Genomic DNA, 57,671 nt, shown 5'->3' on the forward strand with positions numbered 1-57,671 from the left:
TTGCATGTGTTAAGCACGCCGCCAGCGTTCGTCCTGAGCCAGGATCAAACTCTCCAAACAAAACCGATTCAGAGAAAACAACCTGACAAACAAACAAAAAACCACACCCCAACCACGGGGCAGTCAAGGCATGGCAAAAAAACAACAACAAACAAAACCACCAAACACACTATTGAGTTCTCAAACAACACCCGCATCCCAGCGGCCGCGCAACCAGCCCGCGGCGATTGCCGCGAACTGATGAAGCGGACAAGGTGGAACATCCTCGAATGCCGAGGTATTCCTCAGGATGCCGTCGCGTTGCGGACCCGCCGCAGCGCGACGACAACAAGTTACGCGAGGGAAAACTGAGAGTCAAATGGCCTGCTAGACCCCGGGTTTCGGCTCGCAGTGCTTAGTCAACGCGCTCGACGCCGGCGATGTTCCGCTTGCCCCGGCGCAGCACCAGCCACCGTCCGTGCAGGAAGTCGGATGGCTGCGGCGCCCAGTCATCGTCGCCGATCTTGGTGTTGTTGACCGCCACGCCGCCCTCGGCGATCGTGCGCCGTGCGGCACCCCTGCTCGCGCACAGGCCGCTGGCCACCAGCAAGTCGACGATCCCGTCCGGCGCGCCGGGCTTCAGCTCGGCCACCGAGGCCTCCCGCAACGCGGCGCTCAGTGTGGCCTCGTCCAGGCCCGCCAGCTCGCCGCGGCCGAACAACGCCCGGCTGGCGTGCTCGACGGCCTCGGTGGCCGCCTCACCGTGCACCAGCGTGGTGAGCTCGCGTGCCAGCCGCCGTTGCGCCGCCCGCTCTTGCGGCCGCGACGCCGTGGCCTGCTCCAGCTCGGCCAGTTCGTCGCCCGACAGAAAGGTGAACCAGCGCAGGTAGCGGACGACGTCGGCGTCGGCGGTGTTGACGAAGTACTGGTACCAGGCGTACGGCGTGGTCAGCTCCGGGTCCAGCCACACGTTGCCGCCACCGGTGGACTTACCGAACTTGGTGCCGTCGGCCGAGGTCACCAGCGGCACCGTCAGCGCGTGCACGCTGGCGCCGAGCTTTTGGCGTACCAGGCGCACCCCTGCGATGATGTTGCCCCACTGATCGGAGCCGCCGATCTGCAGCACGCAATCGTGGCGCCGGTACAGCTGCACGTAGTCGTTGGCCTGCAACAGCATGTAGCTGAATTCGGTGTAGGAGATGCCCTCGCCCTCGAGGCGGCGCCGGATGGTGTCGCGGTCCAGCATCACGTTGACCGAGAAGTGCTTTCCGACGTCGCGCAGCAGCTCGATCGCGGACATGCCGCTGGTCCACTCGAGGTTGTTTTCGACGATCGCGCCCGTTGGTGAATCGTCGAAGTCGACGAACCGTTCCAGCTGGCCGCGGATCCGGTCGGTCCAGTCGAAGACGGTCTCGGCCGCGTTGAGCACGCGTTCGCCGCTGTCCCGCGGATCGCCGATCAGGCCGGTGGCGCCGCCGGCCAGCACGATCGGCCGATGCCCCGCGCGCTGGAAGCGGCGCAGCGCCAGCAGCGGCACCAGGTGTCCGGCGTGCAGGCTCGGTGCGGTGGGGTCAAATCCCGCGTAGAGGGTGATTGGGCCCTGGGCTACGGCGGCGGCCAGCGCGTCGATGTCGGTGGACTGCGCAATCAGCCCGCGCCAACTCAGCTCGTCGAGGATCGTGCCCATGGAATAGATCTTCTCCGATCTTCGCTAATCGCTGGCCCCTGGGGCGGGTGCACGGGGGCTGCGTCGGTAGGCGGAGACCTCGGGTCGGCCCTGCAACCACAGCCGCCACGGCCTGTCCGCAGCGACGCTGACACCCACCCGCGGGCCGGAAACCGCGGTGAGGGCGTCGTTGAGCGTCAGCCGCACCGGGCTGTTCGGGTCGAACAGATCGAGGCCGTTGTCGTCCATGGTGATTCGCAGCGCCGAGCAGAGGTTCCCCGGCCCGCGGGCCAGCGCGACGGTCCGGGCCGCGTCGCCGCGCCGGGACCGGGCGAGGTCGGTGCCGCTCTCGATGGCGCCGGCCCGCAGCAGAACGGCCGCAGCGGTGCCGTCCGGACCGCAGGCCACGTTGGCGCAGACGTGGATGCCGTGGCTGCGGTAGGTGTACAGCCGCCCGGCGGGGCCGAACATCACCGCGTTGCGGCCACTGATGCCGCGGTAGGAATGCGCCGCAGCGTCCGGCCACGGGCCGTCCGGAACCCCGCCGTAGGCCTCGACCTCGACGATCGTCGCGCTGACGCCGCGGCCGATCAGCGTGGCACCCAGCAGCCGCCGCGCCGCCGACACCGGGTCGCCGGCGAGTTCGTCAGCGCTCACGGGACAGATTCTGCCCTGGCTCTTGACAGCGGGGGTGCACAGGCGGATATTCATCACATGATGACTTCATCAAGCGATGAATTGCTTGCCCGGGGTGCGGAGGCTGCCGTCGAAATCGACCACTTGCGGGTCATTCGCGGGAAACGCCCTGCGCTGCATGACTTCTCGGTGCAGATCGCCCGCGGCACCATCACCGGCCTGTTGGGCCCGTCCGGCTGCGGCAAGACGACGCTCATGCGTTGCATCGTCGGGACCCAGATCGTGGCGTCGGGAAGCGTCACCGTCCTGGGGCATCCGGCGGGTTCGGCCCCATTGCGGCGGCGGGTCGGCTATATGCCGCAGGACCCGACCATCTATAACGACCTGCGGGTCGTCGACAACGTCCGCTACTTCGCGTCGCTGTACGGTTTCGACGCCCGGGCCGCCGACGCCGCGATCGAGCGGGTGGGGCTGACCGATCACAGCACCGCCAATTGCGGGAACCTCTCCGGTGGTCAGCGCACCCGGGCATCGCTGGCGTGCGCGCTTGTCTGCCGACCCGAGCTGCTCGTGCTCGACGAGCCGACGGTGGGCCTGGACCCGGTGCTGCGGGTGGATCTGTGGGAGCAGTTCCATGAGCTCGCCCGCGGTGGGACCACGCTGCTGGTCTCCAGTCACGTGATGGACGAAGCCGACCACTGCGGTGATCTGCTGCTGATGCGCGACGGCCATCTGGTCGCCCACACCACCCCGACCCAACTACGAGAGGACACCGGATGCACGGGACTCGAGGAAGCGTTTCTGTCCATCATCAAACGCAGCACCGCGCGCCAAGCCGGCTAGGGCTGCAGGCATACGCGGCGACGACCGCCCGGATCCTGCGACAGTTGGCCGCCGACCGTCGCAGCCTCGCGATGATCGTGCTGGTGCCGATTCTCGTCATCACGCTGATGTACTTCATGTTCGAAAATGCACCACACCGCCCCGGCACGCCGTCGCCGTTCAACAACGCCTGCCTGATCCTGCTGGGGCTTTTTCCGCTGTTCTTGATGTTCATCATCACGTCGATCACCATGCAGCGCGAACGAGCCTCGGGAACGCTGGAGCGGATCCTCACCACTCCGCTTCGCCGGCTCGACTTGCTGATGGCGTACGGCACCGCGTTCTCGACTGCTGCTGCGGCGCAAGCGATTCTGGCTTGCTTGGTGTCGTTCTGGTTCCTGGGATTCGACACCGCCGGCAGCCCGGTCTGGGTGTTCGTGATCGCGATCGTCAACGCGGTGCTCGGGGTGGGGCTGGGCCTGTTGTGTAGTGCGTTCGCCCGCACCGAGTTTCAGGCCGTGCAGTTCATCCCGTTGGTGATGGTTCCCCAGCTGCTGCTGGCCGGAATCATCGTCCCGCGGGCGCTGATGGCGACGTGGCTGCAGTGGATCAGCAACGTGCTGCCCGCCAGCTACGCCCTGGAGGCGTTGCAGCAAGTGGGCGCACATCCGGAGCTGACGTGGATTGCGGTGCGCGACATGATCGTGGTGCTGGACTTTGCGATCGTGGCGCTGTGCCTGGCCGCGGCGACGCTGCGCCGACGGACTCCGTAATCCGGTGGCCAATCGCCGTGGGCGCCCGCCGGGCACCTCCGACGCCCGGGAACGGATTCTTGCGAGCGCACGAGAGCTATTCGCCCGCAACGGTATTGCTAATACATCGGTACGCGCGGTGGCCGCCGCGGCCGGCGTCGACTCTGCGTTGGTGCATCACTATTACGGCACCAAGGAAAAGCTGTTCGCCGCGGCCGTCCACATCCCGATCGACCCGATGGAGGTCATCGGCCCGTTGCGCGAAGTGCCACTCGAGGACCTCGGCTACACGCTGCCGTCGCTGTTGTTGCCGCTGTGGGACTCCGAGATAGGTGCCGGTTTCATCGCCGAGCTACGGTCGATTCTGGCCGGCTCGGAGGTGAACCTTTTCCGGTCGTTCATCCAAGACGTGATCACGACCGAAGTGGGTTCGCGGGTCGACAGTCCCCCGGGCAGCGGCAGGATCCGCGTGCAATTCGTGGCATCGCAGTTGGTGGGCGTGGTGATGGCGCGTTACATCTTGGAGCTGGAGCCATTCAAATCGCTGCCGGCCCAACAGATCGCCGAAACCATCGCACCGAACCTGCAGCGTTACCTCACCGGGGATCTGCCGGGTTGGCCCGCGCCATGAGCCGCGCGTGCTCGTCGTCGCCGACGTCGCGAGCCTCGTCGACCAGCAGTACCGGGATGCCGTCCTCGATCCGGTAGGCACGTCGCAGCCGCGGGTTGTAGAGCGTGTCGTCGACCAGCAGCAGCGGGCCGCGGTCGGCAGGGCAGACCAGAATGCTCAGCAGCGCGTCGTCGATCATGCGTGGCTGCCGGACAGCTCGGTCCGCACCGACGAGGTCAGCCGCCGGAACTGGTTGGTGAAGGTGTCGAAATACCAGGCATGCCGCCCCGGCTTCGGGATACCGGCCGCGCGCAACGCGCTGACCGCGGGGCGGTAGGTGGCACTGAGCGTCATCTCGGGAACAACGTGCACGATGTCAGGCCCAAGCCCGAACGGCATGCCCGCCACCGCCTCCGTGAGATCCGCCGCTGTGATGGTGGCGCCCGGTTGCAATGTCACGGCCGACACGGCGACCTGCTGGCCGCGCACCGACACGCCGTAGGTCACCGCGAGGTCGACGCCGGTGATCAGGCCGAGCGCGTCGATGATCGGCTCGCAATAGACCATCCCCCGCGCGGTGCGGATCACCGAACCACGCCGGCCCAGCAGCCAGTAGTCGCCATCGGTGTCGCGACGGAACAGGTATTCCGTGGAGATCCAGGTGTCGGCGGGTGCGAAGACCCCACGCTTCACCGACGCGGTGGGATCGATCGGACCGCGCGGCTGGGCCAGCAGCACCCCGGGCTCGCCGGCCTCGGCGACCTTCACGAAACCCTGGTCGTTCTCGAGGATCAGATCGTGTTCGGCGTCGTAGGCGCCCAGTTCGACACGGCTGGCACCAGGTAGCGGTCGGCCCTTGCTGCCGATCTTGGCGCCGGACACATTGGCCAGCACCGCCTGCCCGTCGGTGGTGGCGAAGAACTCGACCACATGCGCGGGCGCGAACACGTCGACGATGCGCTGCCACAAACCGGTCGGCATACCGGAACCGATGAACAACCGGACCGGATGATTGCCGTGCAGCACGAAAGCAGGGTCGTCGATGACATCGCGCAGCATCGCCCAGGTGTAGGACACCACCGTGACGCCGTACTGGTGCACCTCGGCGACGAACCGGTCCGGGCACAGCCCGCGCGACAGCGCGATGCGGGCGCCGCCGACCACCGCCCCGCCCAGGCTCACCAGCAGCCCCGACTCGTGATGCAACGGCGTCAGGCAGTACACGGTGTCGCCGCGTCCCAGCGCGGCCGTCGAGGCCGTACCGAACGCCGACAACGCCCAGCGATAGTTGGTGATCTGCTTGGCAACCAGTTCGCCGCCGATGGTGCTGAACGCGACAAAGGCCAGGTCGCGCGCAAACCCCGGGTTGGGTCGGTACCAGCCGGGCAGCTCGACGGCGTCCGGGTCGATTTTCTCCATGTCGATGACGCCCGCGTCGTCGGGCAGATCCAGATCACGTGCCTCACCACCCCCGAGAACCAGGATCTGGCCGGGCAATTGGCGCGCGGTCTCCAGGTTGGTGGGGTCGGTGATGATCTCGCTGACGCCGCCGATCCGCACCGCCGCGGCGAGGTCGGCGTCGGGCCGCATCAGCACCGCCACCGCGCCCAGCCGGGACAGCGCGGCGATCGCGACGAGTGCGCTGGGTCGGGTCTCCATCAGCACGCCGACGTGTTCACCCTGCCGGACGCCAACTTCGATCAGGCCGCGAACAACATTGTCGATGCGCCGGTTCACCGCTTCGTAGGTATGCACCCGCCCGTCGAACAGCAGGAATTCGCCCTGCGGCGCGTCGTGCGCCTGTTCGCCGATGATCCGGCCCAACGAGATCCGCGTGTGGTCGTTGATCTGGCCCAGCCTTGCCAATCGGGGCAGTGTCCGGACCGTTTCGACAGCCAGCGTGCGCACCGACTTGTTGGCCGCCACCACCGCGTCGGCCGCGCCGCGGGCAACCGCCAGCGCCACCTCCGAAGCTTCACCGATGCCGTGCGCCACCCGCGAGCTGAATGCCACGCCACTGTCGGTGCGTTCGACCGGTTGGTCGGCCATCGGCACGATGCCGTCCGGTTTGCCGCCGTGCCCGGAGATCCACTTCACCCATTGGGCGACAGTCGGCCAAGACTGCTGTGCCGCTTTGGAACCGACGACCAAGCCGAAGTGGCCTGCCCGCAGCGTGTACTCGTACACGTCGGCGTTGGGCGCCGCACGCCTGATGCCGCGCACCGCCGGCGGTTGGCCGATGTCGTCGACCTCTCCGACGAAAGCCAGCACCGGGCAGGTGATGTCGGTCAACGTGACCAGTTGACCGTTGATCGCGAAACCACCGGTCATCATCCGGTTGTGGGCGATGAATTGCTTGAGCAATTCGGAGACCGCGGGACCCGACCAGGCGATCCAGCCTTCGGACTCCAAGAACCTGCGCTGCGCTTCCCGGGGGAGCAACGCCTCACGATCGTGTAACTGACGCACGAAGTCCAGCCGCGCCTTCGCGGTCTTCAGTGGGTCCATCATCTGAAAACCCATGCGCGCCAACCAGCTTGGAATGTCCAGTCGGTTGAACACATGGTCGGCCATGAAGTTGGCGGTGGCCTGGGCAAGGTTGGGCGGAACACCCATCGGCAGCGCGGCAAGGGTGTCCACCGGCGACCCGAACGCCACGATGCTGGCGATGTTCTTGGAACGCCGATATCCGGCCGCCTGGTAGCAGAACATCCCGCCTTGCGAATAGCCGACCAGGTGCACGTCCTGGCCGGTGTTCTCCACCGTGGTGTCGATGGCCTCGCTCAGCGCGACGATGTGGTCGGCGAGGTTGCGGCGCATGCCGCCCTCGACCTTGTCCGGCGAGCCGAAGTCGATCACCCAGGGATCCAGCCCGGCGCTGTGCAGGATGCCGACCGCGCCCTCGGACCTGGTGACGTCCCACATGTTCGCCGACATCATCATCGGGTGCACCAGCAACACCGGTGGGCCCGCCGGCGGCTGCCCGGGCCGGTTGTCCGGCGGGAAATACCGCCGAAGCTTGTACATCGGAACGCTTTCGACAACCTGGAACGGCGACGGAACCGTCCCGGTCTCCAGCCCGCCGAGGCGCAAAACTTCAAGACCGTTCTGCGCCGTCGCCATGAGACGCTCGACCGGTCGCGTGACCGCTGAAAGATGTAGGTCCACCGCTGCTCCCCTGATTGACCTGCATATTCTGGCACATCGCGCGGTGCTGCGTTCGGTTGCGCGTCGACCCGCTTCGCCCGGCTCCGCCGCCCTCGCGATCGCCGCTGTTCGGTTGCGCGTCGACCCGCTTCGCCCGGCTCCGCCGCCCTCGCGATCGCCGCTACGTTGGGATGCGTGGCGCACCTGCTCGGGACCGAGGCCGTGCACCTGGAATACCCCACTCAGGTCGTCTTCGAGTCGCTGACCGTCGGCGTAAGCGACGGTGACCGGATCGGCATAGTCGGACTAAACGGCGACGGCAAATCCAGCCTGCTGGGCCTGCTCACCGGGTCGCTGCGCCCGGATTCCGGCCGGGTCACCTGCCGCAGCGGGCTGCGAGTGGGCGCGCTGAGTCAGGCCGACACGCTGGACCCGGGCCGCACCGTCGGGGGGACGCTGGTCGGCGAGCGGCCCGCTCATGAATGGGCCGGCGACGCTCGCGTCCGCGATGTGGTCGGCGGCCTGGTATCCGACATCGACTGGGACGCAAGGGTTGCCACGCTCTCCGGCGGGCTGCGGCGGCGGGTGCAGCTGGCCGCACTCTTGATCGGCGAGTGGGACGTGATCGCGTTGGACGAGCCGACCAACCACCTCGACATCGACGGCATCACCTGGCTCGCCGGCCACCTGGGCCAGCGCTGGCCCCGCAACGTGGGTGGGCTGCTGGTGGTGACCCACGACCGCTGGTTTCTCGACGAGGTGGCCACCACCACGTGGGAAGTGCACGACGGCACCGTGGAACCGTTCGAGGGCGGCTACGCCGCCTACGTGCTGCAGCGTCTCGAGCGGGACCGGCGCGCCGCCGTCGCCGAGGCCAAGCGGCAGAACCTGATGCGTAAGGAGTTGGCCTGGCTGCGGCGCGGCCCGCCCGCTCGCACCTCGAAACCGAAGTTCCGCGTCGACGCGGCCAACCAGTTGATCGCCGACGTCCCGCCGCTGCGCAACACCGTCGAATTGGCAAAGCTGGCAACCGCGCGCCTGGGCAAGGACGTGATCGACCTGCTGGACGTGTCGGTGTCCTTCGGCGGCCAACCGGTGCTGCGCGACGTCGAATGGCGGATCGGCCCCGGGGAACGCAGCGGCATCGTCGGAGCCAACGGCGCCGGCAAGTCCACGCTGCTGGGGTTGATCGCCGGAACCGTGCGGCCGGACACCGGAAACGTCAAGCGGGGCAAGACTGTTCGGCTGGCGGTGCTCGACCAGCAGGGCGACAAGCTGGCACCGCTGGCCGGCGACCGGGTCGTCGACGTACTCGGCAGGTTACGCAGCGGCTATCAGGTCGACGGCCGTGACGTCACGCCGGCACAGTTGTTAGAGCGGCTGGGATTCGCCCGTGCGCAGTTGTCGGCGCGCATCGGCGAGCTTTCCGGCGGCCAACGACGGCGACTGCAGCTGATGCTGACATTGCTTTCCGAGCCGAATGTGCTGCTGCTCGACGAACCCACCAACGACGTCGACACCGACATGCTGGCCGCCACCGAGGACCTGCTCGATTCCTGGCCGGGCACGCTGATCGTCGTCTCGCACGACCGCTATCTGCTCGAGCGGGTCACCGATCAGCAGTACGCCATTCTGGACGGCCGGCTGCGGCACCTGCCCGGCGGTGTCGACGAATACCTGCGGCTGTCCGCCGATTCGGCGGCCAAACGTCGCGAGCCTGCCCCTCGCAAGTCGACGACGGGTGCCGAACTGCGCGCAACGCAGAAGGAGACGACGGCAATCGAGCGCCGACTGGCACGACTGGCCGAGCAAGTCGCGGCCAAACACGTCGAGCTCGCCGAACACGACCAGACCGACCACGTCGGTTTGAGCCGGCTAACGCGGGAGCTGCGTGGCCTCGAAAGTGAGGTCGCCGCAATGGAGAATCGGTGGCTCGAGCTGTCCGAACTGCTGGACGATTAGCCACGTAGCCGTCGCCGCAGCTCCTCGGCGGCGCCGCGAACGGTATCGAGCTGCTTGGCCACCTCGATCGGCGCGGTGCCGCCGCGGGCGTCGCGCGAGGACACCGACCCCTCGATGGTCAACACCTCGCGGACCTGCGGCGTCAACTGCGGGCTTATCTCAGCCAGCTCGTCGTCGGTGAGCTCCTCCAAGCCGACGCCGCGCTGCTCGGCGGTCCGCACCGCCGCGCCGGCTGCCTCGTGGGCGACACGGAACGGAACGCCTTGTCGCACCAGCCATTCGGCGATATCGGTGGCCAGCGTGTAGCCGGCCGGAGCCAGCGCGGCCATCCGTTCGGTATCGAAGGTCAAGCTGCCCACCAGCCCGGCCATCGCCGGCAGCAGCAGCTCCAGCTGTGCCACCGAGTCGAACACCGGCTCCTTGTCCTCCTGCAGGTCGCGGTTGTAGGCCAGCGGCTGCGCCTTGAGCGTCGCCAGCAAACCGGCCAGGTTGCCGATCAGCCGGCCCGACTTGCCGCGGGCCAACTCCGCGATGTCGGGGTTCTTCTTCTGGGGCATGATCGAACTGCCGGTCGACCACGAGTCGTGCAGCGTGACGTAGCCGAATTCGGTGGAGCTCCAGATGATGATGTCCTCGGCCAGCCGCGACAGGTCCACCGCGATCATCGCGAAGACGAACGCCGCCTCCGCTGCGAAATCCCTTGCAGCCGTAGCGTCAACAGAGTTGTCAGCGGCCGCGGCGAAGCCCAGCTCCCGCGCGATCGAGTCCGGGTCGAGTCCCAGCGACGACCCGGCCAACGCGCCGGAACCGTACGGGGACACCGCGGTGCGATCATCCAGGTCGGCGATACGGTCCACGTCGCGCAGCAGCGGGTGGGCGTGGGCGAGCAGGTGGTGGGCCAACAAGATCGGTTGCGCGGACTGCAGGTGCGTCTTGCCCGGCATGATCGCGTCCGGGTGCGCGGCGGCCTGCGCGGCCAGCGCCGCGACGACGTCGAGCACCCCGCTGGCCACTCGACGCGACGCGTCGCGCAGCCACATCCGAAACAGCGTGGCCACCTGATCATTTCGCGACCGGCCGGCCCGCAGCCGACCGCCCAGGTCGGGCCCGACCCGGTCGATCAGGCCACGCTCCAGCGCGCCGTGCACGTCCTCGTCAGTCGGCAGCGGGCCGAAGCTGCCGTCGGCCACGTCGGCGGCGAGGCTATCCAGCCCGGCAAGCAGGCCGTCGCGCTGCTCCGCGGTCAGCAGCCCTGCCCGGAACAACACCTCGGTGTGCGCTTTGGACGCGGTCACGTCGTAGGGCGCTAGTACCCAGTCGAAGTGGGTGGATCGGCTCAGCGCGGCCAGCGCATCAGACGGGCCGTCGGCGAACCGTCCGCCCCACAACGACCCCTCGTTGGTGCTCATGCTTTCTCCGCGAGCAGCCGCAAAATCGCATCGATGGGGCCGTCTGCGTGCGATTTTGCGTCTGCTCGCGAGAAGACCGTCACTGCAGATCCCTGCGGGCCGCGATCTTCGACGACAGGCCGTGCACGTAGACGAATCCTTTCGCCTTGGACTGGTCGAAGCTGTCGCCCTCGTCGTAGGTGGCCAGGTTGAAGTCATATAGAGATTCAGCGCTCCGGCGACCATTCACCGCAATGTGGCCGCCGTGCAACACCATTCGGATCTCGCCGGTCACGTGCTGCTGTGTGGTGGCGACAAAGCTCTCCAACGCTCTCTTCAGCGGCGAGTACCACAACCCGTCGTAGACCAGCTCGGCCCAGCGCTGGTCGGTCAGCCGCTTGAATCGCCCGAGCTCACGCTCGAGGGTGACGTGCTCGAGCTCGGTGTGGGCGGTGATCAGCACCATCGCGCCTGGGGCTTCGTAGATTTCGCGGCTCTTGATGCCCACCAGCCGGTCCTCGACGACGTCGAGCCGCCCGACCCCCTGGGCGCCGGCCCGCTCGTTGAGTTCCTCGATGGCCTGCAATACCGACACCGGTTTGCCGTCGATGGATACCGGCACGCCCTTGTCGAACCCGACGATCACCTCGTCGGGGGTGTTCCAGTTGACGGTGGGATCTTCGGTGTAGGCGTAGACGTCCTTGGTGGGTGCATTCCAGAGATGTTCCAGGAAGCCGGTTTCCACCGCGCGGCCCCACACGTTCTGGTCGATGGAGAACGGCGAGCGCTTGGTCACGTTGATCGGGATCGCGTTCTCCTCGGCGAACGCGATCGCCTTTTCCCGTGTCCAGGCGTAGTCGCGGACCGGAGCCAGCACTTCCAGATCCGGTGCCAGGGAGGCGAACCCGACCTCGAAGCGGACCTGGTCGTTGCCCTTGCCGGTGCAGCCGTGCGCGACGATGCTGCCGCCGTGCTCGCGGGCCGCGGCCACCAGATGCTTGACGATCAACGGCCGGCTGATCGCCGACACCAGCGGGTAGCGGTCCATGTAGAGCGCGTTGGACTGGATGGTGGGCAGGCAGTAGCCCTCGGCGAATTCGTCGCGCGCGTCGACGACGACCGCCTCGACCGCGCCGCAGTCCAGCGCGCGCTGACGCACCACCTCCATGTCCTCGCCGCCCTGGCCCAAGTCGATCGCGACCGCGACGACCTCCCGGCCGGTCTCCTTGCCGATCCAGCTGATCGCGACGGAGGTGTCCAAACCGCCGGAATACGCCAGGATGACGCGCTCGGACATGAACCAATCTCCTTATGTCACTTGAGGTTTTCGAAAGTAGCCGCCAGCTCAGCACCGCTCATCGGCTCACGGGCGGCTACAAAAATGGTGTCGTCACCGGCGATGGTGCCGACGACGTAGGGTAACGCCGCACGGTCGATGGCGCTGGCCAGGTAGTCGGCGGCGCCCGGCGGGGTGCGCAGTACCGCAAGGTTGCCGCTGGCGTCCGTGGAGACCAGCAGCTCGCTCAGCAGCCGCGACAACCGCCCGGTGCCACCGGACACCCCGCGCACCGGGCTGCCGTCCTCGGGCACGATGTACACCCCGGCCCCGCCGTCGGCACCGCGCAGCTTCACCGCACCGAGCTCCTCGAGATCCCGCGACAGCGTGGCCTGGGTGACCTCGATGCCCTCGGCGGCCAGCAGAGCGGCAAGTTCGCCTTGGCTTCGCACCGACTCCGAGGACAGGATCGCCACGATGCGGGCCTGCCGGCCGGCACGAGTGACGTCGGGTGTGGTCTTCGAACGCGTCATCGGGACCGCTCCAGCAGCCACACCAGCAGCGCCTTCTGCGCATGTAGCCGGTTCTCGGCCTCGTCCCATACCGCGCTGTGCGGGCCGTCCATCACCTCGTCGGTGATCTCGTGGCCGCGGTGCGCCGGAAGGCAATGCAGCACAATGGCATCCGGGTCGGCGAGGCCAAGCAGCGCGGTGTTGACCCGGAACGGCCGGAACGGCGCCACCCGGTCCAGGCCGTCGTCCTCCTGACCCATCGACGTCCAGGTGTCGGTGACCAGCACGTCCGCGTTTGTCGCGGCCGCCTGCGGCTCGTTGGTCACCGTCACGGAGCCGCCGGTAACGGCGGCCCGTTCCCCGGCGCCGGCCAGCACCGTCTTGTCGGGCATGAAGCCGTCCGGTGCCGCGATCGTGACGTGCATCCCGGCGGTGACGCCGCCGAGCAGCAGCGAATGCGCCATGTTGTTGGCGCCGTCGCCAAAATAGCTGAGCCTGACGCCCCGCAGCGCGCCCTTGCGCTCGGCGATCGTCTGCAGATCGGCCAACACCTGGCACGGATGGAACTCGTCGGAGAGTGCGTTGATCACCGGCACGGTCGCCGCCGCCGCCATGGCGTCGAGCCGATCCTGACCGAAGGTTCGCCACACGATCGCATCGACGTAGCGGGACAACACTTTTGCGGTGTCGCCCAACGTCTCGTCGCGGCCCAGCTGGGTGCTGCGACCGTCGACGACGACAGCGTGCCCGCCGAGCTGCGCGATGCCGATCTCGAAGGAAAACCGGGTGCGGGTGGAGTTCTTGTCGAAGATGACCGCCACCCCGCGGGGCCCGTCCAGCGGCCGACGGCTGTGCGGATCCTTCTTCAGTTCGGCAGCCAGCTCGAGGACTTCAGCCTGCTCTGGCGGCGACAGGTCGTCGTCGCGCAGGAAGTGCCGTGTCATGGCGTCCCCCCTGCGGTGTCGAGGATGCCCGGCAGCGCGGTGACGAACGTGTCGATCTGATGTTCGGTGACGATCAGCGGCGGCGCCAACCGGATCACATTCGCTGCCGGGGCGTTGACCAGGAACCCGGCGGCGCGGGCAGCGGATTCGACGTCCTTGGCGTGCGGCGCGGAAAGCACCACGCCGCACAGCAGGCCGCGGCCGCGGACGTGGTCGACCAGCGGATGGCTGAGCGCTTCGATACCGTGGCGCAACGACTTTCCCAACACCTCGGCGCGGCGCACCAAATCGTCGGCGGCCAGCACGTGCAACACCGCCAGCGCGGCCGCCGCACAGATCGGGTTACCGCCGAACGTGCTGCCGTGCAGGCCGGGGGTGAGCAGTTGCGCAGCCTCGCCGACCGCCAGGCACGCTCCGATCGGCAGCCCGCCGCCGAGCCCCTTGGCCAGCGTTACCACGTCGGGCGTGATGCCGTCGTGCTGGTGGGCGAAGAACGAACCGGTGCGGCCCATCGCCGTCTGCACCTCGTCGAGCACCAGCAGTGCGCCATGTCGGGACGTAATCTTGCGTGCCGCAACCAGGTAGCCGTCGGGCGGAACGACGACGCCGCACTCCCCCATGATCGGCTCCAGGAAGACCGCGGCGGTGTCGTCGGAGACCGCGGCGGCCAGCGCGTCAGTGTCGCCGTAGGGAACGTGCGTCACGTCGCCGGGCAGCGGCGCGAACGGCGCCTGCTTGGCCGGCTGGCCGGTCAACGCCAGCGAGCCCATCGTGCGGCCGTGGAACGCTTCTTGCGCCGCAACGAGTTTCGTGCGCCCGGTGAGCCGCGACAGCTTGAACGCCAGCTCGTTGGCTTCGGTACCGGAGTTGCAGAAGAACACCCGAGCGTCGGCGCCCAACAACCCAACCAGTGCCTCGGCGAGCGCCACGGCCGGCTCGTTGGCGTACAGGTTCGAGGTGTGGCCCAGTGTGGACATCTGCCGGGTGACGGCCTCGATGACGGCGGGGTGACCGTGCCCGAGCACATTGACCGCAATGCCGCCGAGCAGGTCCAGGTATGAGTTGCCGTCCACGTCGGTGACCACCACGCCGTCGCCGCTGGCTAACGCCACCGGCGGCACGCCGTAGTTGTTCATCATCACCGCGGACCACCGCTGCTGCATGTCCTGTGTACTGCTCACGCGCTCACCACCTTGGTGCCGGTACCCTCATCGGTGAATAGCTCGACCAGCACGCAGTGTTCGACGCGTCCGTCGATCACGTGTGCACTGGGCACGCCGCCGCCGACGGCACGCAAGCAGGCCTCGACCTTGGGGATCATCCCCGTCTCCAGGGCCGGCAGCAGTTGCGCCAATGTGGCGGTGTCGATTTCGCTGACCAGCGAATCACGGTCCGGCCAGCGGGTGTACAGCCCTTCGACGTCAGTGAGCATCAACAGTTTTTCGGCTCCCAGTGCTTCGGCCAGCGCCGCCGCGGCGGTGTCGGCGTTGATGTTGTGCACCACGCCGTCGGCATCCGGCGCCAGCGTCGAGACGACCGGAATGCGCCGCGCGGCAATCAGATCCCGCACCGCGGCGGTGTTGACGCGGTCGACGTTGCCCACGAGCCCGATGTCGGTGGCCACCCCGTCGACGGTGACGCTGCGCCGCACGGCGGTGAACAGCTGCGCATCTTCGCCGGTGATGCCGACCGCGTACGGCCCGTGCGCGTTGATCAGGTTGACCAGTTCCCGGCCCACCTGGCCGAACAACACCATCCGTGCCACCTCGAGCACTTCCGGTGTGGTGACCCGGAATCCGCCCTTGAAGTCGCCGGGGATATTGAGGCGTTGCAGCATGGCGCTGATCTGCGGTCCGCCGCCGTGCACGACGACGGGGTGGATGCCGCAGTTGCGCAGAAACGCCATATCGGCGGCGAACGCGTGCTTGAGCGTGTCGTCGGTCATCGCGTTGCCGCCGTACTTGATCACGACGATCTTGCCGTGCAGTTGCTTGAGCCAGGGCAGGGCTTCAGCTAGCACCTGCGCTTTGACATGAGTCGACAATGCGGCGGTCATGAGCTGTAGGCCGAATTCTCTTCGACGTAGCCGTGCGACAGGTCGGTGGTGCGGACGGCGGCCCGGCCGTCGCCGAGGTCGAGGTCGACGGTGACGTCGATGTCGGCGCCCGACAGGTCCACCTCGCGTGCGCCGGGTGCCCCGGTGCCGCCGCTGAAGACCGCAGAACCGTTGAACGACACGGTGATCCGATCGGGATCGAGCGAAAACGGCGCCATGCCCACCGCGGCGAGCACCCGGCCCCAGTTCGGGTCTGAACCGAACAACGCCGTCTTGACCAGGCTGTCGCGGGCGATCAGCCGGGCCGCATCCAGCGCGTCGTCCTCACCGGGGGCGCCGGTCACCGTCACGGTGATGCGCTTGGTCACGCCTTCGGCGTCGGCCTGCAGCTGCGCGCACAGGTCATCACACACCTGCAGCACCGCATCGTCGAGATCTGCCTGGCTGGGCGCGATTTCGCTGGCGCCGGACGCCAGCAGCAGCACCGTGTCGTTGGTGGAGCAGCTGCCGTCGATGTCGAGGCGCTCGAAGGTCGCGGCGCTGGCCCGGCGCAGCGCTGCGTCGAGCGCATCGGGTTCGGCCACGGCGTCGGTGGTCAGCACACACAGCATGGTCGCCAGCGACGGGGCCAGCATGCCGGCGCCCTTGGCCATCCCGCCGATCGTCCAGTTGCCGGGGTGGTGCAGCGCAACCTGTTTGGGCACGGTGTCGGTGGTCATGATGGCCCGCGCCGCGTCCTCTCCCCCGGCCAGCCCGCCGGCCATCTCGTGCACGATCTCACCGACACCGGCGAGCACCTTGTCCATCGGCAGCCGATCACCGATCAGGCCGGTGGAGCAGACCGCCACCTCGATCGCCCCGGTTTCGGTGCCCCAATCCGACAGGGCGGCGGCGAGCGCCTCGGCGGTGGCGTGGGTGTCGGCGAAACCGGCCGGTCCGGTGCAGGCGTTGGCGCCTCCGGAATTGAGGATCACCGCACGCAGCCGGCCTGTGGTCAGCACCTGCTGACTCCACAGCACCGGCGCGGCCTTGACCTGGTTGCGGGTGAACACTCCGGCCGCCGCATAGTCGGGGCCCTCGTTGAACACCAGCGCCAAATCCGGTGCACCGTTTGTCTTGATCCCCGCGGCGATGCCGGCGGCCCGAAATCCCTCCGGCGCGGTGACTCCCTGGGTGCGCACCAGCCGCGTCGCGTCGGCTTTAGTCATGGCGCCACTCCGACCACCGGAAGGCCCTCGGTTTCCGGCCAGCCCAGCGCCAGGTTCATCGACTGCACGGCGGCACCACCGGTGCCCTTGACCAGGTTGTCGATGGCGGCGATCGCAACGAACGTCGCAGCGTCCTCGTCCACCGCCACCGCGATGTGGGCGGCGTTGCTCCCGATCACCGACCCGGTGCGCGGCAGCTGGCCGTCCGGCAACAGGTGAATGAAAGGCTCGGCCTGGTAAGCCTTTTCGTAGGCCGCCCGCAGCTGCGACAAAGGTGCGGCGGTGCGCGCGGTACAGGTGGCCAGGATGCCGCGCGAGGTGGGGATGAGCACCGGGGTGAACGACACGGTGACGTCGCGGTCGGTGACCGTCTTGAGCCCCTGCACGATCTCCGGCGTGTGCCGGTGCGTGCCGCCGATGTTGTAGGCCCGCGCCGAGCCGATGACCTCCGAGCCGAGCAGGTCGGCCTTGACGGCCCGCCCGGCGCCGGAGGTGCCGCTGACCGCGACCACCGCGACCGCGGGCTCGACGAGATCCTCGGCGACGGCCGGCAGCAGGGCCAGCAGCGCCGCCGTCGGATAGCAGCCCGGCACCGCGATGCGGCGGGCATCTTTGAGCCGCTCGCGCGCGCCGGGCAGCTCGGGCAGACCGTAGGGCCAGCTACCGGCGTGCGCCGAGCCGTAGAACCGCTCCCACGCGGCGGCGTCGGTGAGCCGGAAGTCCGCGCCGCAGTCGACGACGAGCGTGTCGGGGTCGAGCTGTTCGGCCAGCGCCGCCGAATGGCCGTGCGGCAGCGCGAGGAACACCACGTCGTGACCGCCCAGCACCTCGGGTTCGGTCGGCTCGAGAACCCGTTGACCCAGCGGCGTCAGGTGCGGCTGGTGTTCGCCCAGCGTGCTGCCGGCGCTGGCCGCGGCGGTCACCGCGCCGATCGTGAGCCGGCCGTCGCCGTATGCCGGGTGGCCGAGCAGCAGCCGCAGGATCTCGCCGCCCGCGTAGCCGCTGGCACCAGCCACCGCTACCCGCATCGTCATGCCGCCCAGTTTTGCATGACTATGCATTGCGATGCAAACTAATTCCTCACCGCGAGCAGACAGAGAATCGCGTTACCTACCACCCGATGACGCGATTCTGCGTCTGCTCGCCGTGGGAAGTCAGGCACGCAAGACAGCGCCGACACGCTCGGCGGCGTGGCGCACCGCCTCGTCGCGCGCCGCGCTGGCCTCGTCCTCGGTCAGCGTGCGATCCAGCGCCCGGAACCGCAACGCAAACGTCAGTGATTTGCGGTGCTCCCCGATCTGCGGGCCGACGTAGACGTCGAACAGCCGGATGTCCTCCAGCAGCTCACCGGCCCCGTCGCGGACTGCGTCCATCACCGCCTGCGCCGGGACATCCGCGGCGACTACCAGGCTGACGTCCTGGAACACCGCAGGAAACGGCGAGACCCGCGGCGCCGGCAGCGTCTCGGTGATCGGCACGGCGTCGAGGTTCAACTCCATTGCGCAGGTGCCTTTCGGCAGGCCGGACCGTTCGATCACCGCCGGATGCAGCTGGCCGGCATGCCCGATGACGGTGTCGCCGACGAGCACCTCGGCGCAGCGGCCCGGATGCCACGGCAGGTACCGGGCGGCTCGCAACACCACCTCGACCCCACTGGCGCGGGCGACGATCCGCACCGCCTCGAACGCATCGGCGGCTTCCACGGGCCGGCCGGGGCCCCAGGGTCCGCGGGGTTCGCGCAGGCCGGCCAGCACTGCGGCGACGTGCTGCGGCTGCCGCGGCAGCGACGCGTCCAGCTGCGCGATCTCGTCGTCGGTGGGACGGCGGTCCACCGGGATGGGCTCGACGCCGCGGGTGTGCTCGGTCGGCTGGACCACCTGCGCGATCGAGTACAGTGCCGCGTCGACGAGACCGCGGGATACATTGCGCGCCAACGCTTCCAGCAGGCCGGGCAGCAGCGTGGTGGCCAGGTGCGGGCGGTCAGCCTCCAGCGGGTTGAGCACCTGGGTGGTGTTGCGGCGCGGGTCGCCGGCGGGAAGCCCCCAGGCGTCGAACACGCCGGCGGGCAGGAACGGAGAAGTGAGGACCTCGACGTAGCCGGACAGCGCCAGCGACTTGCCGACGGCGCGCCGGCGCTGCTGCCTAGCAGTGAGGCCCCGGCCCGCCGGCGCCGACGGCAGCACCGACGGGATGATGTCCAGCCCCTCCAGCCGCAGCACCTCCTCGACCAGGTCGGCGGGTTGCAGCAGGTCGGGACGCCAACTCGGCGGCGTCACGGTCAACACGTCATCGCCGGTCACCGCCGCGCCGATCTGGGTCAGCCGTCGCGCGGTGGTGCCGCCCGGGTACCGGACCCCGGCCGTACGGTCCGGCAGGTCGGTGGCGATCCGGATCGGCGGCAGTGACCAGTCGTCGCGGGGCGGGTCGCCACGCCAATCGGTCAGCGTCGGGGACACCGTGCCGCCGGCGATCTCGGCCAGCAGCACCGCGCAGCGGTCCAGCGCGGCCACCGAGATCGCCGGGTCGACCGCGCGCTCGTAGCGGCGGGCGGCCTCGCTGGGCAGGTGCAGCCGCCGCTGAGTGCGCGACACCGCGGCGGGATCCCACACGGCGGCCTCAAGCAGCACGTCGGTGGAGTCGTCGCGCATCTCGGTGCTGCCCGACCCCATCACGCCGCCGATCGCGGCGGTCGCGACCTCGTCGACGATCAGCACGTCCGCCGGGCTGAGCCGCCGCTCGATGTCGTCGAGAGTGACCACGGTCTCGTCGGGCCGAGCGAACCGCACGTCGAAGCCACCGGTGATCCGTTTGAGGTCGTGGGCGTGCATCGGGTGCCCGAGCTCGAGCATCACATAGTTGGTCGCGTCGACGGCCGGTGAGATCGCCCGGATACCGGACAGCAGCAGCCGCCGCTGCAGCCACCAGGGCGACACCGCGGCGGGGTCGATCCCGGTGACCGGCCGCAGGGCGAACCTTCGCACCCCGGTGTCGGGCTGCACGGTCAAAGGCCAGGCTTCGCCGTCGACCGGCAATGGCGGCACCACATCGCTCGAGGCGGGGTCGACGAAGTCCAGGTCGTAGGCGCAGGCGATCTCGCGGGCCAGGCCGCGCACCGACATGCAGTAGCCGCGGTCGGGGGTGATCGCCAGGTGGAATACGACGTCGTCGAAACCGAGCACCGCAATGCCGTCGTCGCCGGGCCGGGCGGTGTCAGGCGGCAGCACCAGGATGCCGGAATGGTCTGCGCCCAAACCGAGTTCGGCCGTCGAACAGATCATTCCCTCGGACGTGCGGCCGTAGGTCTTGCGCGTGGTGATCGTGAAGTCGCCGGGCAGAACGGTGCCGGGCAGCGCCACCGCCACCAGGTCATTGACCGCGAAATTGGTTGCACCACAGATGATTTCGCGCAGCTTGTCCTCGCCGACGTCGACCAGGCAGGCGCGGATCGGCTTCTTGAATTCGGTGAGCTCGTCAATCTCCGCCACCCGACCGACGGTGAGCGGACCGCTGACCGGGCCGAGCCGAATCACTTCCTCCACCTCGTGGCCGATGCGCAGCAGCGTCTGCTCGAGCTCGTCGGCGGGCACATCCCAGTCCGGGGCGCCGCGCGCGACAACCTCACGCAGCCAGCTGTACGGAACGCGCATCAGGCCCCCACTCCGAACGGCAGCGAGAACCGCACGTCGCCTTCGACCATGTCACGCATGTCGGGAATGCCGTTGCGGAACTGCAGCGTGCGCTCCAGGCCCATGCCGAACGCGAACCCCGAATACGCTTGCGGGTCAATGCCGGCCGCGCGCAACACATTCGGGTTCACCATGCCGCAACCGCCCCACTCCACCCAGCCGGCGCCGCCCTTCTTGCCCTCGAACCACACGTCGACCTCGCCCGACGGCTCGGTGAACGGGAAGAAGTGCGGCCGGAACCGGGTGCGCGCCGAGGGCCCGAATGCGGCGCGGGCGAACGCATCCAGCGTCCCGCGCAGATGCGCCATCGACAGGCCGCGATCCACGGCCAGCCCCTCCACTTGGTGGAAGACCGGGGTGTGGGTGGCGTCGAGCTCGTCGGTGCGAAACGCGCGACCGATCGACAGGACGTAGACCGGCAACTCGCGTCCGAGCAACGTGCGAACCTGCACCGGCGACGTGTGGGTGCGCAGCAGCTGCCGCGACCCCTCGGGCGCGATGTAGAAGGTGTCCTGTTCGCTGCGCGCCGGGTGATCGGCGGGAAAGTTCAACGCGTCGAAGTTGAACTGCTCGCTTTCGACCTCCGGCCCGTCGGCCAACTCCCAACCCATCGCGAGGAAGCTGTCGGCGATGCGCTCGGCCAGGATCGTGATCGGGTGGCGAGCGCCGGTCGGCTGCCGGGTCGACGGCAACGTCACGTCGATGGCCTCGGCAACCAGCACCGCCGCGTCCCGTTCGGCGCGCAGCGCCGCCAGCCGCTCGTCGTAGCTGCGCTGGGCGTCGCCGCGGGCGGCATTGACGCGCCGTCCGGCGTCCGCGCGGTCGGACTTGGGAAGCGTCGCAAGGGCTTGGCGGGCCAGCGCCAGCGGCGAACGGTCACCGAGGTGCTCGGTTTTGGCGCGTGCCAGCGCATCGAGATCGGTCGCGGCGGCAAACGCCTGCCGGGCAGCATCGACCGCTTCGGTCAGCGCCTCCGGCGACAGGGCCCACTGCTCGGGGGGTCGGTCACCCACGCGGCGACAGTCTCCTTGGTAAGCACGGATTTACGACACGGGTGTGACGCAAGTGATGATCATAGGTGATCGACTTACGGGGACCGCCGCGCGGCGGAATCGTCAGGCGCTCAGCGCGGGCTACAATGCAGGGGCGCGCAGCGGTCGGCGCATCTGGCGGTACCGGACAGCCCCGTCGGCCACCAAGGCACCCAGCGCGCCGACGCCGGCACCGGCGACCGCCGACCACGGGGTATGGGCCAGCAGCAAAAACCCGAACGCCGCCGCCACAGTCAGCAGCGCGTAGCGCAACGGCGTCCACGCGGACGGAGCCGGCCGCCCGAACCGGGCGGCGACCAGCATGCCCAACACCAGCGCGACCGCGTGACCGGCATCGGTGAACTCCGCGCCGATGGCCGCGGCCGCCACACCGGCCGGAACCCACCAGCAGATCCACACCGGACGCCACCGCGACGGGACGGCGGCGGTCAGCGCGCCCAGCACGGCGACGGCGCCGTAACTCATGCCGACGTCGCTGGCGCGTGCGATCGACAACGGCAGCCAGCCCAGTTCGATCGCACCGGTCAGGCCGGCGGCGACCAGAAGCGTCGCACCGATGTGCCCGGTGACGAACACCACCGCCGTCCGTCCGCTGTGCCAGATCAGCTCGGCCAGGGCGAGCAGGCACACCAGACCGGGCAGCCACACGTACATGGGACCGGCGTCGGTGACGAATGCGCTGCCGAACAGGGTGCCCAGGTGCCCGTGCGCCAGATTGTGCACGTTCGTGCTGGCGTTGCGTATGACCTGCTGTTGCACCTGCGGACCGAGAATCAAAAGCGTGATGGACACCGCTGCCAGAGTTGCTGCGTAACCGACCGTGAGCCGCACCCGGGCAAGCCGGGACAGTATGTCGAAAATCATCGGCATCTACTATGCCTGCGGATCGTCGTCCGATGCCTCGTCGGCACCTGACAAATCCCTGGCAGTTTTTAGTCGGTAGATGGCCAAGTCCGGCGGAAGCCCGGGCGTTTTGGCGCCGAACATCGGCCGGTGCATCCGCTTGGCGACCACTCCCAACGCGTCCAAATCGGACTGCGCCAGCTGATCGAGAGTGGTTCCGGAGACCATGATGCCGCCCTTGGTGGCGCGTTCCATCACGCGTGCCGCGATGTTGACGTCGACACCGAGCCAGTCAGAGGCCAGCCGCTGCGGCCGCCCGGTGTGGATGCCGACCCGCATGCGTGGCCGATACCCGTTCACCTCAACCGACTTCACGGCGCGCTGTGCGGCGCAGACCGCGTTGACCGCGACAAGCGGATCGGCGAATACCGCCATGATGCCGTCGCCCATCCGCTTGACGATGTGGCCGCCAGCGTCGAGCAACGGCGGTTCGACGGCCCGGGCAACCCGCCGCAACAGCGTCAGCGTCGCGTCGTCACCGGCCTGCAGAGACCACGACGAGAACCCCACCAGGTCGGTGAACACCAGCGTTACCTCGGGGTTGGCCGGGCGTCGGGAAACCGCCTCGGTCAACGCCTGCCACACCTGCAGCGCGCCGAGCCCAAACTGGCGCGAGGCGCCCTCGCGGTCGAGGAGGCGATCCGCCGCGCGGGCGGCGGCGCGCGGACCGCCCTCACCGGCGGTGGACAGTGGATCGCCGAACTCGGGGTCGCCGGGCAGCACGCGCCTCGCTCGCCGGATCAGGTCGACGACGCCCGGGCTCTGGTTGCGTTCGCGCAGCCACTCCGCCGCCCCGCGGATCGACACGGGGGAACGTTTCTTGGCTGCATACGGTGCCGGCGCGGTCGCCGTTTGCTCGGGCTCGCCGGACGCCGGAGGGGACCCGAGTTCCACGTGACCCAGGGTATGTGCTGCCGTGAGCGGCGGGCAACGACCGGCGTGGTGGCATGCGCCACCCTGGGCAACGAATTGCCTGATCACGCGCACGCATCGAGGGGGCCGACGCCCGGTAACACGACCGCGCGGCCCACCCCGAAATCATAGACAACATACGTTGTCAGCCTTATCGTGGAGTTCACCAGGACCCCGGAGGCCATGATGACACCGACGTTGATGCCGTCCGCCGAACCCCGGCCCGTCGCAGCCGCCAAGCGTAAGTCCGCCACGGCCCAGCCGCTCGGGCCGGAGTCGCTCACCTGGAAGTATTTCGGCGACCTGCGCACCGGAATGATGGGCGTCTGGATCGGCGCGATCCAGAACATGTATCCGGAGCTGGGCGCCGGCGTCGAGGAGCATTCGATCCTGCTGCGCGAACCGCTGCAACGGGTGGCCCGCTCGGTGTACCCGATCATGGGCGTGGTCTACGACGGCGACCGGGCCGCCCAGACCGGCGAGCAGATCAAGCAGTACCACCACACGATCAAAGGCGTCGACGCCGCGGGCCGGCGCTACCACGCGCTGAACCCCGAAACCTTCTACTGGGCGCACGCGACGTTCTTCATGCTGGTGATCAAGGTGGCCGAGTACTTCTGCGGCGGGCTGACCGAGGCCGAAAAGCGGCAGTTGTTCGACGAGCATGTGCAGTGGTACCGCATGTACGGGATGAGCATGCGGCCGGTGCCCAAGTCGTGGGAGGAGTTTCAGGAGTACTGGGACCGGGTGTGTCGCGAGGAGCTGGAAATCAACCAGGCCACGCTGGACATCTTCAACATCCGGATCCCCAAGCCGAAGTTCGTGCTGATGCCCACACCGCTCTGGGACCAGTTGTTCAAGCCGCTGTCGGCCGGGCAGCGCTGGATCGCGGCCGGGCTGTTCGATCCGCCCGTTCGGGAAAAGGCGGGCATGCGCTGGACACCGGGTGACGAGGTGCTGTTGCGGCTGTTCGGCAAAGTAGTCGAGTTGGCGTTTCTGGCGGTTCCTGACGAGATCCGGCTCCATCCGCGCGCGCTGGCCGCCTACCGGCGGGCGGAAGGCCGAATTCCCGCCGACGCGCCGCTGGTGGAGGCCCCGCGATTCATGGCGCCGCCGCGGGACCGCCGCGGACTGCCGATGCACTACTTCCCGCCCCGGCGAACGATCTTCGAACGTGCCGGGTCACTGGTTCACACCACCTTCTCGCTGGCCGGTCTGCGCCCGGCCCGAGGCCGGGGGAAGGCCGCCTGAGCTACGTCGATGGCGGCGACCCGCCGCGCCCGGCTTCGCCGCGCTTGCGATCGCCGCTAGAGCGCCCGTGCGCTCTGGTAAAGGCAAATCGCCGCGGCCGCAGCCACGTTGAGGCTCTGCGCGCCGCCGGACATCGGAATCCGCACCCGGTGATCAGCGAGCCGGGCCACCTGAGCCGACAGACCGTGGGACTCCGTCCCGAACAACCACGCCGTCGGTGTGGTGAGATCGGCTTCGTCCAGGGCTAATTCGCCGTCCAACGTGGTGGCCAGCACCTGCAGGCCCGCACCGCGCAGCGCAGCCACGGCGGCGCCGACATCCGGTGCGACGACAACGGAAACCGAGAAAATACTTCCGGCCGAGGCACGCAAACACTTGCCGTTGTAGGGGTCGACGCTGTGCCCACCGAGGATCACCCCCGCGGCGCCCATCGCGTCGGCGATACGAATCAGGGTGCCCGCGTTGCCCGGTTCGCTGATGTCGACCGCGACGGCGATCAACCGGGGCGCGCCGGCCAGCACGTCGTCGAGGCTCGCGGCCGGCATCTCACAGACTGCGACCAGGCCCGCCGGAGTCACCGTGTCGGACAAAGCCTTTGCCGCGCGCTCAGTCACCAGGTACACCGGAGCATCCTGGCGCTTGAGCAGCCCGTCGTACCGCTGCGCTGCAGATTCGGTGGCGAAGAGATCTCGGATCAGGCCGCGCCGGGACGCCGTCTCGACAAGGTGCGCGCCTTCCACCAGAAACCGCCGGGTGCGGCGGCGCATGACGTTCCGATGCAGCTTGACCGCCGCGACCACGCGGGCCGAGCGTTCGGTGAGCACCGGGTCAACCGGCTTAAGCCGCCTCTCCGGACGGAGCGTTGACGTCCTCGGGCAGCGCGGCACGTGCGACGTCGACCAGTGCGGTGAACGCGGCAGGATCGCTCACCGCGATTTCGGCCAGGTTCTTGCGATCGACCTCGACACCGGCGGCCTTGAGGCCCTGGATCAGCCGGTTGTAGGTGATGTCGTTGGCGCGCGCAGCCGCGTTGATCCTCGAGATCCACAGCTTGCGGAACTCACCCTTGCGCGCACGGCGGTCGCGGAAGGCGTAGTTCAGTGAATGTAGTTGCTGCTCTTTGGCTTTGCGGTAGAGCCGAGAGCGCTGGCCGCGATAGCCTCGCGAGGCCTTCAGGACGGTGCGCCGCTTCTTCTGGGCGTTGACTGCCCGCTTCACGCGTGCCATGGAATGTTCCTATCGTCGGGTGGTGGTGCCGGTCAGCCGTTCAGCATCTTGTTGACGCGCTTGGTGTCGTTGGCTGACACCGCGGTACGTCCCTCCAAACGGCGGGTGCGCGTGGTCGGCTTGTGCTCCAGCAAGTGCCTGCGATTCGCCTTCTGGCGCACAATCTTTCCGGTTCCGGTGCGCCGGAACCGCTTCGAGGCCCCGCTGTGGGTCTTGGCCTTGGGCATGTGTCCTCAGTTCTGCTGTCTTCTGGGTTTACGTTTCGGTGTCGCCGCTGTGTGCCGGTGCGGGAGTGGGGCCGCCGGCCTGTTCCGCCGCCCTGGCGCGAGTCTTCGCGCCGCGGTGCGGTGCCAGCACCATCGTCATGTTGCGTCCGTCCTGCTTGGCCGACGTCTCGACGAATCCGTAATCGGCGACGTCGGCGCCCAGGCGCTGCAGCAGTCGATAGCCCAGCTCGGGCCGTGACTGCTCGCGTCCGCGGAACATGATGGTGACCTTGACCTTGGATCCCGCTTCCAGGAAGCGGATCACGTGACCCTTCTTGGTTTCGTAGTCGTGAGGGTCGATCTTGGGTCGCAGCTTTTGTTCCTTGACGACGGTCTGCTGCTGGTTTTTGCGAGACTCGCGCGCCTTCTGCGCCGCCTCGTATTTGAACTTGCCGTAGTCCATGATCTTGCAGACGGGTGGTCTGGCGTTCGGGGCGACTTCGACAAGGTCGAGATCGGCGTCCGCGGCGACGCGGAGTGCATCTTCGATACGCACGATGCCTACCTGCTCCCCCCCCGGGCCGATCAAGCGGACTTCAGGTACGCGGATGCGTTCGTTGACGCGGGTCTCAGTGCTGATGGGGCCTCCTGGGTTCGTTGTTCTCGGTCGCGGCCGACCCGTGTAGGAGATCCAGCGGGCGAAACACCACGCCACCAGCAAAAAAGCCCTGCGTAAGCAGGGCCCAGTGCCGACCGGTCGCGGACCCCTCACGGGGCCGAGCCGCCTGCGTTGTCCGCAGAACCGGCACCGCAAGGTGCCGGTGACCGGACCGTTGAGCCGATCTGGCCAACGGTGGGAGTGGGACTCCACTTGCTGTCCCTGGCGTTCGCCGGGACGGTCGCGTAGCCAAGTCTAGCAGTGCCGATGCGTCAACCCGACATGCGCGGCTTGCTGCGCAGGCGATTCGGAGTCTGAGGGAATATCCTCGCGGTCTGTGACACTCACTGTGCACCGCTCCAAGAGCCGGCCAGCCTCGCGCTATCACTGGGTCCCCGCCGCCGCAGGCTGGACCGTCGGTGTGATCTCGACCTTGTCGCTGCTGGCCAGTGTGTCGCCGTTGGTGCGGTGGGCCATCAAGGTGCCCCGCGAATTCATCAACGACTACCTTTTCAACTTCCCCGACACCAGCTTCGCCTGGTCGTTCGTGCTGGCGCTGCTGGCCGCCGCGCTGACCGCACGCAAACGCATCGCCTGGTGGCTGCTGGTGCTCAACCTGCTTCTTGCCGCCGGATGGAACATCGCCGACTTGACGACACCGGACAAGAGCGCGGTGGAGACCATCGGGGAGAACGTCGGTCTGGCCGTGCACCTGTCCGCGATCGCCCTGCTGGTGTTGGCCTACCGGGAGTTCTGGGCCAAAGTTCGCCGCGGCGCGCTCCTCAAGGCGGCGGTCACGCTGGTCGCCGGGTGGGCGGTCGGGATTGCGCTGGCCTGGGGGCTGGTCGAACTCTTTCCCGGATCGCTCAAACACGACGACCGGTTCTTCTACGTGGTCGACCGCGTCGTCGGGTTCGCGCTGGCCGGCCAGGGTTCGTTCACGGGCAGACCGCACATCTTCCTCAACGACCTGTTCGGGTTGTTCGGCGGTCTGGCGCTGATCATCGCCGCGATCGTGCTGTTCCGCTCCCAGCGCGCCGAGAACGCGCTGACCGGAGAAGACGAGTCGGCCATCCGCGGACTGCTCGAGTTGTGGGGCAAGAACGATTCGCTGGGCTACTTCGCCACCCGCCGGGACAAGTCGGTGATCTTCGCGCCCAGTGGCCGTGCAGCGATTACCTATCGCGTCGAGGTCGGCGTCTGCCTGGCCAGCGGCGACCCGGTGGGCGACCCGAGGGCGTGGCCCCAAGTCATCGACGAGTGGCTGCAACTGTGCCAGACCTACGGCTGGGCACCCGGCGTCATGGGCGCCAGTTCCCAAGCGGCCAAAGCGTTTCGGGAAGTAGGCCTCAACGCGCTGGAGTTGGGCGACGAGGCGATCCTGCACACCGCTGACTTCAAACTGTCCGGCCCCGACATGCGTGCGGTGCGCCAGGCGGTGACACGGGCGCGCCGGGCGGGGCTGTCGGTGCGCATCCGCCGGCACCGCGACATTTCCGCCGACGAGATGGCGCAGTTGATCAAGTGCGCGGATGCCTGGCGGGACACCGAGACCGAGCGGGGCTTCTCGATGGCCTTGGGCCGACTCGGCGACCCCGCCGACGGTGACTGTCTGCTGGTCGAGGCGCTGCACCAGCACGACCGGGTGGTGGCGATGCTCTCGCTGGTGCCGTGGGGACAAACCGGGGTTTCGCTCGATTTGATGCGGCGTTCGCCGCAGTCGCCGAACGGCACCATCGAGCTGATGGTCAGCGAGCTCGCACTGAACGCCGAACACCTTGGCATCAACCGTATTTCACTGAACTTCGCGATGTTCCGCTCCGCGTTCGAGCAGGGCGCCCAGCTCGGAGCCGGCCCGGTTGCCCGGTTGTGGCGCGGCTTGCTGGTGTTCTTCTCCCGCTGGTGGCAGTTGGAGACGCTGTACCGCTCGAACATGAAATACCAACCCGAGTGGCTGCCCCGCTACGCGTGCTACGAAGAGGCCCGGCTGATCCCGCGGGTCGGAGTGGCGTCGGTGATCGCCGAAGGCTTTCTGGTGCTGCCGTTTTCGCGGCGCAACGAGCAGCACACCGGCCATCATCCGTCCGTGCCGCCGGTCCTGGTGGAAACCGGGCTGCTGCACCACGACGGCTCGACGCCGGATGTCTCCAGCCTGCGCAAGGTCGAGGCGTCGGACGTCGACGCGCCCCGCCGGCGGCTGCCCGAACAGATGCGAGTCCGGCTTGCAAAACTGAAGAAGTTGCAGGACAGCGGTATTGACGCTTATCCGGTGGGGCAACCGCCGAGTCATACGATCGCCCAGGCATTGGACGTCGAGGATCAGAGCACCGTGTCGGTGTCCGGCCGGGTGCTGCGGATCCGCGACTTCGGCGGTGTGCTGTTCGCGGTGTTGCGGGACTGGTCGGCCGAAATGCAGCTGCTGCTCGACAATTCGGTCCTCGAGCAAGGCCGAGCCGGGGACTTCACCACGGCGATCGACCTCGGCGACCTGGTCGAGGTGACCGGGCAGATGGGTTTCTCCAAGACCGGGACCCGGTCGCTGATCGTGCTGCGCTGGCGGTTGATCGGAAAGTGTCTGCGTCCGCTGCCCAACAAATGGACCGGCCTGGCCGACCCGGAAGCGCGGGTGCGCAGCCGCTACGTGGACCTGGCGATCAACGCAGACTCCCGTGAACTGATAACGGCCCGCAGCAGCGTACTGCGCGCGATTCGGGAGACGTTGACCGCCAAGGGTTTTCTCGAAGTCGAAACACCGATATTGCAGCAAGTCCACGGCGGCGCCACCGCGCGCCCCTTCGTCACGCACATCAACACCTACGACCTGGATCTGTACCTGCGTATCGCGCCGGAGCTGTACCTGAAGCGGCTGTGTGTCGGTGGCGTGGAGCGAGTATTCGAACTGGGCCGCGCATTTCGCAACGAAGGTGTCGACTTCAGCCACAACCCGGAGTTCACTCTGCTGGAGGCCTACCAGGCGCACGCCGACTACCTGACGTGGGTGGACGGTTGCCGGGAGCTGATTCAGGCCGCGGCCGAAGCCGCCAACGGCGCACCGGTGGTGATGCGGCCGCGTTCAGACGGCGGGCTGGAACCGGTCGACATTTCCGGCGTATGGCCGGTCAAGACCGTGCACGAGGCGGTGTCCGAGGCGCTCGGCGAGCAGGTCGATACCGGCACCGAACTGGTCAAGCTGCGCAAGCTGTCCGACGCGGCGGGAATCCCCTACCTGCCCCGATGGGATGCCGGCGCGGTGGTGCTGGAGCTCTACGAACATCTCGTTGAGGCAAAAACCGGGCAACCGACGTTCTACACCGACTTTCCGACCTCCGTGTCGCCGTTGACCCGACGGCATCGCAGCAAGCCAGGTGTCGCCGAACGCTGGGACCTCGTGGCGTGGGGTATCGAGCTGGGAACCGCGTACAGCGAGCTGACCGACCCGGTGGAGCAGCGGCGACGCCTGCAGGCACAGTCTCTGCTGGCGGCAGGCGGCGACCCGGAAGCGATGGAGCTCGACGAGGACTTCCTGCAGGCCATGGAATACGCGATGCCGCCGACCGGCGGGCTGGGCATGGGGGTCGACCGCGTCGTCATGCTGATCACCGGGCGCAGCATCCGCGAAACGCTGCCCTTCCCACTGGCAAAGCCCCGTTAAGGCCGCGTTTCACAGCTAGCCATCAGAAACACCGGTCAGGATGAGTCACAATGGATTTTGTGACAGCTTCGACGACCAGCGTCGCCGCACCGCTGCTGGTCGGCCACCACACATCGTTGATGCACGGCTGGGTGCCGCTCGCGGTGCAGGCCGCCGCCGCGGTCGCGCTGGCGCTGGCCATCGGGTGGCGGTCGCGTCGTTGGCGTCTGGTGTGGCTGCCGGTGGCCGCCGCGGTGGGTGTCGCGGCGACGTGCTGGGCGTACTGGTACATCGCCGACGACGGTCTGGCCGGCGAGCCGGCGCCGCGCACGCTGTGGATGTGGATCGCGCTGACCGGCGCGGCCGCCGCCGTGCTGACGCTGGGCTGGCGAAGCGCACGCTGGTGGCGTCGCGGCGCATCGGTGGCTGCGGTACCGCTGTGCCTTCTGAGTTCGGCGCTGGCGCTCAACGGCTGGGTCGGCTATTTCCCGACCGTGCAGACCGCGTGGAACCAGCTCGCCGCTGGCCCGTTGCCCGATCAGACTGACGCGGCGGCCGTTACGGCGATGGCCGCCAAGGGCGCCCAGCCGCCGCGCGGCAGCGTGGTGCCGGTGACGATCCCCGCCGACGCGTCACACTTCAAGCACCGCGGTGAGCTAGTGTATCTACCGCCGGCATGGTTCGCCGAACCACGGCCGGCGCTGCCGACGGTGATGATGATCGGCGGCGAGTTCAACACCCCCGCCGACTGGCTGCGGGCCGGCAACGCTGTAAAGACCGTCGACGACTTCGCGGCCGCGCACGGCGGCAGCGCGCCGGTGCTGGTGTTCGTGGATTCCGGCGGCGCGTTCAACAACGACACCGAGTGCGTCAACGGCAGCCGGGGTAATGCCGCCGACCATTTGACCAAAGACGTTGTGCCCTTCATGGTTTCTCGGTTCGGCGTCAGCCCCGACCGCTCGAAATGGGGCATCGTGGGCTGGTCGATGGGTGGCACGTGCGCGGTCGACCTGACCGTGATGCATCCCGAGGAGTTCAGCGCATTCGTCGACATCGCCGGCGATCTGGGCCCCAACTCGGGAACCAAGGCGCAGACGATCGCCCGCCTGTTCGGCGGGGATGCGGCGGCCTGGGCGGCGTTCGATCCGACTCAGGTGATCACCAAACACGGCCGCTATCACGGGGTTTCGGGCTGGTTCGCGGTCAATTCCACGCCGCGTCGCGCCGTCACCGCGGTCGGCACCGGTACTCCCGGAGCCGATGATCGGGGCACCAATCCCAATGGCACCGCGGCGGCCGCCGAATCGCTGTGCACGCTCGGGCGGGCCCAGGGCATCGACTGTGCAGTGGTCGCCCAGCCCGGTAAACATGACTGGCCCTTCGCCGACCGGGTGTTCACAGCCGCGCTGCCGTGGTTGGCCGGCCAGCTGGGCACCCCCGAGGCGCCACGGATTCCGTTGCAGGCGGTGGCCGCTCCGCTCCCCGCCAACAGGTAACCCACGGCCGATGTCACCGATCGCACGTATTCGCCGCGCGATATTCGCACGGCACTGCAATCCAGGGAGCGCGTGGACGCGCCGGGCCAGCACGCCGCTGGTGCTGGTGCCGGTGTGGACGCGACGGTGAAGTCACGCGGCGATACTCGTTGTCTGGCTGGCGATCAACCCGGTCGCCTTCGGTAAGCCCGCCAACCACCGGAATTGGGCCACCCGCGCGATGCTCGGCGAGGAAGCGGGGATTACCAACCGTCCGAAGGACTCCGCCGCGGCGGTCAGCGTCGTGACGTCCGTCGCGGCCGTCATCGCACTCTCGGCGGCGCGTCGGCATCGGCTCGCCGCAGCGGCGGTCGCCACCGCGGTACAGATGGCGCTGACACTCGTGTACTGGCAGCAGATGAATCGTTATCTGGATCGCACGGGTAGCATGTAGCCATGCCCGACGAGCCGGATACCGGATACGACGACTCCGGTGTCCCGACGTTCGAGTCGGTCCGCGAGAAGCTCGAGTCGCGGTACGGAACCTCCTCGGGCGCCGCCGAATTGGATGCCGAGACTGTGGAAGGCCGCAGCGTCGAGGAGCAGTACCGCGCTCGGCAACAGGCGGCTGCCGGGCGGTTGGCCGAGATCCGCCAATCGATGCATGAGGATGACCGCTGAGAAGCTTCAGTGTCGCAGAGCGGCGGAACCGCTTGGCGCGCAGGCATTTCCTGTTGACTAAGAGTTCTGAATCAGTAGCGGCGATCACCGGCGCGCTGGTGGGTCTACATGCTACCGATCCGGCCACACCGTATTTATCGCTGTGGGCGCGCATACCAGGCTTCGTCACCGGCGACCTCGATACCGAGCTGTATCAGCAGCGTTCTGTGGTCAAGCATCTGGCGATGCGCCGCACACTGTGGGTGGTCAACGCCGAAGACCTCGCGATGATTCAGCCGGCCGCCAGCGATCGAGTCGCGGCCAACGAGCGTCGTCGGCTCGTCGCCGATGTGCAAAAAGCCGGTGTCGCCCAAGATGGCGAAGGCTGGCTCGATGCGGCCTGCGCGGCGGTGCTGCGGCACCTGGCCGAGATTGGCGCCGAGGCAGTGGATCTGCACGGCAGTCCGGGCTTCGCGCTGGCTGACGACCTCGATCCCGAACCGGACACCGAACCGTGGTGCGCGCTGCTGCCCGGACTCGACCCCACCACGATGGGCTGGTCTCAGCGCGACTGGTATCTCGGCGGCCATCGCGAGCAGGTCTTCGACAGGAACGGCAACGCCGGTCCGACAGCATGGTGGCACGGCCGGGTGGTGGGCGGCTGGTCGCAGGATGCCGACGGCCGGGTTCAGCTGCAGCTTTTGGAAGATCCCGGCCGTGACGGGCGGCGGGCTCTGTCCAAGCGGGCCGATGTGCTGACCACCTGGCTGGACGGTGTGCGGATCCCCCCGCGCTTCCCCTCGCCGCTGTCGAAGGCTAGGCGCTGACCCGTCTCCGGCCGGGCTTCCGGGACCGGACGGGCGGCACACCGAGCGTCTCGGCCAGGAACTTGCCGGTGTAGCTTTCCGGCACGGCCGCAACATCTTCCGGGGTACCCTCGGCGACGACGGTGCCGCCTTCGGCGCCACCCTCGGGACCCAGGTCGATGATCCAATCCGACGTCTTGATCACGTCCAGGTTGTGCTCGATGACGATCACCGTATTGCCCTTGTCGACAAGACCATTGAGCACATTGAGTAGTTTGCGGATGTCGTCGAAGTGCAGGCCGGTGGTGGGCTCGTCGAGGATGTAAACCGTGCGGCCGGTGGAACGCTTCTGCAGTTCGGAGGCGAGCTTCACCCGCTGCGCCTCGCCGCCGGACAGCGTCGGCGCCGGCTGCCCGAGCCGCACATAGCCCAGCCCCACGTCGACCAGCGTGCGCAGATAACGGTGGATGCCGGTGATCGGCTCGAAGAACTCCGCCGCCTCCTCGATCGACATGTCCAGCACCTCGGAGATGGTCTTGCCCTTGTAGTGCACCTCGAGGGTTTCCCGGTTGTAACGCGCACCGTGGCACACCTCGCACGGCACATACACATCCGGCAGGAAGTTCATCTCGATCTTGATGGTGCCGTCACCCGAACAGGCTTCGCAGCGGCCGCCTTTGACGTTGAACGAGAACCGACCCGGCTGGTAACCACGCACCTTGGCCTCCGTGGTGGCGGCGAACAGCGTGCGGATCTTGTCGAACACCCCGGTGTAGGTGGCCGGGTTGGACCGCGGGGTACGTCCGATCGGCGACTGGTCAACCCGCACCAACTTGTCGACGTGGTCGAGGCCGGTGACCCGGGTGTGCCGGCCCGGCACCTGGCGGGCGCCGTTGAGCTTGTTGGCGAGCACCGCGGCCAGGATGTCGTTGACCAGCGTCGACTTTCCGGAACCGGACACCCCGGTCACCGAGGTCAGCACCCCGAGCGGGAACGCGACGTCGATCTCACGCAGGTTGTGTTCGCGCGCCCCGACCACCGTCAGCCGCCGGCGCTTGTCGACCGGCCGCCGGATCGCCGGCGTCTCAATGCTTTCCGCACCGGACAGGTAGGCACCGGTGATCGAGTTCTTGTTGCGCAGCAACTCGTCGTAGGTCCCGCTGTGCACGATCTGCCCGCCGTGCTCACCGGCGGCCGGGCCGATGTCGACGATCCAGTCGGCATGAGCAATGGTGTCCTGATCGTGCTCGACCACGATCAGCGTGTTGCCCAAATCCCTTAGCCGGGTGAGAGTTTCGATGAGCCGACGGTTGTCGCGCTGGTGCAGGCCGATCGACGGCTCGTCGAGCACGTAGAGCACGCCGACCAGCCCCGAGCCGATCTGGGTGGCCAACCGGATGCGCTGCGCCTCGCCGCCGGACAGCGTGGCCGCGGCCCGCGACAGCGACAGGTACTCCAGCCCGACGTCGAGCAGAAAGCCCAGCCGCGACTGGATTTCTTTGAGCACTTGCCCGGCGATGGCCTGTTCGCGCGGGCCGAGGGTCAGCGCATTCAAAAAGTCCGAGCAGTCCGAGATCGACAGCTCGCAGACCTCGGCGATGGATTTCTTGCCGCGCTTCCCCGCCAGCGTCACCGCAAGAATCTCCGGCTTGAGCCGTGTCCCCTCGCACTCCGGGCACGGCACGTCGCGCATGAAGCCCTCGTAGCGCTCCTTCATCATCTCGGACTCGGTCTGGTCCATCTTGCGTTGCAGGAACGCCAGCACGCCTTCGAAGTCGGCGTAGTAGGAGCGGGTGCGCCCGTACCGGTTGCGGTAGCGCACGTGCACCTGCTCGTCACAGCCCTCCAGGATCGCCTTGCGGGCCTTGGCCGGCAGTTTGCGCCACGGGGTGTCGACGTCGAAGCCCATCGACTCGCCGAGGCCGGCCATCATCCGGGTGAAGTACTCCGCGGTGTGGCCCATCGACCACGGCGCCACCGCGCCTTCGGCCAGGGTGAGCTCCGGGTCAGGGACAACCAGGTCGGGGTCGACCTCCTTGCGGATGCCCAGGCCGCTGCACTCCGGGCAGGCGCCATAGGGTGAGTTGAACGAAAACGACCGCGGCTCAAGGTCGTCCACGCCCAGGGAATGCCCGTTGGGGCAGGCCAGCTTCTCGGAGAACCGCTGTTCGCGGTTGTGCGCGTCGTGTTCGTGGTCGACGAACTCCAGCACGACGATGCCGTCGGCCAGATTTAGCGCGGTCTCCACCGAATCGGTGAGCCGCTGCTTGGCGCTGGACTTGACGGTCAGCCGGTCGACCACGACCTCGATGTCGTGCTTCTCCTGCTTCTTCAGCTTCGGCGGGTCGGTCAGCGGATGCACGACGCCGTCGACCCGGACCCGGCTGTAGCCCTGGCTGTTGAGCTTCTCGAACAGGTCGACGAACTCGCCCTTGCGGGTGCGCACCACCGGCGCCAGCACCTGGAAGCGGGTGCCCTCCGGCATGGCCAGCACCTGGTCGACGATTTGCTGCGGGGTCTGGCGGGCGATGCGATGCCCGCAGACCGGGCAGTGCGGGGTGCCAGCCCGGGCGTACAACAGCCGCAGGTAGTCGTAGACCTCGGTGATGGTGCCGACGGTCGACCGCGGGTTGCGGTTGGTCGACTTCTGGTCGATGGACACTGCCGGGGAGAGGCCCTCGATGAAGTCGACGTCGGGCTTGTCCATCTGGCCGAGGAATTGGCGGGCGTATGCCGACAGCGATTCCACGTAGCGCCGCTGCCCCTCGGCGAAGATCGTGTCGAACGCCAGCGAAGACTTCCCGGACCCGGACAGGCCGGTGAAGACGATCAACGCGTCGCGCGGCAAATCAAGATCGACGCTGCGCAGGTTGTGCTCACGCGCACCTTTGACGATCAGCCGGTCACTCATCGTTTCCCATGCTAGGTGTCGGTACCGACAGCAGTACCGTGGCGCCTATGAAGATCGTCGACGACAACTACACCGGACACGTGGAGCCGGGCACCGCCGCACGGCGGACCCTGCCCGGCGCGACGATAGTGAAGGCGTCGGTCGGCCCGATGGACAACAACGCCTACCTGGTGACGTGTGCCCAAACCGGGGAAACCCTGCTGATCGACGCCGCCAACGACGCCGACCTACTCATCGACCTGGTGCGACGCTCCGCGCCGAAGGTGTCGCTGATCGTCACCAGCCACCAGCACTTCGACCACTGGCAGGCGCTGCAAGCACTGGCCGAGGCAACTGGCGCCCCCACCGCCGCGCACGAAATCGACGCCGAGGCGCTGCCGGTCAAGCCGGACCGGCTGCTCAAGGGCGGCGACACCGTGCAAGTCGGAAACATGTCGTTCGATGTCATCCACCTGCGCGGCCACACGCCCGGCTCGATCGCGCTGGCCCTCGACGGGGTCGGCGACGCCACCCAGTTGTTCACCGGCGACTGCCTGTTTCCCGGCGGAGTCGGAAAGACATGGCAGCCCGGCGATTTCGAGCAGCTGCTCGACGACGTCACCACGCGGGTATTCGACGTCTACGACGATTCGACCGTCGTCTATCCCGGCCACGGCGACGACACCACGCTGGGCGCCGAACGACCCCACCTGGGCGAGTGGAAGACGCGCGGCTGGTAATCAACCACGCGAAACGCGCTGCAGCGCCTAAGCTTAAGCGCGATGAGGGTGGGTATCGACTTCGGCACAACGCACACGGTCGCGGCGGTCGTCGACCGCGGCAACTACCCCGTGGCGTCGTTCGACGGGTCGGACACCTGGCCGTCGCTCATCGCCGCCAACGAGGACGGCGAACTGCGCTTCGGTTTGGATGCGGCCGCGGTGCGCCACCAGCCCGGCTGGTCGGTGCTGCGCTCGTTCAAGCGGCTGCTCGGCGACGCCGGGCCCCGTACCACGGTCGAGCTGGCCGGGCGCCGCTACCGGCTTGCCGACCTGTTCGCCGGCTTTCTGACCCAGCTGAAAACGGATCTGCAGCACCGCTCCAACGTCGACCTAACACCGGGCGAGCGGATCGAGGCCGCAATCAGCGTCCCGGCCAACGCATCGAGCGCCCAACGCTTCTTGACCCTCGATGCATTCGCGCAGGCGGGCTTCGAGGTCATCGCGCTGCTCAACGAGCCGTCGGCGGCGGGCTTCGAGTATGCCCACCGCTACCGCTCGACGATCACCGCCAAGCGCGAGTATGTACTGATCTACGACCTCGGCGGCGGAACCTTCGACGCATCGCTGTTGAAGATGACCGGCCAGCTCAACGAGGTCGTCACCAGCGAGGGCATCCAGCGCCTCGGCGGCGACGACTTCGACGAGGCAATCCTCGAGCTCGTCCGCAACGGCGCCACACTCCACCGGCTGGACGCCGCCGCCCGAGACCTGCTGCTCGAGGAGTGCACCAGCCGCAAGGAGGCAGTCGGCCCGAACACCCGTCGCTTCCTGGTCGATCTCGAGGCGGTCGGCAAGCCGCCGTTCTCCTGCCCGATCGACGACGTGTACGCGGCCTGCGCGCCGCTGGTCGACAAGACCATGACGGCCCTGTCGCACGTGCTGGAGACCCTCGACTGGTCGGAGGTGGCCGGCATCTACGTGGTGGGCGGGGCGGGCAGCTTCCCGCTGGTCGCCCGCATGCTGCGCGCGGCGTTCGACGAGAAGCGCGTCAAACGCTCACCGCACCCGTTCGCCGCGACCGCGATCGGCCTCGCCGCCTTCCTCGACAAGGAAGCGGGATTCGTGCTGTCCGACCGTCTTTCGCGACATTTCGGCGTCTTTCGTGAGGCGCACGCCGGCGAAGATGTCAGCTTCGACCCGATCGTGTCGAAGGGCGTCCAGCTGCCCACCGACGGCCAGCCGCCGCTCGTCGTCACGCGCAGCTACCGCGCGGCGCACAACATCGGGCACTTCCGGTTCGTGGAGTGCAGCCGGCTGCGCGACGGCCACCCCGACGGCGACGTCACCCCCTACGATCCGGTCTTCTTCCCGTTCGACCCGGAGCTCGACGACGAACCCGACCTGTGGCGCCGGCCGGTCAGTCGGCGCGACGATGGACCCGACGTCGAGGAGCGCTACGTCGTCACACCGGGCGGCGCCGTCGAAGTCACCCTCACCACGCGGCCGGACCGGGTGACGCGGACGTTCCGGCTGGCGCGCCACGGCCTCGCCAGCGCGTGAGACTCCGCCGGCGCCTGCCCGGCTGGGCGGCGGCGCTGGTTGCCGGTGCGTTGCCGGCGCTCGCCTTCCCGGCGCCGTCCTGGTGGTGGCTGGCCTGGTTTGCGCTGGTGCCGCTGCTGCTCGTCGTGCGCGCCGCGCCGACGGCGGTCGACGCCGCCGTCCGGGCGTGGTGTGGCCTGGCCGGCTACGTGGTGAGCACCCAATACTGGCTGCTGCCGACGAGTGGGCTGGCGCTGGTGTTGCTGGCCGCCGGGGTGGGCGCGTTGTGGCTGCCGTGGGGCTGGGCGGCCCACCGGCTGTTGTCGCGATCGCCGCTCGCCGCGGCGCTCGTCCTACCCAGTGCGTGGGTGGCGGGCGAGGCGGTGCGGTCCTTGCCCGGTCTGGGCGGTCCGTGGGCTGCGCTGGGCGCCTCGCAGTGGAACCAGCCCGCGACGGCGGCCTCGGCGGCCGTCGGCGGCATGTGGCTGACAAGCTTCCTGATCGTCGCGGTGAACACGGCGATCGCCGGTGTGATTCTGCAGCGGCGCCGCGCGGTCCCCCTGGTCACGGCAGTGTGCGCAGGCCTCGGCCCAGCCTGGTTCGTGCTGGGGCCGGCGCCTACGGCGGGCGCGACGGCACGGGTGGCGCTGGTGCAGCCGGGTGTCGTCGACTACTCCGCCGCCCGGCAAGCAGCCTCCGAAGCGTTGACCGCAACGCTGGCGGACCGGCACCTTGACCTCGTCGTCTGGGGCGAGAGCAGCGTCGGTGCCGATCCGGCCACCCACCCCGACGTGGCGCGGCGGCTGACCGAACTGTCCCGGCGGGTCGGCGCCTACCTGCTGGTCAACGTCGACGCCCCCGCTCCGGGCGGCGGGATCTACAAGTCATCGGTGTTGGTCGGGCCCACCGGATTGCTGGGTTTCTACCGCAAGACCCGGCTGGTGCCGTTCGGCGAGTACGTGCCGCTGCGCCCGATGCTCGGCTGGTTCACCCGCCACACCAAGGCTGCCGGCGAGGACCGGCGTCGCGGCGACGGACCGGTGGTGCTGCACGCCGGCTCACTCGCACTCGGGCCGTTGATCAGTTTCGAAGCGGTCTTCCCCGACCTCCCGCGCCGCGAGGTTCAACGCGGCGCCGAGCTGCTCGCCTACCAGACGTCGACGTCGACGTTTCAGGGCAGCTGGGCCCAGCCGCAGTTGGCGGCGACGGTGGCGATGCGCGCGATCGAAGTGGGCCATCCGGCGGTGCATGCCGGATTGTCCGGCGACAGCGCGGTTTTCGACGCGCGCGGCCGGATACTCGCCTGGCGTTCGTCGAGCTATCGCGGTGTGGTCGTCGTCGACGTTCCGCTCGGATCGAACATCACTGTGTACCAACGGCTGGGCGATTGGCTGCCGACATTGGCATTTGCGATCCTCGCCGGCGCCGGAGTCGTGGCTATCGTGCGGTCGCGCGGCTCAAGGAGTGGTGTGCACGATCAACACGTCGACCTTGGCCCGCCGTGAAACGTTGGCCGGCACCGATCCCAGGAGCCGGCCGGCGATCGTGCTCAAGCCGACGTTTCCGACCACCAGCAGGTCGGCGTTGACTTCTTCGGCGAGGCCGACCAGCGCATCGACCGGAGCTCCGACGACCGACCGTTCCTCGATGTTCTTGGCGCCCGCGGCCTGAGCGCGATCCTTCGCCTCGCGCAGAATCGCGTAAATCGGGGCGCTGCCCGACACCTTGTAGCTTTCGTCCTTCAAGACGTCGGCGGCTCGCGGGTCCTCGTGCTGGGGCAGGTACGCCGTGGCGATGATCAGCTTCGCGTCCGCCCCGGCGATGTTGCCTGCCCGGTCGACCGCGCGCAGCGATGAGTCCGAGCCGTCGGTTCCCACCACCACGGTCCGATAGGCGCTCATTTACCCTCCCAGGTGTCGGTTGCTACGCCAACCCAAGACAGTATCGCTTTGCCGGATGCCAGGGTTGGATTTGCGACACACCACACGGGCGGCGACGGCCGGTGCGTCCCCGCCAATGCGCAGCCCGCGGTCCGCGGTTCGGCGCCTGATGCGGTCGACGGGCACCCGGTGTGACTGGGATACCCTGCCTACCAGGGTATTTCACTGGATGGCGCCGCTGCCGGCCGCGTCGGAGTGGTTGAGGACCGCCGCTATTGGTAATGAGGTTCACCACAGGAGCTTTACAGTGTCAGGCATTATGGCTGCCCCGATAGTCGACGAGCCCGCGGCCACGGTCGCCACGAGCGGTCCATGCCCGCGACCCCGCGGCCGGGTCCTCGACCCGCTGGTGATTGCTGTGCTGGCGGCCGTGCTCAGCGGCGCCGCGGCCGGCCGGCCGTCGTTGTGGTTCGACGAGGGCGCGACGATTTCGGCATCGGCGAGCCGGTCGCTGACCCAACTGTGGCGGCTGCTGGGACATATCGACGCCGTGCACGGCCTGTATTACCTGCTGATGCACGGCTGGTTCGCGGTGTTCCCGCCGACCGAATTCTGGTCGCGGGTGCCGAGCGCCCTGGCGGTGGGCGCGGCCGCCGCGGGTGTGGTGGTCTTCACCAGGCAGTTCTCGCCGCGCAGCACCGCGGTGTGCGCGGGCATCGTCTTCGCGATGTTGCCGCGGGTGACGTGGGCCGGAATCGAAGCCCGCCCTTATGCACTCGAAGCGACTGCCGCCGTGTGGCTGACGGTCTTGTTCGTGGTGTCGGCGCGACGCAACCGGCCGTGGCTGTGGCTGCTCTACATGCTGGCGTTAATGCTGTCGATTCTGTTGAGCATCAACCTGTCGCTGCTGGTGCTGGTCTACGCCGCGGCGCAGCCGCTGCTCGCGCGCGGGAAGTCTGCCGTCATCTGGTGGGCAGCCACCTCACTGGCCGCGCTGGCGCTCATGGCGCCGTTCATGGTGTTCGCCCACAGCCAGGTCTGGCAGGTCAAGTGGATCACGACGCTAAGGCGAAACCTGTTCCTAGACGTCGTACATCGCCAATATTTCGACCACAGCGTCCCCTTCGCCATTCTCGCCGGCGTGGTGATACTCGTGGCCATCACGGCTCGGCTGGCCGGCCGCGCTTCCCCAGTGGGCGATACGCGCCGCCTGCTGATCATCTGCGTCGCCTGGATCGTCCTGCCCACCGGCGTGATCCTGATCTACTCGGCGTTCGGCGAACCGATCTACTACCCGCGTTACCTGATCCTTACCGCGCCGGCCGCGGCCGTCGTGCTGGCCGTCTGCATCGTCATGATCGCCCGCAAGCCGTGGGCGGTCGCCGGCGTGCTGATCCTGTTCGCGGCGGCCGCGTTCCCGAATTACCTTTTCACCCAACGCGGCCCGTATGCGAAAGAGGGCTGGGACTACAGCCAGGTCGCCGACGTCGTCGCCGCTCACGCGTCGCCCGGCGACTGCCTGCTTGTCGACAACACCGTGCACTGGTTGCCCGGCCCGATCCGCGCCCTGCTGGCGACCCGGCCGGCAGCCTTCGCGCCGTTGGCCGACGTCGAACGCGGCGCCTACGGACCCGATCACGGCACGCTGTGGGACGGCCACGTCGCGGTGTGGCTGGTGTTGCCACGGTTGGACAAATGCACCAAGGTGTGGACGATTTCGAGTCGCGACAAGACACTGCCCGACCACCAGAGCGGCGGATCACTGGCGCCGGGCCCGCTGTTGGGACATGCGCCCGCCTATCAGTTCGCCGGCGAACTGGGATTCCACATCGTCGAGCGCTGGCAGTTCCATTACTCGCAGGTGACGAAGTCTGTTCGGGGCTAGCGGCGGGTCGCCGCCATCGGTCTAGCGGGCCTGGCCGTGCCGTGGGCCGAATACCCCGGCCGGGAAGACGCCCGCAGCCCGGACGGCCTCGCGGATCGTAGCCGCGAAGCCGATCAGCTCGTCGGCCTCGTCCGCCGACAGGGCCCGCCACGGCGCATATCCCAGCTCGTCGGTGAGATCTTCGATTTTGGAGCGGAGTTCGGTGCCGGCCGGTGTCAACTCACCTGCAGCGTGCATAATCCCGCGCGCAATGAGGTTCTCGGTGACCGCATTCCACTCGTCTGCACTCCACCCGCGCAACCGCCGAGCGGATTCGGCGCTGAAACCGATCCCCGTTGCGGTGTGCGTGATCAACGCCTCCAGCCCACTGAGCCCCTCGGACACCAGGACGGCGATATGGCCGTCGCCGCGGTACTCACGCAACAGCGTGATCGCGTGCCATAGCTGGACGACGGGTACGTCCGGCCACGGTAATTCGGCGTGGCCGGCGTACAGCGGCCGGCCGTCGCCGTTCGGGATCGACTCGGCGACACGGCGCAGCAGCGACGCGGCCCGGGCCAATTCCGTTGACCCGCTGAGCTGTTCACCGAGCACCCGGGGCAGCGCCGTCGCGACGATCTCGTAACGAACCCGCGTCACCGTCTCCGGCGACGCCAGCTCCCAGGCGGCCGGAATCGCACCGGCCACCAGCCGCGGGTTGAAGTTATAGAACGTCGCCGCAACAACATTCGCCGACACGGCGCCCATCGGCGCCGAACGGCCGGCGAAATAATGGGTTCGGGGTTCCAGGCCGAGTTCGCCGAACTTCTCGTTGGCGTCCGGCCGGAAGTAGACCAGCGAGTGCAGGGCGTCCAGGGAGCGGGTCAGCCGTCCGGCGGCGAAGGCGTCCACGGAACGACCCTAACTCTGCCCGCGAGTGGCCCGGTAGGAGGCCAGAACGCTGAGAGCCGCCAGCACCGCGAACACCGCGAACAGCCAGCGGGCCGCCATGACCGCCCCGCCCTCGGCGCTGTTGACCACCACACCGGCCAGTCCCGCGCCGAATGCTCCGGAGATCAGCTGCACGACGTTGATCGCGGCCGCCGCCTCGCCGCCTTCACCCGGGTCGTCGACGCAGTTCATCGCCCACGCCGACAGGTGCGGCCAGGCCACCCCGATCCCGGTTCCGGTGATCAGCAACGCGAATGCCCAGAGTGCGACGACGCCGAGCGGCGCGTTGTCGACTTGGGTGACCGCGCCCAGCGCAAGGCCGACAGCCATGACCAGCGGCGCGGCCGCGACCACCCTCCTAACAACGCGTGCACTGCTCAGCGATGCGCTGACGATCTCGCTGACGGTCCAGCCGACCGCCAGCGCCGCCCCCAGAAAACCCGCGACCACCGGAGTCAGGTGGGCCAGCCGCTGACCGAATAGCGGCACGTACATGTCGACCATCGCTGCGGCCATCAGCAACGCCAGGGTCAGGTAGATCCACTTCAGCGGCCCGGACCCGAATGCGCTGGGCGGCAAGACCGCTGCCGACACGCGCCGATCGACGACCAGGAACAGCCCGGCCAGCAGCAGGCTTGCCGCGAGCAGCCCGGTCGTGGCGACGTTGCTGTGCGGAACCTGTGCGACGCTGACCGCCAGCGCGGCAGTGCCGAGCAGCAACAGCGACCACACCGGCACCTTGAGCGCCGGCGGGACGTCGCTCCGGTCGACCCGGCCCGCGGACAGCACGACCGGGACCAGCAGCCCCATCGCTGCGGTCAGCGCAGCCATCGCGCCGAACGCCCAGCGCCACATCCCAAACTGGGCGAAAAAGCCGCCCATCGCCGGCCCCACCACCGTCGCGACTCCCCACATGGCCGACACCAGCGCCGAAGCCCGGGTCCACAACTCACGCGGCAGCGCGGCGTTGATCACCGCATAGCCCAAACCGGCCAGCAGCCCGCCGGCCGCGCCCTGCAGCGTCCGGCCCGCCACCAGGATTTCCATGCTCGGGGCCGCCGCGCACACCACGCTGCCGATCGCGAACACCGCCAATCCCAGCAGATACGACAAGCGGGCCCCGACCCGCTGCAGCGCGGCGTAGACCGTGGTGGCCGCGACCACCGAACCCACTAGGTACAGCGTCGTCACCCAGGCGTAGAGCCGCTCGCCGCCGATGTCGGCGACCGTGCTGGGCAGCAGGCTGATTGTCAGGAACTCGTTGGTGGCGTACAGCGCCACCCCGCCGGCCAGCAGCGTGGACGTGGCCAGGTAGCGGCGACCGAGTAACGCACCCCAACTGCCGGTGGCGGCGGTGGTGCTGGTCGCCTCCGTCACTTCAGGCCGGCGGCGTCCATACCGCGCAGTTCCTTCTTCAGGTCGGCGATCTCGTCGCGGAACCGCGCGGCCAGTTCGAACTGCAGATCACGAGCGGCGGCCATCATCTGCGCGGTCAGATCCTTGATCAGGTCGGCCAATTCGGCCCGCGGCATGTTGGTCGTGTCGCGGCCTTCGAAGATTCCCGCGCTGACCGTCCGGCCCGGCTCACCCTGGGCCCGCCGGCCGCGGGACACACTGCGCCCGGAACCCAGCTCGACGGTCTCGCTGTCGTCGGCCTCGGTGTACACCCGGTCGAGGATGTCGGCGATCTTCTTGCGCAGCGGCTTGGGGTCGATGCCGTGTTCCTCGTTGAAGGCGATTTGCTTGGCCCGGCGCCGCTCGGTTTCGTCGATGGCCTCTTTCATCGAATCGGTGACCGTGTCGGCGTAGAGGTGCACCTCGCCGGACACGTTGCGGGCGGCGCGGCCGATGGTCTGGATCAGGCTGCGCGTCGAGCGCAGGAAGCCCTCCTTGTCGGCATCGAGGATGGCGACCAGCGACACCTCGGGCAGGTCCAGGCCCTCGCGCAGCAGGTTGATGCCCACCAGCACGTCGAACTCGCCGAGCCGCAGCTGGCGCAGCAGTTCGACCCGCCGCAGGGTGTCCACCTCGGAATGCAGGTAGCGCACCCGGATGCCCATCTCCAGCAGGTAGTCGGTGAGGTCCTCGGCCATCTTCTTGGTGAGCGTCGTCACCAGCACTCGCTCGTCGGCCTCGGCGCGTTTGCGGATCTCCCCGATCAGGTCGTCGATCTGGCCTTTGGTCGGCTTGACCACCACCTTGGGGTCCACCAGGCCGGTCGGGCGGATCACCTGTTCGACGAACTCGCCGCCGGTCTGGCTGAGCTCATACGGGCCCGGGGTGGCCGACAGGTACACCGTCTGCCCGATCCGCGACGCGAACTCCTCCCAGGTCAGCGGGCGGTTGTCGCAGGCCGACGGCAGCCGGAAGCCGTACTCGACCAGGTTGCGTTTACGCGACATGTCGCCCTCGTACATGCCGCCGATCTGCGGCACGGTGACATGCGACTCGTCGATGACGAGCAGGAAGTCCTCCGGGAAGTAGTCCAGCAAAGTGGCGGGTGGCGAGCCCGGCCCGCGACCGTCGATGTGTCTCGAGTAGTTCTCGATGCCCGAGCAGAACCCGACCTGGCGCATCATCTCGATGTCGTAGTTGGTGCGCATCCGCAGCCGCTGAGCCTCCAGCAGCTTGCCCTGGCCCTCCAGTTCGGCCAGCCGCTCGGCCAGCTCCTGCTCGATGGTGGAGATCGCGTGGGCCATCCGCTCCGGGCCGGCGACGTAGTGGGTGGCCGGGAAGATCCGCAGCGAGTCCACCCGGCGGATCACCTCACCGGTCAGCGGATGCAGGTAGTAGAGCGCCTCGACCTCGTCGCCGAAGTATTCGATGCGGACGGCCAGTTCCTCGTACGACGGGATGATCTCCACGGTGTCACCGCGGACGCGGAACGAGCCGCGGGTGAACGACAGGTCGTTGCGGGTGTACTGCACGTCGACCAGCAGCCGCAGCAGCGCATCCCGCGGCACCTCCTCGCCCACCCGCAGCTCGACTGACCGGTCCAGGTAGGACTGCGGGGTGCCCAGACCGTAAATGCACGACACCGACGCGACCACCACCACGTCGCGCCGCGACAGCAGCGCCGACGTCGCGGAGTGCCTTAGCCGCTCCACGTCGTCGTTGATCGAGCTGTCCTTCTCGATGTAGGTGTCGGTCTGCGCAATGTACGCCTCGGGCTGGTAGTAGTCGTAGTACGACACGAAGTACTCAACAGCGTTGTGCGGCAACATCTCCCGCAACTCATTGGCCATCTGCGCGGCCAGCGTCTTGTTCGGCTCCATGACCAGGGTGGGCCGCTGCAGCCGCTCGATCAGCCACGCGGTGGTAGCCGACTTGCCGGTGCCCGTGGCGCCGAGCAGCACCACATCCTTCTCCCCCGCCTTGATGCGGCGCTCGAGCTCGTCGATGGCGGCTGGCTGGTCGCCGGCCGGGTCGTGCGGGCTGACCACCTCGAAGCGGCCACCGGCGCGCACCAACCCTTCCACGTCCTCTGCGGCAGGCCGGTATTCCGAGTGCGCGACAACCGGATGCTCGGTAGCGAAAGCCATGTTCACAGAGTAGGCCGGGCCACCGACGGGCCTAAGCTGTCTTGTATCCATCCGCCGAAGCACGAGACGTTCGACCTGGTAGCCCGCACCAACACCGATCCGAAGGGCATCGTGCGGGCCGTCGACGAGTACACGGTGCAGCCCTGGGGCCTGTACATGGCCCGCCGGGCGCCGGGCCGCAAACAGTTCCACTACCTGCAGTCGTGGCTACTGCCGTCGCTGGGCCTGCGGGCCACGGTGTTCCACTTCAACCCCGGCCACGAACGTGACTACGACTACTACCTCGACGTCGGCGAATACACGCCCGGGCCGACGGCGTGGCGCTCCGAGGACCATTACCTCGACCTCGAGGTCCGAACCGGCACCGGAGTACAGCTCGCCGACGTCAACGAGCTACTGGTGGCGGTACGGCATCACCTGCTGTCCCCGGAATCGGCCGAGCTGGCGGTGCACCGCGCGGCCGACGCCGTCGACGGCCTGGCCCGGCACGGCTACGACCTGCAGCGCTGGCTGGCGAGCAAGGGGATGGAGCTGAGCTGGCGGGCAGCCTAGTGGGCGACCGGCGCCGAGTCCGGCCGACAGCGTCTGCGCGGCAGGAGTTTGAAGCCACGCGGTTGGAGGGTGGCGGATTCGGCGACCTGCAGCCGGTAGGTGTCCGAGGGTGTCAGTTGGTAGCGGTGCAGGACAAGCCCGAGTGTCAGCACAGTTTCGTGCAACGCGAACTGCCGGCCGATGCAGGCCCGTTGCCCGGTCCCGAACGGCCTGTACGCATGCGGGGGGCGTGTTTTCGCCTCCCCGGGGGCGAACCGGTCGGGATCGAACCGGTTGGGGTCGCGCCGCGCCACACCTGTGGATCGCGGTGCAACAGTGGTAGCACCACCGCCGCCCAGTCGCCCCGGTTCATCCGGTACCGGCCGGCGAGCATCGTGTCGGCGCGGGCGGCCCGCCGGTAACCGGGCACCGTCGGCCGTAGCCGCAGCGCTTCGTCCAGCGCCGCGCGTACATACCGCAACTTCGGAATGTCGGTGAAGGTGGGCTGGGGGTCGTCGGCGTGGCCCCACAGTGCGTCCACCTCCGCTTGGGCCCGCGCCAGGGCCTGCCGGTCCCTGGTGAGGTAGTACAGCGCGAACGATAGTGCGCCCGAGGTGGTCTCGTGGCCGGCGATCATAAAAGTGATGATCTGCTGGCGGATGTTGACTGGGTCCAGGCGGCGGCCGGTCTCGGGGTGCGCGGTGTGCAGCATCAGGCCCAGCAGGTCGGGCGGATCAGATGCCGCGCCGTTGCGGCGTGCCGCGATGACGTCGTCGACGACGCGCTCTATCAGAGCGACGTCCGCACGATGCTGTCGGGCGGAGCCCGCGAGCACCCGGCGCACCGGTGCTAGCGGCGGGTCTGCCGATAAGTTGGCGTAGCGCAGGGAACGGGTCATGGCGGTGACGAACGGATGCGGGCGGTCGCGGTCGAAAGAGGCGAACCGGTAACCGAATCCGGCGCGCCCGATGGTCTCCAGCGTCAACCGCGTCATGTCGGCGCTGACGTCGACCCGCTCCATCCGGTCGGCGGCGGCGTCCCAGCGGCCCAGCAATTCGCGGGCCACGTCCAGCATGACCGCGTGGTAGCCGCGCATCGCCTCCCGGGTGAACGCCGGCGCCAGGATGTCGTGCGCCAGCTGCCAATTCGGCTCGTCGTTCGCGGCGGTGACCAGCGCGTCACCGACTATCCGGCGCAGCGGCAGGAGACGTCCCACGTGCTTACTGAAGCGCGTCTCGTCATTCAATTCGGCTGCCAGGTCGGCCCCACCCACCAGGACCAGCTCGGTGCCCAACAGTTTCACGGCCGAGATCGGTCCCAGGCCGCGCACCATCCGCGACGCCGACAGCACAGGGCTGCGGGGATTGATACCCAGCACATCGCCCAATAGCGGCAGGCGGTGGGGTGGGTGTGGAATCGCGAGAATGTCCACCGCGGACCTCCTGGCTGATCAATCCGATTCAATCTCCCCAGCATGCAGGATGCCCGACGCTTGCGACGGGACCGCAGAAAGCGCAGGTTTGCAGTATGCACTCGTTGCCAGCTGGTCGCGTCCCGTCGTGAACGAGTTGCCCCGCGGGATTCGTAGCGCCCTGCCCGACGAGCCAGGTCCCCGACTGGTCGCCCTTCACCCGGGGGCTTACCTCGCGAGCGCGAAACCCGTTGGGTGCGTTTGGAACTCATTGTCGATGTGGGGTTCAGCCGCGTGGACGCGCGACGGCAAGCTGCGCCATCCACGCTACATCAGCTTGCGGACCGTCAAAGAAGCTCGCGAGGTGGTGAGGGAGTCACGCTGATGGCCTTACCCGCACCGGGTGTTGTGACCCGCCCACGCCGGCGACTGTCGAAACGGCTCGCCACGCATGCCTGAACTCCCCGACGTGGAAGGGTTCCGGCGCCGGCTGACCAACACGCTGCCCGGCCGACGGGTTCGGCACGTCGAAGTGCGCGATGCGGGTGTGCTGCGCAACACCAGCCCGCAGTCGCTGGGACGGGCACTGCGCGGCCGCCGCTTCGATATGCCGGGCCGGCATGGCAAATGGCTGATCTTGCCGACCGACGGCCCGACGATACTGGTGCACAGCGGCATGACCGGTCACCCGTACTACACGTCCGGGACCGAACCGGCCGATGGCCGGGTGCGGCTGGTGGTGACGCTGGATCGCGGCGACCTTCGCTATGCCGACCTGCGCAAGCTGCGAGGGGTGTGGCTCGCCACCGGCGACGACGACGTGGCCCGCGTGACGGGCCCGCAGGGCCCCGATGCACTGGACATCGACCTGCCGACGTTCCGGGATGTGCTGTCGGCTCGGCGCGGCGGGCTGAAGGCGACGCTGCTGAACCAGTCGGTGATCGCAGGGCTGGGCAACCTGCTGACCGACGAAATATGCTGGCAGGCAAGGCTGCATCCGTCCCGGGCGATCACGGGCCTCGACGGCGACGAGGTCATGCGGATGCACGCCACCATGCGGCGAGTGCTGCGCACCGCGGTGCGCCACGGCTGTGTCCCCGCGCTGCCACAGTGGCTCACCGGCGCGCGTGACGAGCCGGACCCGACCTGCCCGCGCTGCGGCGCCCGGCTGCGCCGCGGTCGTATCGGCGGCCGCACCTCGGTGTGGTGCCCGCGCTGCCAGCCTGGCTAGCCGGCAAAAGCATGGCCGCCACGCAATAGGTGGCGGTAATCTGGCAGTCATGAGCTCCGCCAAGCGCAAATGGATGGCGACAGCCGCCGTGACCGCCGCCGCCGTTGGCCTACAGTTAACTCCGCCGATCGCGTCCGCGGACCTGCACAACGTCACCTATATCGCCCGCATCGACGGGGTCGCCCCCGGCGGCCAGGCCACGTTCCGTATCCACGACGACGAGACCAGCAGCACCGGGCTGAGCTCAATGCCCGGCAACGCCTTCGAGGCGAATACCGTGCTGGCCGATCCGAGCAAGGCGGGCATGCAGGTGTCGGTCCCGTGGCCGTATGGGGCGAACGTCCATTGCGAGATCGACGTCGACGACAACGTCGCCGCGCAGGTCGACCGGTCGATCGGGCTGATGCTGGCCAACAACGACCCCAACCGGGTGGTGTCCTGCGGGGCCCCGCTGAGCTAGGGGTTACGGCCGCCAGCCGGTCGTGTCGGCCCATTCCCACGCCCGCTGATAAGTGTCCTGAAAGTAGTCTGCTACATCGGGATTGGCGCGATGCCAGTCCACCAGCAGCAGCGCGTACTGCTGGTTGGGCCAGCCGTCGACCCGCAGATGAACACGGGTCGGACGGCCCGGATCGGCGGAGCCGTGAATTCGCTTGCGCCACAAGCCGGGGTTGTCGGTGAGTGGCGCGTCCGCGGTGATGTCGTCGATGCGCGGATAACCCGCGGGCAGTAGTGTCTCGGCGAGTTCGTCTGCGGCGGCGAGGGATTCCACTGTGACCTGGATGTCGATGACGTCTTCCGCGTCCAGGCCGGGTACTGCGGTTGCGCCGATGTGGTCGACCCGCAACGCTTTTGACCCGCAGGCCGTTTTGAGCCGCGCGACGATGCGCTGCGCCTGCTCTGGCCAGCTCGGGTCGGCCGGGACGACGTGTGTCGGTGCTTCGACCACCCGGCGCGCACTGAGATTGTGTGCAAAAGGCACGATCCGGTGATTCCACACCTCGCGGGCCTGATCGGCCAACTCCTCCGGCGTGCCGGAATTGTCCAGCCACACATCGGCGACGGCGCGACGCGCTTCGTCGTCGGCCTGCGCAGCGATGCGGGCGCGGGCGTCGTCTTCGTCCATGCCGCGTTGTTCGACCAGTCGCCGCACCCGTACTTCGGCGTCGGCGTGCACGACGACGACAAGCGGGAACAGCGGCGCCATCTGCGACTCCACCAGCAGCGGAATGTCTTCGACGATCACGGCCTCGTCGGGCACGGCCGCGATGATTTCCTCGCGGCGCTTGCCGACCAGCGGATGAACGATTCCGTTGAGCGTCTTGCGGGCCTCGTCGTCTTGGAAAGCCTTGGCCGCCAACGCCGGCCGGTCCAGTGACCCGTCCGGCTGCAGAATGTCGTCGCCGAACGCCTCGACGAGCGCCGCCAATCCTTCGGACCCGGGTTCGACCACCTCGCGGGCGATCACGTCGGCGTCGACGATGACCCCACCGCATTGCTGGAAGGTGGCGGTTACCGACGACTTCCCGGCACCGATACCGCCGGTCAGCCCGATCCTCAGCATGCTGCTACACCGAGATCGACTTTTTGCCGCGAATTACTCGCACTTTTTCTGCAAAACGTCAATCTCGGCGACCAAGAACTAGGCGCTGCCGGCGAGCTTCTCCCGCAGCGCGGCAAGTTGCGCGTCGCTGGCCAGCGAACCGCCGCTGGACTGATCGTCGTCTGACGACCCGTTGGCCGGGCCGGAACCGTGCTCGGCCTCGGCGTGCTCGGCGGCGGCGAACTTCTCCATCTGCGCGGTGTGCATCTTGTGCCGCCGCTCGGCCTCGGCGTAGCGGGCCTCCCACTCGGCGCGCTGCTTTTCGAAACCTTCGAGCCACTCGTTGGTTTCGGGGTCGAAGCCCTCCGGGAAGATGTAGTTGCCCTGCTCGTCGTAGGAATCGGCCATGCCGTACTTGGCCGGGTCGAACTCTTCGGTGTAGTCCTCGTTGGCCTGCTTGAGCGACAACGAGATCCGGCGACGCTCCAGGTCGATGTCGATGACCTTCACCATCGCGTCGTCGCCGACCGCGACCACCTGGTCCGGCACCTCGACGTGGCGCTCCGCCAGCTCGGAGATGTGGACCAGACCCTCGATGCCCTCCTCGACACGGACGAACGCGCCGAACGGCACCAGCTTGGTGACCTTGCCCGGCACGATCTGGCCGATGGCGTGGGTGCGGGCGAAGTGCCGCCACGGGTCTTCCTGAGTTGCCTTGAGCGACAACGAAACCCGCTCGCGGTCCATGTCGACGTCGAGCACCTCGACGGTGACCTCGTCGCCGACCTGCACCACCTCGGACGGGTGATCGATGTGCTTCCAGGAAAGTTCCGAGACGTGCACCAGGCCGTCCACACCGCCGAGGTCGACGAACGCGCCGAAGTTGACGATCGACGACACCACACCCTTGCGGATGGCGCCCTTCTGCAGCTGGTTGAGGAATTCGCTGCGCACCTCGGACTGGGTCTGCTCCAGCCAGGCGCGGCGGCTCAGCACCACGTTGTTGCGATTCTTGTCCAGCTCGATGATCTTGGCTTCGATCTCCTTGCCGATGTACGGCTGCAGATCACGCACGCGGCGCATCTCGACCAGCGAGGCGGGCAGGAAGCCGCGCAGCCCGATGTCGAGGATCAGGCCACCCTTGACGACCTCGATGACGGTGCCCTTGACGGCCTCGTCCTTCTCCTTGAGCTCCTCGATCGTGCCCCACGCCCGCTCGTACTGTGCGCGCTTCTTGGACAGGATCAGCCGGCCCTCTTTGTCCTCCTTGGTGAGAACCAGGGCCTCGACCTTGTCGCCGACGGACACCACCTCGTTGGGGTCGACGTCGTGTTTGATGGACAGCTCGCGGGAGGGGATGACCCCTTCTGTCTTGTAGCCGATGTCGAGCAGGACCTCGTCCCGGTCAACCTTGACTATGGTCCCTTCGACGATGTCGCCATCGTTGAAGTATTTGATTGTTTTGTCGATGGCGGCGAGAAAGTCCTCGCTCGAGCCGATGTCGTTGACGGCTACTTGGGGCGAGGTGACGGTGGGACTCGGCATATGGGGGGTTGCTCCGGACAGGTTGGGTCGTAGGGACAGGTGTTTAGTACCCGTCGAGGCTACTCGACTGTGCACACGCTGGCCAAACTTGGCCTGCTCAACTGGTGTCGCGCGCCGACCGTAACGTCAAGGCGAAATTCCGGGTCGGAATTCGCTGTGACGTTCCATTCGCCGACGTCAGAGGCGGCTAGCGGGTCACCCGGCGGGCCACTCGGCTGGTGAACACGCCGTGATAGCTCATCGGCACGTGGAATGGCAGCCACGCCTCGGCGATCGGCCCGTCGTCCACATGTGCCGCGTCGAGGACGATCAACCTGCTGCGATGCTGCGATTCGTCATACCCGACGGTGAGCAGCCAGCCGTCGTCCTCCGCGATGCCGCCCGGCCGGGACACAAACGTCGGCTCCACCAGCATGTGCCCGGCCGGGCAGTAGGCCTGGACGGCGCCGGTGTGTTGGTCGACCCGCGCGACACCTTGGCCCTGAAACCGGCCCGGGTCCTGCACGGCCACGTAGGACACCGTGTGCGGCAGCGTGGAGCGCCGCTGGTCGATCTGCGGAAACTCGCAGCCGAAGTCGGCCAGCGGCTCTCGTGTCACCCGGCCCGACGGGGTGATGCGGAACCGGGTCAGAACCACCGCGTCCTCGATCGCTCCGTAGCCGTCAATTTGCGCGATGTCCGAGCGGATGTGCGCGGTGTAGTTCTTCATCCCGTCGTAGGTCTGTGGGGCGAACCGCGGCAGTTCGACGACGACGTCGTCGCCGTCGTCGTGGGCGTTGGTGAAATGCCAGTGGTAGAACGGATCGGTCTCGACCACCCGGATCCGGCTTCCGTCGCGAGGGGCGAGCACGAAGTACGACGGCGTATCGCGCTTGAAACGCATGGAATCCCAATAGGATTGGTATCCGGTCAGCGCCCACGGGTTGATCCGCAGCGGTGACACCACGAAGATCGCGTAGCGCTGCGTCAGCGCCATGTCGTGCACGACGCCCATCCCCGGCAGCGGCACGGCGCGCAGATAGCGGGTCACGCCGTCGGCGCCGGTCTCGTAGAGCCGCAAGCGCACCCGGGGCACTGCCTCTGCAAGCAGGTCACGCAGCCGCATCCGGCGGACATCGATGCGCGGGAAGTACGGGTCGAACCCGAAGTTGACCCTGGTGTTGGCGATCGGGTCGTAGGTGTAGTGCGCCGAATATGCCCGGACCGGCCCTTTGAGCACCCCGCCGAGGTCGCACAGTCCGCGGGTGGCCAGGGTGTCGAGGTCCAGCTCATGAGGCCGTCCGCCCTCCCACAACGCCAGCAGTTGGCCCGGGTTGACCATGACGCTGGTGTTGGCGGTGTTGGCCGGCAGTCGCAGCGCGTTGCGCAGCACGCCGCCGCGGCGCTGATGGGTGAAGCCGCGATCCACCAGGCGCCCGGCCGCCATCGACCTCAGGTAGTGCTTGGTGCGCACGAACCGGTTGCGGAAGCACACCCCCGAACCGTCGAGCACGAATGCGCTGACCATGCCGTCGGCGTCGAAAATGCTTTCCACCTCCGAGGATCCGACGTTCCAACGGCCGGATCCGTTGCGGTACAGGGTGCCGATGAGGCCGTCGGGCAAAGTGCCGGTGATTTCGGTCACGTCGACGTCGCATTCGCCGACGATGCTCTCCCAATACCGCGAGGGGATTTGAACGTCCGCCAGGACCATAAAAGACAGTCTGTCTATTATGCCATGCCGCTGTCAATACCTCGAATGTCTTCGGCTTTGAACGGCAGCGCGGCGCCGCCGTCCCAGCACAGGGCCGTGAGGTGCTCGACGAGCGCGGCCCGCGACATCGCCCCGGTGCGGCACCACCACTCGGCGGCGGCCACCGCGGATCCCACGATGGCCCGCGACCAGGGAGCGGCCGCCAGCCGGGCGTGGTCGGAGTCGAACGCCGTCGCCAGCATCTGCTCAACCGCGGCACCGAGTTGCTCGAAGACACTGGTCGACGGGTCGCCGCTCAACGCGCGGCAGAGGTTGGGCTCGTCGTGCATCCACGCGCAGATCACGTCGAAGAACAACGCCATCCGCTGCCGAAGGTCGGTGGAACCGGCTGCGCGCGTGGTGATTTCACCGAGCAGGCGCTGCGCGGTGCGTTGACTCAACGCCGCCAGTAGCGCGTCGCGGTTGGGAAACATGGCATACACCGCGGACCGGACGAACCCGGCCTCGGCGGCGACGTCGCCCAGGCCCACCGATGCCCCCTTGGCGCGGATCGCCTGTTCGGCCGCGTCGAGCAGCGCGGCGCGTCGCTCGTCGGGATTCACCCGGGAGCCGGCCGGGCGGCCACGACTGCGCTTGACCGGGCGCATGGTCAGTGCGCCGCTGCGTCCCAGGTGCGGCCGTAGCCCAGCGATACCTCCAGCGGCACGTCGAGCGGATAGGCGCCGCACATCTTGTCGCGCACCAGCGCCTCAAGCTGGTCCCGCTCCCCCTCGGCCACCTCGAACAGCAGCTCGTCGTGCACCTGCAGCAGCATCCGTGACTTGAGCCGCGCCGCCTTGAGCGCCTTGTCCACCTCGATCATCGCCACCTTGATGATGTCGGCGGCGCTGCCCTGGATGGGCGCGTTGAGCGCGGCCCGCTCCGCGGCCTCGCGGACCTGGCGGTTGCTGCTGTCCAGCTCGGGTAGGTAGCGCCGCCGGCCCAGCACCGTCGAGGTGTAGCCGTCCTTGCGGGCCTGCTCGACGACGGCGTGCAGATAGTCGCGGACGCCGCCGAAACGGGCGAAGTAGGCGTCCATCTGTTCCTTGGCTTCCTCGGTGGAGATCTTCAGCTGCTGCGACAGACCGTAGGCGCTCAGCCCGTAGGCCAGCCCGTAGGACATCGCCTTGACGCGGCGTCGCAGTTCGCCGGTGACCTCCTCGATCGGCACGCCGAATGCGCGGGACGCGACGAACGAGTGCAGGTCCTCGCCGGTGCGGAACGCTTCGATCAGCCCGGAGTCCTGCGAGAGATGCGCCATGATCCGCATCTCGATCTGACTGTAGTCGGCGGTCATCAGCTCGCCGTAGCCCGCGCCCACCACGAACGCGTCCCGGATCTCGCGGCCGGCCTCGGTGCGGATCGGGATGTTCTGCAGGTTCGGTTCTGTCGACGACAACCGCCCGGTCGCCGCGATGGTCTGGTTGAACGTGGTGTGGATACGTCCATCGGCGGCAACGGCATTCAGCAACCCGTCGACGGTGACCTTGAGCCGGGTGACGTCGCGGTGAGTGAGCAGATGCTGCAGGAACGGGTGGCCGGTCTTGTCGAACAGCGACTGGAGGGCGTCGGCATCGGTGGTATATCCGGTCTTGGTGCGCTTGGTTTTCGGCATCTCCAGCTCGTCGAACAGCACGACCTGAAGCTGTTTGGGTGAGCCGAGGTTGATCTGCTTGCCGATCACCGCATAGGCCGCTTCGGCGGCGTCGCGGATCTGGTCGCCGAATTGGCTTTGCAGCTCGGTCAACCGGTCGAGGTCGACGGCGATGCCGGCGGCTTCCATGCCCGCGAGCACGCCCTGCACCGGCAACTCCATCTCGGCCAGCAAGGCCTGCGAGTCGATGCGGGCCAGTTCGGCGTCCAGCGCGTCGGCCAGGTCGGCGACCGCCTGGGCCCGCAGAATCGTGGTCTGGACGGCCTGGTCGTCGACGCCATCGCTATCATCCAGCAGCGAAAGTTGCTGCTGCTCAGCGGTTTCCGCGCGCAACTCGCGGCGCAGGTAGCGCAGCGACAGGTCGTCGAGGGTGAAGCTGCGCTGGCCGGGCCGCACCAGGTAAGCGGCCAGGGCGGTGTCGGACGTGACGCCGTTGAGGGTCCAGCCGCGGCCGGCCAGGTCGTGGATGGCCAGCTTTGCCTCGTGCAACGCCTTCGGCTTGTCGTGGTCGGCGAGCCAGGCGGCCAGCGCCGTCTCGTCGTCGGGAGTCAGGGTGGCGGTGTCGACGTAGGCGCCGTCGCCGTCCGCGGCGGCGATGGCCAGCGCGCTTGCGTCGCCGTCGTAGGCCACGTGGGTGCCCACCACCGCCAGCCCGGACCGCCGCCCGTCGCCGGCGTGCTCGGCCAGCCACTGCCCGACCGTGCCGGGTTCCAGCGCGCCGCCGCGCACGTCGAATCCCTCGTCGACCTCGGGCTCGACGGCCGCCAGCGTCTCGAACAGCCGGTCGCGCAGCACCCGGAATTCCAGGTGGTCGAACAGCTGGTGGATCTGGTCGCGGTCCCAGGGCTGCATGCGCAGCGTGTCGGGTGTCTGCGCCAGCGGCACCTCTCGGATCAGCTCGGTGAGTTCGCGGTTGCGCACCACGCTGGCCAGATGCGCCCGCAATGCGTCGCCCACTTTGCCTTTGACGGTGTCGACGTTGTCGACCAGCTCTTGCAGCGAGCCGTATTCGGCGATCCATTTGGTCGCCGTCTTCTCCCCCACGCCGGGGATGCCGGGCAGATTGTCGCTGGGATCACCACGCAGCGCGGCGAAATCGGGATATTGCTTAGGTGTCAACCCGTATTTTTCGACGACGGCCTCCGGGGTGAACCGGGTCAGCTCGCTCACGCCTTTGCGCGGGTAGAGCACCGTCACGTCGTCGCTGACCA

Annotated in this window: 47 protein-coding genes, 1 rRNA gene and 1 pseudogene (1 of these 49 running past the window's edge); 17 read left to right on the top strand and 32 right to left on the bottom strand. The window is 68.1% G+C overall.

The features are described 5' to 3' along the window. The 3 genes from AWB95_RS03365 to AWB95_RS03375 form a co-directional block, all read right to left on the bottom strand. A 16S ribosomal RNA gene (locus AWB95_RS03365) occupies positions 1-60 on the bottom strand; the annotation flags it as partial. Between the two features lie 334 nt (positions 61-394). After that, complete coding sequence (tyrS, locus tag AWB95_RS03370) at positions 395-1,666, bottom strand: tyrosine--tRNA ligase (protein ID WP_085167639.1); 1,272 nt, start codon at positions 1,664-1,666, stop codon at positions 395-397. Between the two features lie 24 nt (positions 1,667-1,690). Further along, a complete protein-coding gene (locus AWB95_RS03375) occupies positions 1,691-2,302 on the bottom strand; it encodes a DNA-3-methyladenine glycosylase (protein WP_099539709.1) in 612 nt (203 codons plus the stop codon). A 57-nt stretch (positions 2,303-2,359) separates the two neighbouring features. Here AWB95_RS03375 and AWB95_RS03380 point away from each other — a divergent pair, with 57 nt between their 5' ends. From AWB95_RS03380 to AWB95_RS03390, 3 genes are read left to right on the top strand one after another with little or no spacing between them, the layout of a single operon-like run. Beyond that, positions 2,360-3,124, top strand: a complete 765-nt coding sequence (locus AWB95_RS03380) for an ABC transporter ATP-binding protein (protein ID WP_085167641.1) — start codon at positions 2,360-2,362, stop codon at positions 3,122-3,124. Positions 3,125-3,126: 2 nt separating this feature from the next. Continuing rightward, on the top strand, positions 3,127-3,876 hold the full coding sequence (locus AWB95_RS03385) for an ABC transporter permease (RefSeq protein ID WP_232315738.1): 750 nt from the start codon (positions 3,127-3,129) through the stop codon (positions 3,874-3,876). A 4-nt stretch (positions 3,877-3,880) separates the two neighbouring features. Further along, positions 3,881-4,486: a TetR/AcrR family transcriptional regulator gene (locus AWB95_RS03390; RefSeq protein WP_062541259.1), complete on the top strand. Its 606-nt coding sequence runs from the start codon at positions 3,881-3,883 to the stop codon at positions 4,484-4,486. On the opposite strand, the gene AWB95_RS03395 is transcribed toward AWB95_RS03390, so the two are convergent. Continuing rightward, positions 4,452-4,664, bottom strand: coding sequence for a Trm112 family protein (locus AWB95_RS03395; RefSeq protein ID WP_062541258.1), 213 nt, complete (start codon positions 4,662-4,664; stop codon positions 4,452-4,454). The two genes, AWB95_RS03390 and AWB95_RS03395, sit on opposite strands and share 35 nt — an antisense overlap. Then, positions 4,661-7,633, bottom strand: coding sequence for an acyl-CoA synthetase (locus AWB95_RS03400; RefSeq protein ID WP_062541257.1), 2,973 nt, complete (start codon positions 7,631-7,633; stop codon positions 4,661-4,663). The genes AWB95_RS03395 and AWB95_RS03400 overlap by 4 nt, the downstream gene beginning before the upstream one ends. A 174-nt stretch (positions 7,634-7,807) precedes the next feature. On the opposite strand from AWB95_RS03400, the gene AWB95_RS03405 reads away from it, so the two are divergent. After that, the gene (locus AWB95_RS03405; RefSeq protein ID WP_084707371.1) at positions 7,808-9,574 is read left to right on the top strand and encodes an ABC-F family ATP-binding cassette domain-containing protein; all 1,767 of its coding nucleotides are present in this window, start codon (positions 7,808-7,810) and stop codon (positions 9,572-9,574) included. Here AWB95_RS03405 and argH read toward each other — a convergent pair. The 12 genes from argH to AWB95_RS03465 form a co-directional block, all read right to left on the bottom strand. Further along, a complete protein-coding gene (argH, locus tag AWB95_RS03410) occupies positions 9,571-10,983 on the bottom strand; it encodes an argininosuccinate lyase (RefSeq protein WP_085167643.1) in 1,413 nt (470 codons plus the stop codon). The genes AWB95_RS03405 and argH overlap by 4 nt on opposite strands. Before the next feature lie 79 nt (positions 10,984-11,062). Continuing rightward, positions 11,063-12,259, bottom strand: a complete 1,197-nt coding sequence (locus AWB95_RS03415; RefSeq protein ID WP_062540110.1) for an argininosuccinate synthase — start codon at positions 12,257-12,259, stop codon at positions 11,063-11,065. Between the two features lie 17 nt (positions 12,260-12,276). Further along, positions 12,277-12,771 carry an arginine repressor gene (locus AWB95_RS03420; RefSeq protein WP_062540111.1) on the bottom strand — a complete coding sequence of 165 codons (495 nt, stop codon included), beginning with the start codon at positions 12,769-12,771 and terminating at the stop codon, positions 12,277-12,279. After that, a complete protein-coding gene (argF, locus tag AWB95_RS03425; RefSeq protein ID WP_062540112.1) occupies positions 12,768-13,694 on the bottom strand; it encodes an ornithine carbamoyltransferase in 927 nt (308 codons plus the stop codon). The genes AWB95_RS03420 and argF overlap by 4 nt, the downstream gene beginning before the upstream one ends. After that, positions 13,691-14,875: an acetylornithine transaminase gene (locus AWB95_RS03430; protein ID WP_373280775.1), complete on the bottom strand. Its 1,185-nt coding sequence runs from the start codon at positions 14,873-14,875 to the stop codon at positions 13,691-13,693. The genes argF and AWB95_RS03430 overlap by 4 nt, the downstream gene beginning before the upstream one ends. After that, positions 14,872-15,750, bottom strand: a complete 879-nt coding sequence (gene argB, locus AWB95_RS03435; protein ID WP_062540113.1) for an acetylglutamate kinase — start codon at positions 15,748-15,750, stop codon at positions 14,872-14,874. The genes AWB95_RS03430 and argB overlap by 4 nt, the downstream gene beginning before the upstream one ends. Then, positions 15,747-16,958 (bottom strand): bifunctional glutamate N-acetyltransferase/amino-acid acetyltransferase ArgJ, encoded by a 1,212-nt coding sequence (gene argJ, locus AWB95_RS03440; protein WP_062540114.1) that lies wholly within the window; start codon positions 16,956-16,958, stop codon positions 15,747-15,749. Before argJ ends, argB begins: the two co-directional genes overlap by 4 nt. Further along, entirely contained in the window at positions 16,955-17,992 is a 1,038-nt protein-coding gene (gene argC / locus AWB95_RS03445) for an N-acetyl-gamma-glutamyl-phosphate reductase (RefSeq protein WP_085167645.1), read from the bottom strand. Before argC ends, argJ begins: the two co-directional genes overlap by 4 nt. A 120-nt stretch (positions 17,993-18,112) precedes the next feature. Next, positions 18,113-20,605 (bottom strand): phenylalanine--tRNA ligase subunit beta, encoded by a 2,493-nt coding sequence (gene pheT / locus AWB95_RS03450; protein WP_085167647.1) that lies wholly within the window; start codon positions 20,603-20,605, stop codon positions 18,113-18,115. Further along, complete coding sequence (pheS, locus tag AWB95_RS03455; protein ID WP_085167649.1) at positions 20,605-21,657, bottom strand: phenylalanine--tRNA ligase subunit alpha; 1,053 nt, start codon at positions 21,655-21,657, stop codon at positions 20,605-20,607. The genes pheT and pheS overlap by 1 nt, the downstream gene beginning before the upstream one ends. Before the next feature lie 120 nt (positions 21,658-21,777). Continuing rightward, complete coding sequence (locus AWB95_RS03460; RefSeq protein WP_085167665.1) at positions 21,778-22,560, bottom strand: rhomboid-like protein; 783 nt, start codon at positions 22,558-22,560, stop codon at positions 21,778-21,780. Positions 22,561-22,569: 9 nt separating this feature from the next. Next, the gene (locus AWB95_RS03465; protein WP_085167651.1) at positions 22,570-23,493 is read right to left on the bottom strand and encodes an adenylate/guanylate cyclase domain-containing protein; all 924 of its coding nucleotides are present in this window, start codon (positions 23,491-23,493) and stop codon (positions 22,570-22,572) included. Between the two features lie 219 nt (positions 23,494-23,712). Here AWB95_RS03465 and AWB95_RS03470 point away from each other — a divergent pair, with 219 nt between their 5' ends. Then, the gene (locus AWB95_RS03470) at positions 23,713-24,762 is read left to right on the top strand and encodes an oxygenase MpaB family protein (RefSeq protein ID WP_099539713.1); all 1,050 of its coding nucleotides are present in this window, start codon (positions 23,713-23,715) and stop codon (positions 24,760-24,762) included. A gap of 56 nt (positions 24,763-24,818) precedes the next feature. Here AWB95_RS03470 and AWB95_RS03475 read toward each other — a convergent pair whose 3' ends face one another. The 4 genes from AWB95_RS03475 to infC are packed head-to-tail and all read right to left on the bottom strand — an operon-like array spanning position 24,819 to position 26,835. Next, positions 24,819-25,586: a TrmH family RNA methyltransferase gene (locus AWB95_RS03475; RefSeq protein WP_062541478.1), complete on the bottom strand. Its 768-nt coding sequence runs from the start codon at positions 25,584-25,586 to the stop codon at positions 24,819-24,821. A gap of 13 nt (positions 25,587-25,599) precedes the next feature. Next, on the bottom strand, positions 25,600-25,989 hold the full coding sequence (gene rplT, locus AWB95_RS03480; RefSeq protein WP_062541479.1) for a 50S ribosomal protein L20: 390 nt from the start codon (positions 25,987-25,989) through the stop codon (positions 25,600-25,602). Between the two features lie 32 nt (positions 25,990-26,021). Beyond that, positions 26,022-26,216 (bottom strand): 50S ribosomal protein L35, encoded by a 195-nt coding sequence (gene rpmI, locus AWB95_RS03485; RefSeq protein ID WP_045383206.1) that lies wholly within the window; start codon positions 26,214-26,216, stop codon positions 26,022-26,024. Between the two features lie 28 nt (positions 26,217-26,244). Beyond that, the gene (gene infC / locus AWB95_RS03490) at positions 26,245-26,835 is read right to left on the bottom strand and encodes a translation initiation factor IF-3 (RefSeq protein ID WP_084707365.1); all 591 of its coding nucleotides are present in this window, start codon (positions 26,833-26,835) and stop codon (positions 26,245-26,247) included. Positions 26,836-27,190: 355 nt separating this feature from the next. Between infC and lysX the strand changes: the two genes are divergently transcribed. The 5 genes from lysX (at position 27,191) to AWB95_RS03515 (ending at position 33,446) form a co-directional block, all read left to right on the top strand. Beyond that, the gene (gene lysX, locus AWB95_RS03495; protein ID WP_084707442.1) at positions 27,191-30,505 is read left to right on the top strand and encodes a bifunctional lysylphosphatidylglycerol synthetase/lysine--tRNA ligase LysX; all 3,315 of its coding nucleotides are present in this window, start codon (positions 27,191-27,193) and stop codon (positions 30,503-30,505) included. Between the two features lie 50 nt (positions 30,506-30,555). After that, entirely contained in the window at positions 30,556-31,980 is a 1,425-nt protein-coding gene (locus tag AWB95_RS03500; RefSeq protein ID WP_099539710.1) for an alpha/beta hydrolase, read from the top strand. Between the two features lie 220 nt (positions 31,981-32,200). After that, entirely contained in the window at positions 32,201-32,413 is a 213-nt protein-coding gene (locus AWB95_RS23580; protein WP_232315554.1) for a hypothetical protein, read from the top strand. A gap of 2 nt (positions 32,414-32,415) precedes the next feature. Then, positions 32,416-32,640 carry a hypothetical protein gene (locus AWB95_RS03510; RefSeq protein WP_062539041.1) on the top strand — a complete coding sequence of 75 codons (225 nt, stop codon included), beginning with the start codon at positions 32,416-32,418 and terminating at the stop codon, positions 32,638-32,640. Further along, positions 32,637-33,446 carry a DNA glycosylase AlkZ-like family protein gene (locus AWB95_RS03515; protein ID WP_062539042.1) on the top strand — a complete coding sequence of 270 codons (810 nt, stop codon included), beginning with the start codon at positions 32,637-32,639 and terminating at the stop codon, positions 33,444-33,446. The genes AWB95_RS03510 and AWB95_RS03515 overlap by 4 nt, the downstream gene beginning before the upstream one ends. Here the strand turns inward: AWB95_RS03515 and uvrA are convergent. Further along, positions 33,436-36,336, bottom strand: a complete 2,901-nt coding sequence (uvrA, locus tag AWB95_RS03520; protein ID WP_062539043.1) for an excinuclease ABC subunit UvrA — start codon at positions 36,334-36,336, stop codon at positions 33,436-33,438. The two genes, AWB95_RS03515 and uvrA, sit on opposite strands and share 11 nt — an antisense overlap. A 47-nt stretch (positions 36,337-36,383) precedes the next feature. Here uvrA and AWB95_RS03525 point away from each other — a divergent pair, with 47 nt between their 5' ends. From AWB95_RS03525 to lnt, 3 genes are read left to right on the top strand one after another with little or no spacing between them, the layout of a single operon-like run. Continuing rightward, complete coding sequence (locus tag AWB95_RS03525) at positions 36,384-37,055, top strand: MBL fold metallo-hydrolase (protein ID WP_062539044.1); 672 nt, start codon at positions 36,384-36,386, stop codon at positions 37,053-37,055. 42 nt (positions 37,056-37,097) lie between these two features. Next, the gene (locus tag AWB95_RS03530) at positions 37,098-38,597 is read left to right on the top strand and encodes an Hsp70 family protein (RefSeq protein ID WP_062539045.1); all 1,500 of its coding nucleotides are present in this window, start codon (positions 37,098-37,100) and stop codon (positions 38,595-38,597) included. Continuing rightward, positions 38,594-40,081, top strand: a complete 1,488-nt coding sequence (gene lnt / locus AWB95_RS03535; protein WP_085167657.1) for an apolipoprotein N-acyltransferase — start codon at positions 38,594-38,596, stop codon at positions 40,079-40,081. The genes AWB95_RS03530 and lnt overlap by 4 nt, the downstream gene beginning before the upstream one ends. Here lnt and AWB95_RS03540 read toward each other — a convergent pair. Further along, a complete protein-coding gene (locus tag AWB95_RS03540) occupies positions 40,034-40,477 on the bottom strand; it encodes a universal stress protein (protein ID WP_062538295.1) in 444 nt (147 codons plus the stop codon). The genes lnt and AWB95_RS03540 overlap by 48 nt on opposite strands. Positions 40,478-40,775: 298 nt before the next feature. Between AWB95_RS03540 and AWB95_RS03545 the strand changes: the two genes are divergently transcribed. Then, positions 40,776-42,341, top strand: coding sequence for a mannosyltransferase (locus AWB95_RS03545; RefSeq protein WP_062538296.1), 1,566 nt, complete (start codon positions 40,776-40,778; stop codon positions 42,339-42,341). A 21-nt stretch (positions 42,342-42,362) separates the two neighbouring features. Here AWB95_RS03545 and AWB95_RS03550 read toward each other — a convergent pair whose 3' ends face one another. Genes AWB95_RS03550 through uvrB form a run of 3 tightly spaced genes read right to left on the bottom strand, consistent with a single transcriptional unit; the run spans position 42,363 to position 46,813 of the window. Continuing rightward, entirely contained in the window at positions 42,363-43,232 is an 870-nt protein-coding gene (locus tag AWB95_RS03550) for an SCO6745 family protein (RefSeq protein WP_062538297.1), read from the bottom strand. Positions 43,233-43,241: 9 nt separating this feature from the next. Further along, positions 43,242-44,648: an MFS transporter gene (locus AWB95_RS03555; RefSeq protein ID WP_180276022.1), complete on the bottom strand. Its 1,407-nt coding sequence runs from the start codon at positions 44,646-44,648 to the stop codon at positions 43,242-43,244. After that, the gene (gene uvrB / locus AWB95_RS03560; protein ID WP_062538298.1) at positions 44,645-46,813 is read right to left on the bottom strand and encodes an excinuclease ABC subunit UvrB; all 2,169 of its coding nucleotides are present in this window, start codon (positions 46,811-46,813) and stop codon (positions 44,645-44,647) included. Before uvrB ends, AWB95_RS03555 begins: the two co-directional genes overlap by 4 nt. A gap of 111 nt (positions 46,814-46,924) precedes the next feature. On the opposite strand from uvrB, the gene AWB95_RS03565 reads away from it, so the two are divergent. After that, positions 46,925-47,365 carry a ribonuclease FAU-1 family protein gene (locus AWB95_RS03565; RefSeq protein WP_169714632.1) on the top strand — a complete coding sequence of 147 codons (441 nt, stop codon included), beginning with the start codon at positions 46,925-46,927 and terminating at the stop codon, positions 47,363-47,365. On the opposite strand, the pseudogene AWB95_RS03570 reads toward AWB95_RS03565, so the two are convergent. Next, positions 47,362-48,776 (bottom strand): annotated as a pseudogene (locus tag AWB95_RS03570) (cytochrome P450). The gene AWB95_RS03565 and the pseudogene AWB95_RS03570 overlap by 4 nt on opposite strands. Positions 48,777-49,206: 430 nt before the next feature. Here AWB95_RS03570 and AWB95_RS03575 point away from each other — a divergent pair. Beyond that, entirely contained in the window at positions 49,207-49,986 is a 780-nt protein-coding gene (locus AWB95_RS03575) for a DNA-formamidopyrimidine glycosylase family protein (protein ID WP_062538299.1), read from the top strand. A 49-nt stretch (positions 49,987-50,035) separates the two neighbouring features. Continuing rightward, positions 50,036-50,446, top strand: coding sequence for a hypothetical protein (locus AWB95_RS03580; protein WP_062538300.1), 411 nt, complete (start codon positions 50,036-50,038; stop codon positions 50,444-50,446). 3 nt (positions 50,447-50,449) lie between these two features. Here AWB95_RS03580 and coaE read toward each other — a convergent pair whose 3' ends face one another. The 5 genes from coaE to polA all read right to left on the bottom strand — a co-directional run. Next, positions 50,450-51,550 (bottom strand): dephospho-CoA kinase, encoded by a 1,101-nt coding sequence (gene coaE, locus AWB95_RS03585; protein WP_062538301.1) that lies wholly within the window; start codon positions 51,548-51,550, stop codon positions 50,450-50,452. Between the two features lie 78 nt (positions 51,551-51,628). Then, positions 51,629-53,074 carry a 30S ribosomal protein S1 gene (rpsA, locus tag AWB95_RS03590; protein WP_062538302.1) on the bottom strand — a complete coding sequence of 482 codons (1,446 nt, stop codon included), beginning with the start codon at positions 53,072-53,074 and terminating at the stop codon, positions 51,629-51,631. A 187-nt stretch (positions 53,075-53,261) separates the two neighbouring features. After that, a complete protein-coding gene (locus tag AWB95_RS03595; protein WP_062538303.1) occupies positions 53,262-54,767 on the bottom strand; it encodes a carotenoid oxygenase family protein in 1,506 nt (501 codons plus the stop codon). Between the two features lie 17 nt (positions 54,768-54,784). Continuing rightward, a complete protein-coding gene (locus AWB95_RS03600) occupies positions 54,785-55,414 on the bottom strand; it encodes a TetR/AcrR family transcriptional regulator (protein ID WP_062538304.1) in 630 nt (209 codons plus the stop codon). A 2-nt stretch (positions 55,415-55,416) separates the two neighbouring features. Next, positions 55,417-57,671, bottom strand: the 3' portion of a protein-coding gene (gene polA / locus AWB95_RS03605; protein WP_099539716.1) for a DNA polymerase I. Its footprint extends 409 nt past the window's final position; the window shows 2,255 of its 2,664 coding nt (coding positions 410-2,664); its start codon lies off the right edge, out of view; the stop codon is at positions 55,417-55,419.

The sequence above is a fragment of the Mycobacterium celatum genome (genome assembly GCF_002101595.1).
Classification (GTDB): domain Bacteria; phylum Actinomycetota; class Actinomycetes; order Mycobacteriales; family Mycobacteriaceae; genus Mycobacterium; species Mycobacterium celatum.

Bases quoted from the DNA above. Each gene is read 5' to 3' on its own strand.
- AWB95_RS03525 (WP_062539044.1), top strand. From the start codon at position 36,384: ATGAAGATCGTCGACGACAACTACACCGGACACGTGGAGCCGGGCACC.
- uvrB (WP_062538298.1), bottom strand. From the start codon at position 46,813: ATGGCTTTCGCTACCGAGCATCCGGTTGTCGCGCACTCGGAATACCGG.
- argH (WP_085167643.1), bottom strand. From the start codon at position 10,983: ATGAGCACCAACGAGGGGTCGTTGTGGGGCGGACGGTTCGCCGACGGC.
- rplT (WP_062541479.1), bottom strand. From the start codon at position 25,989: ATGGCACGCGTGAAGCGGGCAGTCAACGCCCAGAAGAAGCGGCGCACC.
- AWB95_RS03420 (WP_062540111.1), bottom strand. From the start codon at position 12,771: ATGACGCGTTCGAAGACCACACCCGACGTCACTCGTGCCGGCCGGCAG.
- AWB95_RS03510 (WP_062539041.1), top strand. From the start codon at position 32,416: ATGCCCGACGAGCCGGATACCGGATACGACGACTCCGGTGTCCCGACG.
- AWB95_RS03415 (WP_062540110.1), bottom strand. From the start codon at position 12,259: ATGTCCGAGCGCGTCATCCTGGCGTATTCCGGCGGTTTGGACACCTCC.
- AWB95_RS03575 (WP_062538299.1), top strand. From the start codon at position 49,207: ATGCCTGAACTCCCCGACGTGGAAGGGTTCCGGCGCCGGCTGACCAAC.
- coaE (WP_062538301.1), bottom strand. From the start codon at position 51,550: ATGCTGAGGATCGGGCTGACCGGCGGTATCGGTGCCGGGAAGTCGTCG.
- AWB95_RS03540 (WP_062538295.1), bottom strand. From the start codon at position 40,477: ATGAGCGCCTATCGGACCGTGGTGGTGGGAACCGACGGCTCGGACTCA.
- AWB95_RS03470 (WP_099539713.1), top strand. From the start codon at position 23,713: ATGCCGTCCGCCGAACCCCGGCCCGTCGCAGCCGCCAAGCGTAAGTCC.
- pheT (WP_085167647.1), bottom strand. From the start codon at position 20,605: ATGCGCGTTCCGTACAGCTGGCTGCGTGAGGTTGTCGCGCGCGGCGCC.
- argF (WP_062540112.1), bottom strand. From the start codon at position 13,694: ATGACACGGCACTTCCTGCGCGACGACGACCTGTCGCCGCCAGAGCAG.
- AWB95_RS03380 (WP_085167641.1), top strand. From the start codon at position 2,360: ATGATGACTTCATCAAGCGATGAATTGCTTGCCCGGGGTGCGGAGGCT.
- AWB95_RS03580 (WP_062538300.1), top strand. From the start codon at position 50,036: ATGAGCTCCGCCAAGCGCAAATGGATGGCGACAGCCGCCGTGACCGCC.
- uvrA (WP_062539043.1), bottom strand. From the start codon at position 36,336: ATGAGTGACCGGCTGATCGTCAAAGGTGCGCGTGAGCACAACCTGCGC.
- AWB95_RS03460 (WP_085167665.1), bottom strand. From the start codon at position 22,560: ATGATTTTCGACATACTGTCCCGGCTTGCCCGGGTGCGGCTCACGGTC.
- AWB95_RS03545 (WP_062538296.1), top strand. From the start codon at position 40,776: ATGGCTGCCCCGATAGTCGACGAGCCCGCGGCCACGGTCGCCACGAGC.
- argB (WP_062540113.1), bottom strand. From the start codon at position 15,750: ATGACCGCCGCATTGTCGACTCATGTCAAAGCGCAGGTGCTAGCTGAA.
- AWB95_RS03500 (WP_099539710.1), top strand. From the start codon at position 30,556: ATGGATTTTGTGACAGCTTCGACGACCAGCGTCGCCGCACCGCTGCTG.
- AWB95_RS03530 (WP_062539045.1), top strand. From the start codon at position 37,098: ATGAGGGTGGGTATCGACTTCGGCACAACGCACACGGTCGCGGCGGTC.
- argJ (WP_062540114.1), bottom strand. From the start codon at position 16,958: ATGACTAAAGCCGACGCGACGCGGCTGGTGCGCACCCAGGGAGTCACC.
- AWB95_RS23580 (WP_232315554.1), top strand. From the start codon at position 32,201: ATGCTCGGCGAGGAAGCGGGGATTACCAACCGTCCGAAGGACTCCGCC.
- AWB95_RS03600 (WP_062538304.1), bottom strand. From the start codon at position 55,414: ATGCGCCCGGTCAAGCGCAGTCGTGGCCGCCCGGCCGGCTCCCGGGTG.
- rpsA (WP_062538302.1), bottom strand. From the start codon at position 53,074: ATGCCGAGTCCCACCGTCACCTCGCCCCAAGTAGCCGTCAACGACATC.
- rpmI (WP_045383206.1), bottom strand. From the start codon at position 26,216: ATGCCCAAGGCCAAGACCCACAGCGGGGCCTCGAAGCGGTTCCGGCGC.
- argC (WP_085167645.1), bottom strand. From the start codon at position 17,992: ATGACGATGCGGGTAGCGGTGGCTGGTGCCAGCGGCTACGCGGGCGGC.
- AWB95_RS03595 (WP_062538303.1), bottom strand. From the start codon at position 54,767: ATGGTCCTGGCGGACGTTCAAATCCCCTCGCGGTATTGGGAGAGCATC.
- AWB95_RS03395 (WP_062541258.1), bottom strand. From the start codon at position 4,664: ATGATCGACGACGCGCTGCTGAGCATTCTGGTCTGCCCTGCCGACCGC.
- tyrS (WP_085167639.1), bottom strand. From the start codon at position 1,666: ATGGGCACGATCCTCGACGAGCTGAGTTGGCGCGGGCTGATTGCGCAG.